This is a genomic window from Lysinibacillus sp. NPDC093216 (assembly GCF_050280325.1).
Taxonomy (GTDB): Bacteria; Bacillota; Bacilli; order Bacillales_A; family Planococcaceae; genus Lysinibacillus.
The window spans coordinates 1-54,652 of the sequence record NZ_JBNNVB010000035.1; the positions used below are offsets into that span (position 1 = coordinate 1).

Annotated in this window: 34 protein-coding genes, 1 rRNA gene, 3 pseudogenes and 1 riboswitch; of the genes and pseudogenes, 29 read left to right on the forward strand and 9 right to left on the reverse strand. The window is 37.5% G+C overall.

Annotated features, from left to right (window positions below):
- Positions 1-84: ribosomal RNA gene (rrf, locus tag ACQKOG_RS24325) — 5S ribosomal RNA — on the forward strand; the annotation flags it as partial.
- 147 nt (positions 85-231) lie between these two features.
- On the opposite strand, the gene ACQKOG_RS24330 is transcribed toward rrf, so the two are convergent.
- Both ACQKOG_RS24330 and chrR read right to left on the reverse strand, forming a co-directional pair.
- Entirely contained in the window at positions 232-696 is a 465-nt protein-coding gene (locus tag ACQKOG_RS24330) for a GNAT family N-acetyltransferase (RefSeq protein ID WP_370082442.1), read from the reverse strand.
- Positions 697-854: 158 nt separating this feature from the next.
- Entirely contained in the window at positions 855-1,586 is a 732-nt protein-coding gene (gene chrR / locus ACQKOG_RS24335; RefSeq protein WP_370082440.1) for a class II chromate reductase ChrR, read from the reverse strand.
- Between the two features lie 284 nt (positions 1,587-1,870).
- Here chrR and ACQKOG_RS24340 point away from each other — a divergent pair, with 284 nt between their 5' ends.
- On the forward strand, positions 1,871-3,391 hold the full coding sequence (locus ACQKOG_RS24340; protein ID WP_370082438.1) for a succinate CoA transferase: 1,521 nt from the start codon (positions 1,871-1,873) through the stop codon (positions 3,389-3,391).
- A gap of 171 nt (positions 3,392-3,562) precedes the next feature.
- Here the strand turns inward: ACQKOG_RS24340 and ACQKOG_RS24345 are convergent, their stop codons facing one another.
- Together ACQKOG_RS24345 and ACQKOG_RS24350 are read right to left on the reverse strand one after the other, a co-directional pair.
- Positions 3,563-5,044 (reverse strand): DASS family sodium-coupled anion symporter, encoded by a 1,482-nt coding sequence (locus ACQKOG_RS24345; protein ID WP_370082436.1) that lies wholly within the window; start codon positions 5,042-5,044, stop codon positions 3,563-3,565.
- A gap of 186 nt (positions 5,045-5,230) precedes the next feature.
- On the reverse strand, positions 5,231-5,863 hold the full coding sequence (locus tag ACQKOG_RS24350; protein ID WP_370082434.1) for a glycerol-3-phosphate acyltransferase: 633 nt from the start codon (positions 5,861-5,863) through the stop codon (positions 5,231-5,233).
- Positions 5,864-6,121: 258 nt separating this feature from the next.
- Positions 6,122-6,235: riboswitch (SAM riboswitch) on the forward strand.
- Between the two features lie 117 nt (positions 6,236-6,352).
- Here ACQKOG_RS24350 and ACQKOG_RS24355 point away from each other — a divergent pair.
- The 3 genes from ACQKOG_RS24355 (at position 6,353) to ACQKOG_RS24365 (ending at position 10,211) form a co-directional block, all read left to right on the forward strand.
- Entirely contained in the window at positions 6,353-7,654 is a 1,302-nt protein-coding gene (locus ACQKOG_RS24355) for an O-acetylhomoserine aminocarboxypropyltransferase/cysteine synthase family protein (protein WP_370082432.1), read from the forward strand.
- A gap of 394 nt (positions 7,655-8,048) precedes the next feature.
- Positions 8,049-8,435: a hypothetical protein gene (locus ACQKOG_RS24360; RefSeq protein WP_370082430.1), complete on the forward strand. Its 387-nt coding sequence runs from the start codon at positions 8,049-8,051 to the stop codon at positions 8,433-8,435.
- A 789-nt stretch (positions 8,436-9,224) separates the two neighbouring features.
- On the forward strand, positions 9,225-10,211 hold the full coding sequence (locus ACQKOG_RS24365; protein ID WP_370082428.1) for a homoserine dehydrogenase: 987 nt from the start codon (positions 9,225-9,227) through the stop codon (positions 10,209-10,211).
- Positions 10,212-10,262: 51 nt separating this feature from the next.
- Here ACQKOG_RS24365 and ACQKOG_RS24370 read toward each other — a convergent pair whose 3' ends face one another.
- Positions 10,263-10,493 (reverse strand): excisionase, encoded by a 231-nt coding sequence (locus tag ACQKOG_RS24370; RefSeq protein WP_049667308.1) that lies wholly within the window; start codon positions 10,491-10,493, stop codon positions 10,263-10,265.
- A 655-nt stretch (positions 10,494-11,148) separates the two neighbouring features.
- Between ACQKOG_RS24370 and ACQKOG_RS24375 the strand changes: the two genes are divergently transcribed.
- Genes ACQKOG_RS24375 through ACQKOG_RS24385 form a run of 3 tightly spaced genes read left to right on the forward strand, consistent with a single transcriptional unit; the run spans position 11,149 to position 14,185 of the window.
- The gene (locus tag ACQKOG_RS24375) at positions 11,149-11,841 is read left to right on the forward strand and encodes a response regulator transcription factor (protein WP_370082426.1); all 693 of its coding nucleotides are present in this window, start codon (positions 11,149-11,151) and stop codon (positions 11,839-11,841) included.
- Entirely contained in the window at positions 11,819-11,974 is a 156-nt protein-coding gene (locus tag ACQKOG_RS24380; RefSeq protein ID WP_370082424.1) for a hypothetical protein, read from the forward strand. Before ACQKOG_RS24375 ends, ACQKOG_RS24380 begins: the two co-directional genes overlap by 23 nt.
- Before the next feature lie 15 nt (positions 11,975-11,989).
- The gene (locus ACQKOG_RS24385; protein ID WP_370082422.1) at positions 11,990-14,185 is read left to right on the forward strand and encodes a sensor histidine kinase; all 2,196 of its coding nucleotides are present in this window, start codon (positions 11,990-11,992) and stop codon (positions 14,183-14,185) included.
- 634 nt (positions 14,186-14,819) lie between these two features.
- Here the strand turns inward: ACQKOG_RS24385 and ACQKOG_RS24390 are convergent.
- Positions 14,820-15,968: an acyl-CoA dehydrogenase family protein gene (locus tag ACQKOG_RS24390; RefSeq protein ID WP_427448400.1), complete on the reverse strand. Its 1,149-nt coding sequence runs from the start codon at positions 15,966-15,968 to the stop codon at positions 14,820-14,822.
- A 426-nt stretch (positions 15,969-16,394) separates the two neighbouring features.
- Between ACQKOG_RS24390 and ACQKOG_RS24395 the strand changes: the two genes are divergently transcribed.
- The 4 genes from ACQKOG_RS24395 to ACQKOG_RS24410 all read left to right on the forward strand — a co-directional run bounded on the left by ACQKOG_RS24395 (position 16,395) and on the right by ACQKOG_RS24410 (position 21,603).
- The gene (locus tag ACQKOG_RS24395; RefSeq protein ID WP_427448401.1) at positions 16,395-17,474 is read left to right on the forward strand and encodes a metallophosphoesterase; all 1,080 of its coding nucleotides are present in this window, start codon (positions 16,395-16,397) and stop codon (positions 17,472-17,474) included.
- A 117-nt stretch (positions 17,475-17,591) separates the two neighbouring features.
- The gene (locus ACQKOG_RS24400; protein ID WP_370082414.1) at positions 17,592-18,425 is read left to right on the forward strand and encodes an undecaprenyl-diphosphate phosphatase; all 834 of its coding nucleotides are present in this window, start codon (positions 17,592-17,594) and stop codon (positions 18,423-18,425) included.
- Positions 18,426-18,816: 391 nt separating this feature from the next.
- Positions 18,817-20,118, forward strand: a complete 1,302-nt coding sequence (locus tag ACQKOG_RS24405; protein ID WP_402874791.1) for a protoglobin domain-containing protein — start codon at positions 18,817-18,819, stop codon at positions 20,116-20,118.
- A 522-nt stretch (positions 20,119-20,640) separates the two neighbouring features.
- Positions 20,641-21,603 carry a 2-hydroxyacid dehydrogenase gene (locus ACQKOG_RS24410; protein ID WP_427448402.1) on the forward strand — a complete coding sequence of 321 codons (963 nt, stop codon included), beginning with the start codon at positions 20,641-20,643 and terminating at the stop codon, positions 21,601-21,603.
- A 145-nt stretch (positions 21,604-21,748) separates the two neighbouring features.
- Here ACQKOG_RS24410 and ACQKOG_RS24415 read toward each other — a convergent pair whose 3' ends face one another.
- Positions 21,749-22,549, reverse strand: a complete 801-nt coding sequence (locus ACQKOG_RS24415; RefSeq protein ID WP_370082408.1) for a TIGR00266 family protein — start codon at positions 22,547-22,549, stop codon at positions 21,749-21,751.
- A gap of 484 nt (positions 22,550-23,033) precedes the next feature.
- Here ACQKOG_RS24415 and ACQKOG_RS24420 point away from each other — a divergent pair, with 484 nt between their 5' ends.
- From ACQKOG_RS24420 to ACQKOG_RS24445, 6 genes and pseudogenes are all read left to right on the forward strand, one after another.
- A complete protein-coding gene (locus ACQKOG_RS24420; RefSeq protein WP_370082406.1) occupies positions 23,034-24,512 on the forward strand; it encodes an aldehyde dehydrogenase family protein in 1,479 nt (492 codons plus the stop codon).
- Positions 24,513-24,538: 26 nt separating this feature from the next.
- On the forward strand, positions 24,539-25,711 hold the full coding sequence (locus ACQKOG_RS24425) for a saccharopine dehydrogenase family protein (protein ID WP_427448403.1): 1,173 nt from the start codon (positions 24,539-24,541) through the stop codon (positions 25,709-25,711).
- A 10-nt stretch (positions 25,712-25,721) separates the two neighbouring features.
- Entirely contained in the window at positions 25,722-26,915 is a 1,194-nt protein-coding gene (locus tag ACQKOG_RS24430; protein ID WP_427448404.1) for an acyl-CoA dehydrogenase family protein, read from the forward strand.
- 416 nt (positions 26,916-27,331) lie between these two features.
- Positions 27,332-30,217 (forward strand): annotated as a pseudogene (locus ACQKOG_RS24435) (collagenase); the annotation flags it as partial.
- Between the two features lie 12 nt (positions 30,218-30,229).
- Positions 30,230-30,562: pseudogene (locus tag ACQKOG_RS24440) on the forward strand (PPC domain-containing protein); the annotation flags it as partial.
- A 237-nt stretch (positions 30,563-30,799) separates the two neighbouring features.
- Positions 30,800-32,884 (forward strand): beta-propeller domain-containing protein, encoded by a 2,085-nt coding sequence (locus ACQKOG_RS24445; protein ID WP_427448405.1) that lies wholly within the window; start codon positions 30,800-30,802, stop codon positions 32,882-32,884.
- 832 nt (positions 32,885-33,716) lie between these two features.
- Here the strand turns inward: ACQKOG_RS24445 and ACQKOG_RS24450 are convergent.
- On the reverse strand, positions 33,717-35,126 hold the full coding sequence (locus ACQKOG_RS24450; RefSeq protein WP_370082396.1) for a polysaccharide deacetylase family protein: 1,410 nt from the start codon (positions 35,124-35,126) through the stop codon (positions 33,717-33,719).
- 272 nt (positions 35,127-35,398) lie between these two features.
- Here ACQKOG_RS24450 and ACQKOG_RS24455 point away from each other — a divergent pair, with 272 nt between their 5' ends.
- Together ACQKOG_RS24455 and ACQKOG_RS24460 are read left to right on the forward strand one after the other, a co-directional pair.
- Positions 35,399-36,151: a threonine/serine exporter family protein gene (locus tag ACQKOG_RS24455; protein ID WP_370082394.1), complete on the forward strand. Its 753-nt coding sequence runs from the start codon at positions 35,399-35,401 to the stop codon at positions 36,149-36,151.
- Between the two features lie 12 nt (positions 36,152-36,163).
- Entirely contained in the window at positions 36,164-36,631 is a 468-nt protein-coding gene (locus ACQKOG_RS24460; RefSeq protein ID WP_370082392.1) for a threonine/serine exporter family protein, read from the forward strand.
- A 93-nt stretch (positions 36,632-36,724) separates the two neighbouring features.
- On the opposite strand, the gene ACQKOG_RS24465 is transcribed toward ACQKOG_RS24460, so the two are convergent.
- The gene (locus ACQKOG_RS24465) at positions 36,725-38,746 is read right to left on the reverse strand and encodes an EAL domain-containing protein (protein WP_427448406.1); all 2,022 of its coding nucleotides are present in this window, start codon (positions 38,744-38,746) and stop codon (positions 36,725-36,727) included.
- A gap of 364 nt (positions 38,747-39,110) precedes the next feature.
- Between ACQKOG_RS24465 and ACQKOG_RS24470 the strand changes: the two are divergent.
- The 9 genes and pseudogenes from ACQKOG_RS24470 to ACQKOG_RS24510 form a co-directional block, all read left to right on the forward strand.
- Positions 39,111-39,557 (forward strand): annotated as a pseudogene (locus ACQKOG_RS24470) (DMT family transporter); the annotation flags it as partial.
- A gap of 77 nt (positions 39,558-39,634) precedes the next feature.
- Positions 39,635-41,356, forward strand: a complete 1,722-nt coding sequence (locus ACQKOG_RS24475) for an ABC transporter ATP-binding protein (protein WP_370082388.1) — start codon at positions 39,635-39,637, stop codon at positions 41,354-41,356.
- The gene (locus tag ACQKOG_RS24480) at positions 41,356-43,188 is read left to right on the forward strand and encodes an ABC transporter ATP-binding protein (protein WP_427448407.1); all 1,833 of its coding nucleotides are present in this window, start codon (positions 41,356-41,358) and stop codon (positions 43,186-43,188) included. Before ACQKOG_RS24475 ends, ACQKOG_RS24480 begins: the two co-directional genes overlap by 1 nt.
- Before the next feature lie 440 nt (positions 43,189-43,628).
- Positions 43,629-44,495: a GNAT family N-acetyltransferase gene (locus ACQKOG_RS24485; protein WP_370082384.1), complete on the forward strand. Its 867-nt coding sequence runs from the start codon at positions 43,629-43,631 to the stop codon at positions 44,493-44,495.
- Between the two features lie 252 nt (positions 44,496-44,747).
- Positions 44,748-44,954, forward strand: a complete 207-nt coding sequence (locus ACQKOG_RS24490) for a Cys-every-fifth RiPP peptide CefA (RefSeq protein WP_427448411.1) — start codon at positions 44,748-44,750, stop codon at positions 44,952-44,954.
- Positions 44,955-45,975: 1,021 nt separating this feature from the next.
- Positions 45,976-46,803: a WxL domain-containing protein gene (locus tag ACQKOG_RS24495; protein ID WP_427448408.1), complete on the forward strand. Its 828-nt coding sequence runs from the start codon at positions 45,976-45,978 to the stop codon at positions 46,801-46,803.
- Between the two features lie 22 nt (positions 46,804-46,825).
- Positions 46,826-47,611, forward strand: coding sequence for a WxL domain-containing protein (locus tag ACQKOG_RS24500; protein ID WP_427448409.1), 786 nt, complete (start codon positions 46,826-46,828; stop codon positions 47,609-47,611).
- Positions 47,612-47,689: 78 nt separating this feature from the next.
- Positions 47,690-48,718, forward strand: coding sequence for a DUF916 and DUF3324 domain-containing protein (locus ACQKOG_RS24505; protein WP_370082378.1), 1,029 nt, complete (start codon positions 47,690-47,692; stop codon positions 48,716-48,718).
- A gap of 111 nt (positions 48,719-48,829) precedes the next feature.
- Complete coding sequence (locus ACQKOG_RS24510) at positions 48,830-54,055, forward strand: hypothetical protein (RefSeq protein ID WP_427448410.1); 5,226 nt, start codon at positions 48,830-48,832, stop codon at positions 54,053-54,055.
- Positions 54,056-54,652 lie beyond the last annotated feature (597 nt).

The following is a 54,652-nucleotide window of genomic DNA, read 5'->3' on the forward strand; positions in this document are numbered from 1 at the left end:
TCCCATACCGAACACGGAAGTTAAGCTCTTTAGCGCCGATGGTAGTTGGGGGCTTCCCCCTGTGAGAGTAGGACGTCGCTAGGCACCTGAAAAAGTCGAGGATTTATTCCTCGACTTTTTTGTTTGCAATTTTTTAGTAAACGTTAACCCTACCTTATTAGTTGAAGAAGTGTCGACATTATATAGCCCAGGCTCAAAATTAATTAGTACTTGGGCTTTGGTGTTGCATTATCAAATCATTTTAGCCATTGTAATATTCGTAATTTCATAACCCATTTTTTCATATAAGCCACGTGCAATTTTATTATGACCAAAAACGTTTAGACCAATTTTATTCATACCTAACTCTTTAGCAATAATTTCAGCTTCTTTCATTGCTTTCTTGCCATACCCCTGCCCTTGATATTGTTCAAAAATCACAAAATCATATATAAAACCTTCATTAGGATTTGTAGGCGCCTTTTGCGAAATCCAAATCATTCCAACTAAGATATCGTTGTGAAAGATAGAGAATAAATGATTATTCTCGGTCTTCTCATTTTGTGGTAGTAGTCGTTCAAATGATTCCCTCGACAAGTCAAGCGCTTCATCTTCAGTCCAATTTCCGGAAGCGATCTTGTCTTTTGCGTAGTCTTCAATTGCATAACTAATATATTGTTTGAACTCCTCTTGGTTCATAGGTTTTAATGTAATCAATTTATTTTCCTCCTATTCTATTTATTTAATTTTAGCATCTTTTTAAAATTTCTGATAATGATACTTGAAACCGCTCATCGTACAATCCAATTAAACAAAACATAAAAAAGTGGAGTTATTATCATAAGATAGTAACTCCACATAGCTTGCTGATGAAATTATTTCCAATTAAAACCCTTTTTCGCTAAGAAATCTTTGATATGAGGACGGCGTTGTTCAATTAAAAAATCAGCCATTTGCTTTGTCCAGTTATCAATTTTTCGATTGGATGAGCGAGAATTGTAGTATGCTTCCATTGTGTCGTTGTAAGCTGGTAAAAGCTCCTCGTATTTTTCTGCATTGTACTCATTTTCATGTAATACTGCTGCGACAGGTAAACGAGGTTTTACTTCATTGCGACGAGCAGGAACTCCAATTGTTAAGCCGAATAGTGGGAAAACATAGTCAGGTAGATTGAATAATTCGCTTATTTCTTCAAGCTTATTACGCACTCCTCCAATGTAACAAATTCCATATCCCATAGATTCTGCGGCAACGACAAAGTTTTGTGCGAATAATGATACATCGGCTACTCCAACAAGTACGTTTTCTGCCGAATCAGCTACAATGTCTACACCTTCTAATTTACCTGCTGATTGAAGACGTTTGAAATCTACACAAAAGACAAAGGCACCGCCAGAAGTTTCGTATTGACGAGGATTACCAGAGAGCAATCCTAATTTTTCTTTTTTCTCGGCATCTGTTACCCAAATGACACTATAAGCTTGTACAAAATGTGATGTAGCAGCCATTTGTGCAGTAGCAATTAATTCTTCAATAATTTCTTTTGAAATCGGATTTCCATCATAAATACGAACCGAAGAGTGGTTCCGTAATAGTTCTTTAACCATTTATAAAATCTCCTTTTTCCCTTTATATATACCAAGAGCATATCACGCTTCGTCTTCAAAATCGAATTTTTTCGATGTTGAAGTTATTTTCAGATAATTTACGAATGCATAAAATCTCTCGTATAATAAAATATTTTGTTAGTTATAGATTAAAAATTCTAAATAGTTTAAAATTATGTATGGACGGTTTATTTGGTTAGATTTCTAATAATTGGATGACTATACCAGTGGATTAAACCGAGTAATTAGTTGAATAAAAATAAAGTCGGATGGAGGAATAAGGGATGGCAGAAAAGTTGGCGAAAAAGCTTCGTAATGAACAGCTACGGAGCAGGGTTGTAACAGCAGAAGAAGCAGCATCTTGGATTAAAGATGGTATGGTACTTGGAATGAGCGGGTTTACACGTGCTGGTGATGTTAAAGTGGTACCTCTTGCACTTGTGGAGAAAGCTAAAAAAGAGAGCTTCCAGGTAGATGTGTATACAGGTGCATCACTTGGCCCAGAGGTTGACCAATACTTAGCGGAAGCTGGCGTTATTCGTAAACGTGGACCTTTCCAAGCGGATGCTGGTATTCGTAACAAAATCAACAGTGGTGAAATCGCATTTGTTGATGCTCATCTTTCACATAATGCGGAGTTAGTACGTCAAGGCATTATTGGTCCTATTGATTTTGCGATTATTGAAGCAGCTGCTATTACAGAAGACGGCTTACTAATTCCTACAACTTCAGTTGGTAACTCTCCGATTTTTGTGCAAGAAGCAGACCAAATAATCATTGAGTTGAACGTAGCTCAGCTTGATGCATTAGAGGGTGTCCATGATATTTTTGTACCAGGTCCACAGGGAAAACGTGATCCAATTCCATTACAAAATGTATCCGATCGGCTTGGCGCAATTGGCATACCACTAGATTTAGATAAAGTAAAGGGCATAGTGATTTCAGATATTTTAGATGCGCCATCAACGATTGTTCCTGCAGATGAAGAAACAGATATTATGGCCAATCATTTATTAAATTTCCTACGAGAAGAAATTAAAGTAGGTCGTTTAACAACAAGCTTAAGACCAATTCAATCCGGTGTAGGCTCAGTTGCAAACGCCGTTTTATTAGGTTTTAGAGATTCTGAGTTTGAGAACTTAGAAGTATATTCAGAAGTACTGCAAGATGCAGTATTCGAATTAATTGATGCAGGAAAAGTAAACTTCGCATCTGCTACTTCTATTACCCTTTCCGAAGAAGTAGGAAACCGAGTTTATGGTGATTTTGAAAAGTATGCAGATAAGCTAGTATTACGTCCGCAAGAAATCTCAAACCAACCAGAAATTATTCGCCGACTCGGGTTAATTTCTGTTAATACAGCACTCGAAGTAGATATTTATGGGAATGTGAATTCTACGCATGTTTCTGGCACGAAAATGATGAATGGAATCGGTGGCTCTGGAGACTTTGCACGTAATGCACGATTAGGTATTTTCGTCACAAAATCTTACGCGAAAGGCGGAAATATTTCTAGTATCGTTCCAATGGTATCGCATGTAGACCATACAGAGCATGATGTAGACGTTATCGTAACAGAGCAGGGAGTAGCAGACTTACGTGGGCTGGCTCCAAAAGAACGGGTTGGGCTCATTATCGATCACTGTGCACACCCGGAATATCGTGAGCAATTATGGAAGTATTTTAACGATGCCAATGAAGCAACAGGTGGGCACCATACGCCACACGAACTAGAAAAAGCGCTTTCCTGGCATGTGAATTACGCAAAAAATGGTACGATGAAGAACCCTGCTTTATTGAAATAATAAAGTAATAAAAGCCTTGAAGGACAGTTGACCTGTTCCTTCAAGGCTTTTGATTGTTATTAATGTTGTCCCGAAAGCTTAGGTAGCCCCGCGAAGTGATCGGTAACCCCGGTAAGTGATCAGGTAACCCTCTCAAGTGCTCAGGTGTCCAAAGAAAACCCTAGCTGCTTTTTACAATAAGCCAATCCATTTCCAATATGTTGCGGAGAATAGAAGAACTAGGATGTATCCAATAATCGTTAATGGAATACCAGATTTTAAGAAATCCTTTGTTGTAAAGGCTCCTGTACCATAGGCAAGCATATTTTGCGGTGCACTAATAGGTAAGAGGAAGCCAAAGCTAATAACGAATTGTTGCACGATAACGAAACCAACCTGATCGACATTAGCCGTTAATGTTGAGGCTAAAACGATAAATACTGGTATAAGTGCAGATGCTAAGCTTGTTGCACTCGCAAAGCCTAAATGAATAAGAATATTAAATAAAGTGACAAGCGCAATTGTTGCAAGAATTGGCATAGAATCTAAACCGAGTGAACCGAATACCTTATCTGATAACCACGATGCACCTTTAGTATTAAGCAAGACTGTTCCTAGCATAATTCCTACTGCAAAGACGATAATTGTTCCCCAAGGAATATGAGGCTCAACTTGCTTCCACGAATAGACTCCGATTTTTGGCATTAATAAAATGGCGATTGCAACGATTGTGACGGTTGTCGTATCGAATGGGTGGAGTTTACCCTCTGCTGCCCAGAAAAATAGTAAAACTACCGATGTGATGATTAATCGAATTTCGGGAGCTTTTAATGGACCAAGTTCCGCAAGCTGTTTTTTGATTACTTCTTTACCACCTTCAATATTACTTGTTTCAGGTTTAATTAGTGTAATCATAATGAAAAATAGAGCCACTGACATGATGATTGAGAAGGGGGCAGCGTAAAGTAACCAAGCACCCCAAGAAATATCTACACCGAATTGTTCTTTGATGAAATTTAAAGCGACCATATTTTGAGCTGCTGCCGTTTTAATACCGATGTTCCAAATGGAAACAGCTTGTACAGAAGTAATGACTAGTAAAGCAGCAAGTCGACTATCACGTGGTAAACCAAATGCTGCTACCATTCCGAGTAGTATTGGTACAACTGCGCCTGCACGTGCAGTAGCAGAAGGGACAAAGAATGCGAGTGCAATAGATACTAAAATAGCACCGAATACAATGGCTTTCGTTTTTGTCCCAACTAGTGAAAGTATCCAAAGCGCAAGACGTTTATGTAAATTCGTAATTTGCATGGCTGCCGCTAGGAAAAGAGCTGCGGCTACTAGTGCAACTGCAGAATTACTAAATCCGCTTAATGCTAACTTTAATGCATCCGATGTTCCTAACGCTCTCGTTGGATCTTCCATTGACGGAGCTAGCCCTAGTAAGATTGTAACGAGAGCAATAATCATGGCAGAGCTAACGGGATAGGATACTGCTTCTGTAACCCATAGGATGACCGCGAAAGCTAAAATAGCCAAAGCTCGTTGTCCGGCTACAGGTAAATCGCCGTTGTTAGGTAAAAAAGTAATGATGATTAATGAAGCGAAGGCTAATCCAATCCAGAGTGGTTTCAAATTACGTTTCTGTTTTGCTTGTTCAGAAGTAGACATACTTTTCATCCTTTCTTAAACATGACTGTAATTTTCACATCGGCTAGTAAAATGCTTTATTAAGAAAGTTAATTTGTCTAATTATTGTAAAAAAACTAGTATGTGAAATACCCTCTATTTATAGCGATAATGGGCAGTTGCGAGAAAATATACGGTCAAAGAAAAGACAAAAATATCCAAAAGATTTTATTTTTTCTTTTTGAATGCTGAAGTTACTTTAGGCTCAGTTCCTAGCATCAATCGCTTAATATTTTCGATATGCAAAATGATGGCTATACCAAAAAGTAATAGGGCTAAAATCGTTGGGCCAACTCCAGGAATCCATAAATAAGTGGCTGTACAAAAAACGAGATAAAATTCAAGTACACCGACAATTAAATAGTTCGTCACGAAAGATAAAATAACAAATAAAATGAGTGCAAACAAGCCAATTTTCCAATCAATCGCAAGTAATATTCCTATGATTGAAGCAGTTCCTTTACCGCCATTGAAGCCCATATAAAATGGGAAATTATGACCTAGAATGACACCGGAAGCTACGATATAGATGAAGAGCCAAACTTGTACTTCTGTTAATTGTGTTATATCTGCTAAATAAACATGTGCACCGATTATAGCTGCAACGCCTTTACCGATATCGATCAGTGCAACTAATATGCCGTATTTCCAGCCAAGGGAAAGTGTTGCATTAGAGGCACCTGCATTGCCATGACCGGCCATTTTTAAATCTACCCCTGATAAAAACTGAGCAACTTTAGAGCCGTGAATACAGCCAATCAAATAACCAACAAGAAGAAAAATAATAACGGCTTTTATCATAAAAATTCTCCTTTCCAAATAATGGGTTCATCACAAAAGTTCTAACATTGTGTTAGCCCGAAGCCCCTAGGAAACGCCCAGCCGAAACGGAAATCAGTCCATGCTTTGGTGACCAAAACAATAAATATCTAAAATAGTGTATGTGTTTGGATTACGTAAAGAAGCAGACAGAAGTTTCGGAAAAAATAAAATTTTAGTATTGACAGAGAAAAAGTCTATGTTTATACTTTGTAACAACGATGGAAATTGAATCTCATACTCTTATCAAGAGCGGCGGAGGGATAGGCCCTATGATGCCCGGCAACCAGTAAGTGACGAACTTGCTAAGGTGCTAATTCCTACAGATTCTTACTTGGATCTGGCAGATAAGGGGAGGAAAACTTGCAACCGCAACCCTCTTCTTAGCTGAAGAGGGTTTTTGTTTTCTACTGAAAAAATCCTCCTCATCTCCGGTACCATCGTAAAAAAATAACCATTTGGAGGTATACAATGACAAAATTTAAACCAGAAACATTGCTGTTACACGGTGGCCAAGAGCCAGACCCGGTAACAGGATCTCGTACAGTACCCGTATATCGCTCAACGGCTTTCGTTTTTAAAGACACTGCTCATGCGCAACGTCTTTTTGCCTTAGAGGAAGCTGGTAATATTTACACTCGTATTACAAACCCAACTGTAGATGTTTTTGAAAAACGCGTCGCTTTATTAGAAGGCGGTACAGCAGCAGTAGCACTTTCATCTGGTGCAGCAGCAATCGCGTTTTCCATTTTAAATCTTGCAGGGGCAGGCGATGAAATTGTTGCAGGTAGCTCTTTATACGGAGGTACTTATAATTTATTCGCTAACACACTACCAAACTACGGTATTAAAACGATTTTTGTAGATGAAACAAATCCAGAAAATTTCAAAGCTGCTATTACTGATAAAACAAAGGCCGTGTTCGCTGAAGTTTACGGTAACCCAAGTTTAAAGGTACTAGATATTGAAGCAGTAGCAAATATAGCACATGAAAACGGCTTGCCATTAATTATTGATAGCACATTTGCTTCACCATATGGCTCTACACCAATTGACTACGGTGCAGATATCGTTGTTCATTCTGCAACGAAATGGATTGGTGGTCATGGAACAACTTTAGGTGGCGTTGTAGTAGATGCAGGGAAGTTCGATTGGACTCGTGGACGTTTCCCAGGCTTTACTGAGCCAGATGCTTCTTATCACGGTTTGCGTTATGGTATTGACACAGCAGATGCAGCATTCGCCACAAAACTGCGTGTGCAACTGCTACGTGACTTTGGACCAACATTAAGTGCTGATGCGGCATTTAATTTATTACAAGGTTTAGAAACGCTTCATTTGCGTATTCCTAAACACAATGAAAATGCATTAGCAGTAGCTGAATATTTACGAAACCACCCATCTGTGGAATATGTAAATTACAACGGCTTAGAAGATTTCCCTACCCATAATTTAGCTAAAAAATATTTAAGAAATGGCTTCGGTTCTGTGCTTACATTTGGCATTAAAGGTGGACGTGAAGCAGGGCGTAAATTAATCGATAGTGTGAAATTATTCTCACACGTAGCAAATGTAGGGGATGCTAAATCATTAATTATTCATCCAGCATCTACTACACATCAGCAACTATCTGCTGAAGAGCTAATCCAAACTGGCGTAACCGAGTCGCTCATTCGCTTATCAATCGGTTTAGAGGCAGTAGAGGACATCATTGCAGATTTAGAACAAGCTATTGAACAAGTAACAGCTTCACAACAAGAAGTAGAAGCTTAATAAATAAAATACATTGGCTAATGTTGTAGCGTTTACGTATTTTCTCATTCGATAGGCCTCATTTGGTAATGCGTCAAACGTTGCTACATCATCCGCTCCCCTCATTTGGTGAGAGTAATGAAATGGTTTAAAATTAATACCTAGTAATTTTATAAGTATTGTTGACTTGGTTAAATCCTTGTTTTATACTAGGAAATAAGAAAAGTGTTCGAAGGGCTACCAACCTAGAACCAATTTAAAGCGCCGACTTGTTGATCGGTAAAGTGTTTTCAATTAATGCTCAAACTAATTTAGTTTCATAAGTGCTCCCCCACTTTTGAATATATGAAGAGGAGTAGTTACTCAGCCAGTAGCTACTCTTATCTACAAAACTGATGATAAAGGAGTGTTTTAAATGGGAAATGTGTATAGTGCGCAAAACATTGCATCTTATCTTATTTATGAATTAAATGAAGGTCATGTGTTTGTGAACAACATGTCCATTCAAAACATACTTGTGTCAGTTGAGCGTAAATGGCAAGAGATCTTTGGACATTCTGCTTTTAAGGAAATGGTTTATGTCAAAGAGGAAGGCTATACAGTAAAAGAAGTTTTCGAAGCTTATGAAAGCTATGGAGCAAATCATATTCCTCTACCTGCGACAGAGTATTATTTAAAATACGGCACATTCCAATTAGTTGAACGTACGTATGCAATACCAAATTTTACGCAGGAGGAAATAAGACTGGTGCAACAAGCTTTAACACAATATCGTTATAAATTGCTAGCCAAAGCTAGTTAATTATCCCTCATATATTTGGCTCATTCTCTGCTGCTACAGGGAATGAGCTTTTTAAATTAGATGATGAAGATATACAGAAAAAATTTTATTAATATATTTCAAAAGAACAATTTTTATGAATGTCTTTACATACATATATATAATAGAAGAAAGGCATTTATTTTCTTCTTTCAGTAAACATCCACTGAAATAGAGGGTCTAGAACGCCACGTCCTGTGGCAACGACATCAAGTTGGCCCAAAGCCTCCGGCGGATGTCACGGAATCGGAAAGAGCTCACATAGGATGTTAGCCTAAAATCATCGCATCCATGCGATAACGGCTAACTGACCTGCATCACGCAGGCCTAAGCACAAAGCCGATTCCGGACGCAATTATGCCGAGGCATAATTGGTAAAGAAACGTCAATATTTGTTCAATCATTATAGATTTAAGTGAAAAATCATATAATAAAAGGGATGAAAACGATTTCCTTTGCACGTCTACAGGAAACAAATGTCCATCCTAGAAAGATTTTTCTTGTGCAATGTATGTATTTACGTTACAATTTTCTTTAAGTTGATTTTTGAATTATTTGAATTTGTTTGTTTCACAGTGTATCTTCATTCAGAATGTTTTTTGTAGCGAAAGTGAAACGCCATGACTAAATATCTGTTTGAAGACGAAGTGTTAGAAACACGGCAAACTGACCTGCTTTGTATAGTCGGCACACAATTCAAAATCTGTAAGAATTAAGCTGAGACGAAATAAATATAATGAAACTGCGGAATGTAAGTTGGAGGGAATAGGAATGGCAACTATAAAGGCAGCTATATTAGGATTTGGAACGGTAGGTCAAGGAATTTACCATATATTAAACGAAAAGCGTGAAGAGCTTAAAAATAAATTAGGAATTGAGCTAGAAGTAGCAAAAATTTTAGTTACAGACACTAGCCGTGAACGTGTACCAGGTACCGCGCATTTAATGACAACTAGTATGGATGAAGTCTTAGCAGAACCAGGTATGCAGGTTGTTTTTGAGGCAATCGTCAATGAGGAGCCAGCTTTTACTTATTTAAAGCGCGCTGTTGAACATAAATGTCATGTCATCACAGCTAACAAAGTAATGTTTGCAAAACGAGGCTTGGAGTTACAGGATCTTGCAAAAGCGAATGGTGTTTTTGTAGGATTTGAAGCAACGACCGCTGGCGGTGTACCAGTTATTAAAACGATGAAAAACATTTTGCTTGTCAATGAGGTTAGTCGTATTCAGGGTGTTTTAAATGGGACATCCAACTATATTTTAACGAAAATGCGTTCACAGGGCTGGTCGTTCGAAACTGCATTAAAAGAGGCGCAAAATTTAGGTTATGCGGAGGCAGATCCATTTAATGATATCTCAGGACAGGACGCCTTCAAAAAATTAATGATTTTAAGTGCTTTGGCATTTGGTGAACAACCAGACTGGTCTGACGTCGAAGTAGTCGGAATTGATAGCATTTCGGCAGAGCAAGTAAAAGAAGCGTGTGAAAAAGGCTTGCGTTATCGCCATGTAGCTGAGGTTGAGAAGCTAGCAGATGGTAAAGTGGTCGCGAAGGTTGGGCCACAATTAGTTGATAAAGAACATCCACTTTATCCAGTTGATGACGTCAATAATGCTGTGGCATTGGACACAAATTATATTGGCACATTAACGCTAATTGGACCAGGGGCAGGTATGTATCCAACAGCTAGTGTAATGGTTGAGGATTATGCGGAAATTATCGGTAAACGAGCTGGATTTGTCGTAACAATATAATAGATGCCTATCATTCAACAATGTTCTAATTGTTTGAATGATAGGCATTTTTTAATCCTCATCTTTAACATCAATATCCTCTGGAATAGGTGTATTCCGCCAAATCTCTATTTCCTCTTTAATACGATCTAACTGCTCAAAATAAGTGCTGAACTGCCCACTATTAATCAGTATTTGGTCCCCGTCGTATACTGAACGAATACGGCCCTCGTAAACTAGGCGAAGTACTTGATCTTCTGGCATACCAAGTTCGATGGCTGTTTCTTCAATTGTTTTATACATAAATTTCGCTCCTTTTATTGTTTTTATTATAACCTCCCTTTAATAGAAAGCCTACTATGGGTTAATAAATGAAAGAAAAAGGAAAATGGTAATTGTTTGATTTTGGATAAATCTGTATTATTAATGTTAATGAGTAGTGACGGTCGAGGGACAATAATGAAGATTAGCTAATACCATTTTGCCAAGTAAAATAAACTTTCTGAAATGGTCATGGGAATTGACAATTTTAGCTGCTGCTAGCATTGTGTTATTCAAGGTCTTTTTTTCTCATCAATTCGTCTTACAGGTGTAGTTATTGGAACCGCTGTAACGATTGGTAGCTCTCCTGTCTTTTGTGATGCTTTAGAATGAGTACTATGGAAATAACAGCCGATAAAGGTGTGGCGAATAGCAACTGTAATGGCAATTTGTTAATGAGGAAGGGGCTGTCCGTATGGGGGAATTGGACTAGCCCTTTCTACTGGTCTTTCCTTTGTAAATATATGTTGAAACATATGCCCTGTATATAAGTTGATTGGAGTGGGGCTTTAACTTCTTTCAGCGGATGTTTGGAAACCCCTGAAAGAATTAAAACCTTAAGAAATTCTTCATTTTTATAATAACTGGTTTTTAAGATTTAAAAGGTACACTATTAATTGAGAGCGAGGTGTATATCATGACGAAACTAACAGTTCTTGTAACAGACGATGATCAAGATATTCGTGATGGTATTGAGATCTATTTAAAGAATGAAGGTTACAATGTCATTAAAGCTGCTGACGGCTTAGAGGCACTCGAAAAATTAGAAAACAATGACGTACATTTAATTATTTTAGATATTATGATGCCAAATATGGATGGAATTACAGCGACGTTTAAAATTAGAGAAGAGCGCAATATTCCAATTATTATGCTTAGTGCAAAGGCGGAGGATGGCGACAAAATTCATGGTTTGTCTGTAGGCGCTGATGATTACGTCACAAAGCCTTTTCATCCGTTAGAGCTGTTGGCTCGAGTAAAATCTCAGCTACGACGTTATGTACAACTTGGGACGTACAATGAGGGAGCAGCAAAGGTAGAAATCGACGGACTTGTATTAGATGAAGATGCAAAGGAAGTCATTTTAGAAGGCGAGCCTGTTCGATTAACACCAATCGAATATAAGATTACGGAATTATTAATGAAAAATGCAGGGCGTGTATTTTCGATAAGAGAGATTTATGAGCGTGTGTGGAATGAGGAAGCTTACAATGCAGAAAATATTGTGGCTGTACACATTCGAAAAATACGTGAAAAAATCGAAGCAGATCCGAAAAATCCACGCTATTTAAAGGTGGTGTGGGGCGTTGGCTATAAAATGGAAAAATAAAATAGAGCAGTATGTTACAATCGCAGGGTTTGTAGCAGGGGTTATTGGACTAATTTATTTCGGTGTGTATGCCTATCAAATAGTAACTGCACGCTCTTCGGGAATGCTACAATTGCTTGAGAGAATTTTTTAGAGAGGAGTTAAAAGTATGTTAAAAAATTGGAAACCTCTTCTCGCTCTTATTTGTTTAATCTGGGTAATATTCGGTATATTTACGTTCTCTAATATCGGGTACCAATATATTGGGAAGTCGTATTTTCAATCTGAAAATTTCCAGGGTAAACTAGATAATTTTCAGTCAGAATTAGGACCATTAGTAATAAATTTACCGACGGCTGAAGATTTAAAAAGTAAAATCGTGGTTACGCAAAGCCAAATTGAGGAACATCGTAATTACTATGGATCATTAGGAGAACAGATAGATAATATTAAAGCTCAATATGAAGGACGTATTCAAGAAGCTGCTAATGTAAATGCAACGGAATTAAAAACAAAGCTTGAGAAAGAGCGAGATGCAACAATTAAAGATATTACGACTAATTTCGAGGATGATGAGCATGTCCGTAAAAAAATTCTGGCTCAAAAGGAAGAGCTTGTTGATCAATATATAAAGGCAGCAAAAGAAGAAGCAAAGAGTTTTGTGAAAAATAATAATTATTGGTCTTATGAATTAACGAACACTGAAACAGGCAAAACATATCGTTCAGGTGATGTTTCGGATAGTAGTGCGTTCAAAATTAAGTATAACGGACAACACCCATTAACTACTTGGAATATAAGTAATAATTTAAACCAATTTGTTTACCGAACTGATACCTACGTGGATATAGAGGATTTGAGGGAAACTTCTGATTACACTGGTATTATAACCATCTCAAAAAAATCGGCACAAGCAGTCGACATCTTGGAAGGATATGACCATTTTACACGCAATCAATACATGTTCTACTTTATATGGTTAACGAGTATTGTGGCAGCTATTTTTGCATGGAAAGGGCGTAAAGAAGTACTGCAAATGGTACGAGGTTTAAAGGAAAAAGAAGCTCTTGCAAAGATGAAAATTGATTACACAATTGGATTATTATTAATAAGCGCATTCATATATTTGATAGCATCTCAAATTGCTTTTGAATCGATTGAGTTTGTTTCTTATCAATCTAACTATGTACATTACTTAATTAGTTTGCTGTTTAAAATAGGTGTCTTAATCATTATTGCAATGCTGTTCTTTGTACAGCTTATTTGGTTGTATGATCGAGTGAATACAGCACAGAAATTAAAGGAGAACTTAAAAGCTAGCTATTTATGGTCACTTGGCGAATCAATCACGGATTTATTTATAAATCGTTCCATTGCATCACATTCTATTGTGATGATTGGGGCAGCATTTTTCGGTGGTGGAAGCCTTGTTGCTTCAATGCTAAGAGGCAGCGGATTCACCGTTCTAGTATTGGGCATCTGCGTAATAATCGGTATTCCAGCTATGATTCTCTTCCTTTCTAGAATGGGCTATTTAAATCGAATTATGAAGGACACAAAAGACATGGCAGAAGGGCGTTTAAATCGCGATGTCAAGGTAATGGGCAAATCACCACTCGCGGGGCATGCAGAAAATCTTAATCATTTAAGAGAAGGCGTACGCACATCTATGCATGAGCAGGCAAAAAGTGAGCGTTTAAAAACAGAGCTTATTACGAATGTTAGTCACGATTTACGCACGCCGTTAACATCTATTATTACGTATACAGATTTACTGAAAAATCCTGATATTACTGAGGAAGAGCGTAAGCAATACATTCATATCCTTGATAAAAAATCAGAACGTCTAAAATTATTGATTGAGGATCTTTTTGAAGTGTCTAAAATGGCGAGTGGTAATATGGAGCTTCATCGCACTCGAGTTGATTTAACCCAGCTTATACAACAAGCGGTAGGGGAGCATGAGGAAGATTTAGCACAGGCCCATTTAGATTTACGCCTGACAAAACCAAATGAGCCAATCTACGCGTATGTGGACGGACAAAAATGGTGGAGACTGATCGATAATTTAATCGTTAACGTATTGAAATATGCATTAGAAGGCACACGTGTCTATGTAACATTGAAGCGTACTGCTGAGGGCGATGCAGAATTCACAGTGAAGAATGTTGCAAAATATGAAATTAGCGAGAATGCCGATGAGTTATTTGAACGCTTTAAGCGAGCGGATGCTTCACGCCATACAGAGGGCTCAGGTCTAGGCTTAGCCATTGCACAATCCATTGTAGATTTGCATGGTGCTCGTATGAGTATAGAGGTAGACGGAGATTTATTTAAAGTAATCGTTCGAATTCCAACAGCATAGACAATGAACAGCGGCAAACATTTTGCCGCTGTTCTTTTACTTTGAAAAACAACTTTGGCCGTTCTATCTGCGACTTAGCAGTTCTATCCACGATTTGGCCGGTTCTATCCGCGATTTCGGCCGTTCTATCCACGACTTTGCCGGTTCATCCGTCATTTCGGCCCTTTATTCCGTCGCTTAGGTTTCAATCCGTCATATCGGCCCATCAATCCGTCGCTTAGGCAATTTCATCCGTCGTTTCGGCCCATCAATCCATCGCTTAGGCAATTTCATCCGTCGTTTCGGCCCATCAATCCGTCGCTTAGGTTTCATCCGTCATTTCGGCCCATCAATCCGTCGCTTAGGCAATTTCATCCGTCGTTTCGGCCCTTTATTCCGTCGCTTAGGTTTCAATCCGTCATTTCGGCTCATCAATCCGTCGCTTAGGCAATTTCATCCGTCGTTTCGGCCCTTTATTCCGTCGTTTAGGTTTCATCCGTCATTTCGGCCCATCAATCCGTCGCTTAGGCAATTTCATCCGTCGTTTCAGCACTTCAATCCGTCGCTTAAGCTTTTTCATCCGTCGTTTCGGCTCATCAATCCGTCACTTCAACCCCTCGTTTTGCCGAAGAGCTATACTTTATTTAATACTTAGTTATAAACCTAAATTCTTGGCTATAATCACTTTCATGACTTCATTGGTACCTGCATAAATGGACATGACAGGAATATCTCGATATCTTCTAGCAATCTTGTATTCCTCCATATAACCGTAGCCACCATGTAACTGCATGCACTGGACAGCAAGCTCACGTGCATTTTCCGTTATCCAGTATTTTGCCATTGAAACTTTTGTCACAACATCATTTCCTGCGATATGTTCCTCTATTAAAGTTTCTAAAAATGATTTGCCAAGTTCAATTTTTGTCGCCATTTCAGCTATTTTAAATTGCGTGTTTTGGAAGTCACTAATTGACTTTCCAAAAGCTTCGCGTGATTTCACATAATCAATTGTTAAAGATAGCATGTCTTCAGCAGCGGCTTGTGCGGCGATGGCTACTGCTAAACGCTCTTGCTGCAGTTTTTCCATCATATAGATAAAGCCTTTACCTTCTTCGCCTAGGAGATTCTCTACTGGTACACGACAATCCTCAAAATATAGCTCGGCTGTGTCCTGCGCGTGCATGCCAACTTTTTCGAGTTTGCGACCTTTCGTGAAGCCCGGTGTACCGTCCTCAATGACAAGGAGACTAATGCCACGATGTTTTTTTTCTGCCTGAGGATTTGTTTTTACAGCAACGACCGCTAAATTTGTATGAATACCATTTGTAATAAATGTTTTTTGTCCGTTGACGATATAGTGATCGCCATCGCGAATAGCAGTTGTTTGGATGTTTGCCAAATCTGAACCTGTGCCTGGCTCCGTCATAGCAATTGCTGTAATATTTTCGCCTGTAACACATTTCGGTAGCCAGCGTGATTTTTGCTCATTTGAGCCGTATGCCTCAATATAAGGAACAACAATATCGTTATGTAGACCAACGCCAATAAGGCTCGAACCTACACGCTCAAGCTCTTCTTGAATAATAACGCCAAAACTAAAATCTAGTCCGAGGCCGCCGTATTGTTCTTCTACTTGAGGGCATAGATAGCCCATTTCTCCGAGCTTACGCCAAAACTCAAGTGGAATAAGATGATCTTTCTCCCAGTGTGGATAGTGTGGCTCAGCTTCTTCTGCTAAAAACTTACGTAAGGTTTTACGAAATAACTCATGCTCTGTTGATTCGAATTTATATTTTGCCATATGAACAACACCCCTTTTTTCTCCCGTACATGTGTAAATTTTTTCTTGCAATTATAATGTTACCTAAAGATTCAGAAAAATTAAAGTATATTATTCATAGATTTTTTACATAATCTTATAATCATAATGAATTGTAAGGAGGGGTCTTTCATAACATAATTTGATTTCATAGGCGCTTTCTTGAGGCGTCCGATGAGCGCTCAAAGGTCTCATCTGTAAACCAAAAGAGGTCTAATCATTTGCCCAGGTTACGATATTGTCACTTTCCTAATTAGATTGTCATGTAAATCATACAATTAAATTACAAGGGATATATACACTTAATATCATGAGCTGATTGCTTGTCCTTTTGCACTTACTTTCTATCAGAGAGTGTTAAGTATAATGCTATAATCAACTAAGACTATATGAAAGTAGGGAACTGAAATGCCTAAAGTAATTGGCGGAATTCTTTTATTAAGTATATATAGTACATTAACTTTTTACTTAGGATGGGGATTGAGACATTGGCTTGTGGCAATGGGATGGTTCCGTTATCCAATTTTATATTGGTTAGTGCTGTATATCATTGCGTTTAGTATTATGATTAGCAGATTGCATGAGTCTTTACGGGTGTTTTCAATTATCCATAATTACTGGATGTTTATTTTTGAATACGGATTACTACTTTGTTTGGCAGCCCACTTGATTCTTTGGCTAAGTCCTTTTAAAAGTGTACAGATAATAGGTGGTATTGCAGTTGCTATGTTTTTTGTACTAAGCATTGTAGGCACTTATTTAGCATATTCCCCTGTTGTCCGTCATTTAGAAATAACGATGGATAAAAAGAGTAGTGAGCTAGATTCGATGAGAGTTGTAGTTGCATCAGATTTTCATTTAGGGGTTCTTTCAAATAAAAGACATTTACAGCGCTTCGTTACTTTATCGAATGAAGCACAGCCGGACATCGTCTTTTTAGCTGGGGATATTGTGGATGATGATCCTAAATGGTTTGTTAAAGATGGAATGGCAGATGTGATGAAGCAATTAACATCTACATATGGAGTGTACGGTGTATTAGGCAATCACGAATACTATGGCAAGAAAATCCCAGAATTTATTAAAGAGATGGAAAACGCTAATGTAAAAGTTTTGTGTGATGAAACTATTAGAATCGATAATGTGATAGTATTAACGGGGCAAGAGGATATTACAAACAAGGATAGAAGGCAACTTGATGCATTGAAGACAGCAGATGACTTGCCTTGGTTTGTTATGAATCATACCCCAAATGATTTAATGACGCCTGCCAAAATGGGCGTAGACTTCCATATGTCAGGGCATACACATAAAGGTCAACTATGGCCTAATCAGTATATAACGGCTCGTGTATTTGAGCTCGACTATGGTTATAAAATGAAGGAAAAAATGCATACACTTGTTTCATCAGGTTTTGGCTTTTGGGGTCCCCCAATGCGAATAGGCAGCCGTTCCGAATTATGGGTTGTAGATATAAATTTTCGTTAGGTGGTAAGTTGCCCATGTCCCTCAGTCTACTCATAACTGAATGCTATAGTCATAGTATATGAAAAAGTGTATTTTATAATATGTTGGTATTTAATTAACAAAAGGTAAGGTGAAAACGTGGATATCATTGAATTATTAAAGGCGCTTATTTTAGGCTTTGTCGAGGGAATGACGGAGTTTGCGCCAGTTTCGTCGACAGGACATATGATTATTGTGGACGATATGTGGCTAAAGACAGAGGAGTTTTTAGGGAAGTATCCTGCCAATACATTTAAAATCGTTGTACAGCTAGGCTCCATTTTAGCGGTAGTCGTTGTTATGTGGAAACGAATGTTAAATTTAGTTGGACTTTATAAAATTGATGGCCAATCGAAATCAGTGAAAGGTCACTTCAACTTACTACATGTGATTGTGGGTATGTTGCCAGCAGTTATATTAGGTTTTGCGTTCAAAGATTTTATCGATGATCATTTATTTAAAGTAGAGCATGTTATTTATGCATTAGTAGCTGGAGCACTTTTAATGATTGCTGCCGATAAATTAGCACCGAAAAGACCGAAAGTGGATTCTCTAGATAAAATTTCTTATGGTTTAGCTTTTAAAGTAGGGTTAGTACAATGTTTATCACTTTGGCCAGGATTCTCCCGTTCAGGGGCAACGATATCTGGTGGTGTACTATTTGGCATGAGTCACCGCGTGGCGGCAGATTTTACTTTCATTATGGCAGTACCTATTATGGCGGGTGCTAGTTTAGTATCTGTACTGAAAAACTGGGATACGCTATCTATGGATTATTTTGGATTCTATGCAGTAGGCTTCATTAGCTCATTTATCTTTGCATTACTATCAATTAAATTCTTCTTAGCACTTATTTCAAAAGTGAAATTAATGCCATTTGCTATTTATCGTATAGTACTTGCTGCTGTACTAGCTATTATTATCTTTATGTAAATAATAAAGTCACTCTTCTATTACAGAATGAGTGGCTTTTTTTAACTTCTTTCAGCGGTGTACAAACATCCGTACCTGTCGCTACGCTTTCGGTACAAAAGACATCCGCTAAAATAGAGGAATATGACCGACATCGTGTCGGCCCTCATGCTAGCCAAAGCACAAAGCGGATTCCGGACTGCGCGAAAGCGGCAATTTTTCCGTGGTATAATTGCTCAAATTAAGAAGAAATACATGGTTATAAGTATTGTTCAGTATGATTTATTGCTTATTGCAAAACAGATTTTTTTACCTATATATTGTCATTACAGTTGTAAAGAACTTATAATTGAATTCAGAGAGTTTTTTGTTTTCGGATTATATTCGGTAGAATAGACATAGACACAACGGGGTGGATAAATTGTTTCAAATTGGAAATAAGTCTAAGAAGAATACAATTGAGATTACTGATGAATCAAGTATAGGGGTTATTATTCAAGATCAGGAACGTTTACTACAGTTAAATCTAGTAAATTTAACTAGAGAAGATTTGCGATTAATTAGAAGTTTAAAACCGTATATTGAACGAAATGTTGAAGAGGTAGTAGCAGCATTTTATCATGCGATTGAGAGTGTGCCAGCATTACGTGAGGTTATTGAAAAGTATAGCTCTAGTGAGAAGTTACGACAAACATTACGCCATCATATTATAGAAATGTTCGAAGGGCGTATAGACGATGCATTTTTGGAAAAGAGAAGGCGAGTAGCGAAAATGCATGTGAAGATTAACTTGTATCCTAAGTGGTATTTAGCAGCCTTTCAAAACCTTGAAAAATTTTTAAGAAAGATTGTTTATAAGCTTCAATTATCGAGGGACGAAGAAGAAAAGTTTTGTGATGCTATCAGTAAAATCTGTAATTTCGAACAACAGATTGTCTTAGAGGAATATGATAATTATGCTAATACATTAATGGAGAAGCAACAGGATAGTGTTCGAGCACATGTGAAGGAAATTATAGGTGGAATATCTACGCAGCTAGAAACTCAATCTCATAGTACCAATGAAACAGTAACCGAACTTGTTTATAACGCTAAGGAAGTGAATGAATACTTGAAGGAAAGTATCGATGAGGCAAAAACAATGCAAGAGGTATCGTCTGAAGGTTATTCTAAAATAATATTAATTAATGAGCAAACAGGAAAAGTTCATCATAAGACAGTTGAAATGTCGGGTATGGTGGAGCAATTAGATCATTCTTCCTCCAAAATTAATGCTGTTATTGAAATAGTAAAAAATATTTCTGGTCAAACAAATTTACTCGCGTTAAATTCGGCTATTGAGGCTGCACGAGCAGGAGAGCATGGAAAAGGCTTTGCGGTCGTGGCGAGCGAAGTTCGTAAGCTTGCAGACCAGACGAAAACTTCGGTTGAACAAATTGCGGATCTCATAACTATGTCTAATGGAATTACACAACAAGTTGTTCAAGCAATTCATGAGATTCAAGAACTGGTGAACAATAGTATCGAGCAAAATGAGGAATCTTTAAAAGCCTTCGATGCAATATCTGGCTCAGTAAACGGTTCTATCTCAAACTTCCAAAACGTCGGATTGAAAATAACGGAACTGGCAGAAATTATAGAAACGATTGGGGAATCTTCCGAGGAATTAAAACAAATTGCCAATCGATTAGATACAACAATTAGAGATTTTTAACGACTATGCATAAAGTCTGTGCATAGTTTTTTGATTATTACCATAGTGAGGGGTTGATTTCCGTTCCGGATGGGCGCTTTCCTGGGGGTGTCTGATGAGCCGCTTCGCTTCGCTGCAGGGTCTCATCTGTGACACTAATCCCCGAGGAGTCGCCCATCCTCCACTCCAATCAACCTATTTACATGGCATACGTTTAACAAAATGTTATTCCTAACCATTTCATTAGAAACACTTGTATGGCCTATTACCATAGCGAGTTTCCGTTCACTGGGCGCTATCAACTTAGCCTCATGAACAAACCTTTTAAATAAAATGCCATCCACAACTGATAAGCCTAGTTTTATTTTTCATAAATAATAGGACAAAATCGCCTTTCTGAAGGATAAAACAATAAATAGAAGGATGAAGTTTGTAGAGTGATAGAAAGATAAAGCTTCAAATACGCAAAGATAAGAAATCCCTAGAAAATGAGCGTTCTAAGTGTTACGCTATAGGCGAATTGAATTGAGGGGTGTTCGGAATATGAAAAAGAAATTATTTATTACACGAAAGTTCCCAGCGCATATAGTTGAACCGTTGAAAGAGTATTATGATATCGAACAATGGGAGGAGGAGGAAATTGTTATACCACGGGAAAAACTATTGGCAGCTGTTGCAGATTGTGAAGTATTGTGGGTAACGCTTGCTGATCAAGTCGATGAAGAGTTATTATTACACGCACCCAATCTAAAACTCGTGACTAATTTAGCTGTTGGATACAATAATATTGATGTCAAAGCTTTGCGTAAGCGTGGAATAATGGCGACTAATACTCCGGGCGTTTTAACAAATACGACTGCAGATTTAGTGTGGGGATTATTGCTTGCGACTGCTCGAAGAATTCCGGAAAGTGAACGATATTTGCGTGAGGGTAAATGGAAAAGCTGGTATCCGATGCAATTAGTAGGTAAAGATGTTTCAGGATCCACTATAGGAATTATTGGTATGGGTCGTATTGGCCAAGCTGTTGCTAGACGAGCAAAAGGTTTTGATATGAAAATTTTATATAACAATCGTAGACGTCGCCATGAGGTGGAAGAAATGTATGGCTTTCAATATGTATCGTTGGAGGATCTTTTAAAACAATCGGATTTTGTTGTTATTATGACACCTTTTAACAATGATACGGTAGGACTTATAGGCGCAGAGGAACTAGCTTTGATGAAGGATGATGCGGTATTAATTAATGCATCACGTGGTGGCATTATCGATGAGAACGCACTTTATGAAACTTTAACAAGTGGTAAGCTGTGGGCAGCAGGGTTAGATGTCTTTGAGCAAGAGCCTATTGCGTTGGATCACCCATTGTTGACACTTCCTAATGTTGTAGCACTTCCACATATCGGCAGTGCCTCGCTTCAAACTAGAACTGCAATGCTGATGCTGAACGTTAAAGAGCTTACCGCATATGGGCAAGGTAAGGCTGTAACGAATCGAATAGATTAATAACACCGAAGATAATAGAAGTAGGAATATCTTTTGCAATAAAGCCGCAAAGACTTTTTGTGTTAGGAATAAATGGTCTAAATCAGCTGTAATAAAAAAAGGGGCACATCGTAATTAGATGTGCTCCTTAAATAAATAGCGCCCATTATTTATTAAACATATCAAATAAACCGCCAATGCCACCTTCACCTTTAGATTGACCGCCACCGCCTTGAGAAATTGGTGCTGCAGCGAAGACGCGGCTTGCTAAACGGCTAAATGGTAATGATTGAATCCATACTTTACCCGGACCCTTTAAAGTAGCAAAGAAGATACCTTCACCGCCAAATAATGCAGTTTTTACGCCCTTGACCATCTCGATATCGTAATCTACATCAGATGTCATAGCAACTAAACAGCCTGTATCAACACGTAATACTTCACCGGGTGCTAGAGTCTTTTCGTGAATAGTGCCACCTGCATGTACAAAAGCCATGCCGTCTCCTTCAAGCTTTTGCATAATGAAGCCTTCACCACCAAAGAAGCCAACACCGATTTTTCTCTGGAATTCAACACCGATTGAAACTCCTTTAGCAGCAGCTAAAAATGCATCTTTTTGACAAATAATCTTTCCGTTCATTTGGCTTAAATCCATTGGAATAATCTTACCAGGGTATGGAGAAGCAAAATACACATGGCGTTTACCTGAACCAACGTTCGTAAATGTCGTCATAAATAAACTTTCACCTGTAATTAGACGTTTTCCAGCTCCAAATAATTTACCCATAAGACCACTTTCTAAGCTTCCTCTTGAACCATCGCCAAAGATCGTTTCCATATGGATAGAATCATCCATCATCATTAAAGCACCAGCTTCAGCTACTACTGTTTCTTGAGGGTCAAGCTCAACTTCCACATATTGCATATCGTCGCCATATAATTTGTAGTCAATTTCGTGATTATTCATAAAGGATTCCTCCAAAAAATATTTTGTTATTATATACGATTATAAGTTGTATTAGTTTCATCACATAATTAAATATCTTAGAAAAAAAGGGAATAAGATAGTAAATGTCGAATATAAAACACTAGAATAAGTATTTTTTATTTTCATTCAGCTGGAAATTTGTGATTGTTTTAACTTCTTTTAGTGGGTGTCAAACATCCTGCTAAAAGAAGTTAAAGCCTCCGGACGCAATTATGCCAAGGCATAATTGGTTGCTCACAAAAGATGACATCAATGTTCAGCTAAAGAAAATAAAGCCTCTGACAATTGTCACCGATGTTATTAATCCAAAAGGATGTTCTTTAGACATCTATATATTAAAAATTCGGAATTTTGACACATCTATTTCTATATACTATAGAGTAATAGATGATATCTGTCTGAAAGCAATGCAATTGGTAACAATGAGGCAGAGGCACAATAGATAGTTCAGGGGGTGTATGTAGTGGAAATCAAAAACTATATCGGCGGTGAATGGGTAACACATTCGCATTTACAAAGTATAGTAGTGACCAACCCTGCTAATGGGGAGCAGCTAGCTACAATACCGCTATCTACTGCAAGTGAGGTAGATGAAGCGGTAGCGGTTGCAAAAAATGCACAAAAAATCTGGGCATTAGTACCTGCACCTAAACGTGCTGACTATTTATATGCCATCGGTCAGAAAATGAAAGAAAAGAAGGAACATTTGGCGACCGTTTTAACAAAAGAGATGGGGAAGGTTATTGAAGAAGCTCGAGGTGAAGTACAGGAAGGGATAGACATGGCCTATTATATGGCTGGTGAAGGGCGACGGTTATTTGGAGAGACAACACCGTCAGAGCTAGCTAATAAATTTGCCATGAGTGTACGTGCACCTATTGGCGTTGTAGGTTTAATAACTCCGTGGAATTTCCCTGTAGCTATTGCTACTTGGAAGTCATTCCCTGCAATAGTTGCTGGCAATACGTTCATTTGGAAGCCGTCTAATGAGACACCAATGATGGCTTATGAAATGGGCAAAATTTTTGAAGAGGTTGGCTTACCAGGTGGGGTAGCAAATATCGTCTTTGGTTCAGGGCCAACAGTTGGAACAGCATTGATTGAACACCCAGACGTCAAGGTCATCTCATTTACCGGCTCTACAACAACAGGCAGTAAGGTAGCAGAGCTAGGTGGTAAACACCTGAAGAAGATTTCATTAGAGATGGGCGGGAAAAATGCAGTCATAGTTATGGATGATGCCGATTTACAGCTAGCCACTGAAGGCATTTTATGGAGTGCATTTGGCACTGCTGGACAAAGATGTACAGCATGTAGTCGCGTGATTGTGCATAAAGATGTAAGAGAAGAACTAGAAAAACGTCTATTAGACGAAATGCAAAAGCTAACAATTGGGGACGGTTTGGATGTAAGTGTGAAAATCGGACCTGTGATTAACAAAGCCGCATTGGAAAAGATTAATCACTATGTGCAAATCGGTAAACAAGAAGGGGCGACGTTGTTAGCTGGAGGTAGAATTTTATCTGAGCCTCCTTATGATAAAGGGGTTTATTATGAGCCTACACTATTTACCAACGTAAAGCCTGACATGATTATTGCACAGGAAGAAATCTTTGGTCCGGTCGTTTCTTTAATTGAAGTAGCAAGTTTGGATGAAGCAATCGAAGTAAACAATGGCGTAAAATTTGGCTTATCCAGTTCAATTTTCTCACAAGATGTGAATACGATTTTCCGCGCACAACGAGATTTAGATACAGGTATTGTTTATGTGAATGCTGGCACAACAGGTGCTGAAATCCATTTACCATTTGGCGGCACAAAAGGTACGGGGAACGGTCACCGCGACTCGGGTGTAGCTGCCTTAGATGTCTATACAGAATGGAAAAGTATTTATGTAGACTATAGCGGTAAATTACAAAGAGCACAAATCGATACAGAATAACAGATCAATGAAAGGGGATGTTCTTGATGAAAGTTGTTGTATTAGGTGCAGGTTTAATGGGGAAAGAGGTAGCTCGTGATTTAATAAAAAATAGCAATGTGGAACGTGTATTTTTAGGGGATATTGACGTGAAATTAGCGCAGAACTTTGTGGACTCGCTAAATACAGATAAGATTGAGGTTGTAGAGCTTCATGCTGAGCTCGATGACTCGTTAATGGAGGTTATCTCAAAAGGCAATGTAGTCGTTAATGCATTATTCTATTCCTTTAATGAGCGTGTAGCAAGAGCGGCAATCGCGGCTGGTGTCCATTCCGTGGATTTAGGTGGTCATATTGGCGGTGTAACAGAAAAAATATTAGATCTAGACGAAGAGGCAAAAGCAAAAGGTGTAACCATTATTCCGGACTTGGGTGTTGCCCCAGGTATGGTCAACATTTTAGCGGGCTACGGTGCTTCGAAATTAGATGAGGTAGAATCTATTAAACTATTTGTAGGCGGTATTCCAACAGAGCCGAAGCCACCTCTTCACTATACGCGAGTATTTTCTCTAGATGGTGTCTTTGATCATTACACAGAGCCATCAAAAGTGATTCTAAAAGGTAAACTTCAAGAAGTTCCGTCGTTATCAGGCGTTGAACCTATTTATTTCAAAGATTTTGGTGTGCTTGAGGCATTTTATACATCTGGCGGTATATCGACGTTGGATAAGACATTCCCAAATGTCCAAACACTAGAATATAAAACGATTCGTTATAAAGGACATGCTGAGAAGTTTAAGCTATTAGCAGATTTAGGATTCCTCGATGCTAGTAATAAAGTAGAGGTAGAAGAACAAGAAGTTTCTGTGCGCCCAGTTGTTCGTGAGGCACTTAAAAAGAAACTTGAGCTTGGTACAAAACCAGATGCAGTGCTGCTGCGCGTAATTGTAGCGGGTGAAAAAGCGCAACAACAAGTGACTTATGAGTTCGAAATGGTTGTGCGTAAAGATATGACGATTAATGAAACGGCTATGGCTCGGGCAACAGCAAATACAATTTCTGTCGTTGCTCAAATGATTGGGGAAAATAAAATTACAGAGCGCGGTGTATTTGCACCTGAATCAATTGTACCGGGCGATATTTATATTCAAGAGATGGCAAAACGTGGTGTTGTCATTAAGGAGACGTCTCACATATCTGCAATGATCGTGAAATGGTAGGTGCGTGGTCATGAATTTCGAATTTACCACCGAGCAGGAAATGTTACGTAAAACAGTACGACAGTTTGTGGATGCCGAGATTATTCCACATATTGCGAAGTGGGATGCAGAGGGTGGCTTCGATCCGAAGATTTGGTCAAGACTTGCTGAGCTTGGCTTAATGGGTGTTTGTGTACCAGAACAATACGGTGGCAGTGGGATGGATTACAATGCACTTGCCATCGTTTGTGAAGAACTTGAACGTGGAGATACAGCGTTTCGCACAGCTGTTTCCGTTCATACAGGCTTGAATAGCATGACTTTAATGCAATGGGGAACAGAGGCTCAAAAACAGCAATATCTTATTCCACAGGCAAAAGGAGTTCGGATTGGGGCATTTGGTTTAACAGAGCCCGGAGCAGGGTCAGATGTAGCTGCAATGTCTACCACCGCTGTAAGGGATGGAGATTTTTACATGTTAAATGGACAGAAAACATGGATTTCCTTATGTGATCTAGCTGACCATTTTATCGTTTTTGCCTACACTGATAAATCGAAAAAACATCATGGCATTAGTGCATTTATCGTAGAGCGTTCCATGGCGGGCTTTACATCGAAGGCCATTAAAGGTAAATACGGTATTCGTGCTGGTAATACGGGCGAGCTCTTTTTCGAAAATCTACGTATACCTGCAGAGAATCGCCTTGGAGAAGAGGGAGAAGGCTTTAAAATTGCCATGTCTGCGTTAGATAATGGTCGTTTTACAGTAGCGGCAGGTGCTGTCGGTCTTATTCAAGCGTGTCTCGAGGCGAGTGTGAAATACTGTCATGAACGCGAAACATTTGGTAAACCTATTGGCGAGCACCAGCTAGTAGGGCAAATGATTGCCAAAATGGAAGCGGGCTATCAAATGAGTCGCCTACTTGTATATCGTGTTGGAGAGTTGAAAAACAAAGGTGTACGCAATACGCGAGAGACATCATTAGCAAAGTGGCAAGCTTGTGATTTTGCCAATAAAGCTGCGGATGATGCTGTCCAAATTCATGGAGCATATGGTTATTCGGATGAATATCCGGTCGCTCGTTATTTACGTAACTCGAAAGCACCGGTTATTTATGAAGGTACGCGGGAGATTCATACGATTATGCAGGCTGACTATGTATTAGGAAAACGCCAAGATAAGTCATTGACAAAAATGTTACCAAAATGGCCGTTTGAAGAGTAGGCGTTTTATCAAGACTTTATTGATTGATTCAAAGTTAATTAGACTTGTTTCTTTTAACTTCTTTCGGGGGTAGCACCTACAAAATGTAAAATTCATAAAGAAAAAGTCGATTTCCTAAACGTTAAAGGGATAATCGGCTTTTTACTGTTAAGTAGTCTGTAGTGGCCGCAGAGAGTCTAATTGATGCAGTTGCTTTCAAGTTAGGGATCCAAATTTCGGGTTCTTTTTTTATGTTAAAGAATGACTTTATGGTCTAAAATTGTGTCTTAGTGTTCAAATTATACAAGTAAATATTACTAAAAATGACAATTTATATTGCTTTATTCACATAATATGTTATTTTTAGATTGGTAATATAGTTCCAAATAATCAATGTATCACCATTGTTTAAAAGTAGTACTATAGGAGGATTTGTTATGAAAAAGAAATTAAAACTCAATCAAGTGTTAATTGGGGTAAGTACAATGGCACTGTCGTTTGGAGCATTACAAGCGGAAGTATCAGCAGCAGAAAAAACGCCTTATAATGTATTACAAATGAAGCCTGTTGGCATAGATACTCCGAAAGATGAAATTGCACATTCTACAACGGCTGATGAAACATTATCATTTGAAAAACGTTTGGAAATGGGAGATTTTTCGGAACACCCAGCTCCAACAATAAAACTTGTTGAAACGAAGCAATTGCAGGAAAAGTACTCGATGGAAGAGCTTAATAGAATGAGCAATAGTGAGTTAATTGATACGCTAGGAAATATTCGCTGGTATCAAATTACAGACCTATTCCAATTCAATGATGAAACAAAAGCTTTTTATCAAAACAAAGAACGCATGCAAGTTATCATCAATGAATTAGGGAAAAGAGGAAGTTCTTTTACGAAAGATGATTCAAAGGGTATTGAAACATTTGTTGAACTATTGCGTTCTGCTTTTTATGTTGGATTTTATAATAAGGAACTAGGGTATTTAAATGAGAGAAGTTTCCATGATAAGTGTTTACCAGCATTAAAGGAAATGGCTAAAAATCCGAATTTTGAACTTGGTACAGATGAGCAAGATAAAATAGTATCCGCCTATGGGAAATTAATAGGTAATGCTTCTAGTGATGCAGAAACAGTTCAGTATGCTGCGAAGATTTTAAAACAGTATAACGAAAATCTCTCTACATATGAAAGCGATTCTTTAAAAGGGCAAGCTATCTATGATTTAATGCATGGAATTGATTATGACTTGCAGTCGTATTTGCATGAGACAGGGAAAGAAGCTAATACGACGATGTGGTATGGAAAGATTGATAGTTTCATCAATGAAGTGAATAAGATTGCTCTTATACATAATGTTACAGATAGCAATAGTTGGTTAATCAATAATGGCATTTATTATGCAGGACGTTTAGGAGGATTCCATAGTAATCCGGATAAAGGTTTAGAAGTTGTTACACAAGCATTGCGTATGTATCCATATTTAAGTGAAGCTTATTTTGTGGCAGTAGAGCAACTTACTACAAATTATGGTGGAAAAGACTATAGTGGCAATACAGTAGATTTACAGAAAATGCGTGAAGAGGGAAAGAAGCAGTATTTACCGAAAACATATACTTTTGATAATGGATCGATTGTATTTAAGACGGGAGAAAACGTAACAGAAGACAAAATTCAAAGATTATACTGGGCTGCAAAAGAAGTAAAAGCACAATATCACCGTGTAATTGGGAATGATAAAGCATTAGAACCAGGTAATGCTGACGATGTATTAACAGTTGTAATTTATGACTCTCCAGATCAATATCGATTAAATCGTCAATTGTACGGGTATGAAACAAATAATGGTGGTATTTATATTGAAGAGAAGGGAACATTCTTTACATATGAACGTACATCGGAACAAAGTATTTATAGTTTAGAAGAGTTGTTCCGCCATGAATTTACACATTATTTACAGGGAAGATACGAGGTTCCTGGTTTATTCGGAACAGGAGATATGTATCAAAATGAACGGCTTACATGGTTCCAGGAAGGAAATGCAGAATTCTTTGCAGGATCAACACGTACAAATGATGTAGTTCCACGTAATAGTATTATTAGTGGATTATCATATGAACCATCACAACGCTACACCGCTGAACAAACAATGTTTGCAAAATATGGATCGTGGGATTTTTATAATTATTCATTTGCACTGCAATCTTATATGTATAATCATCAATTTGATACATTTGTTAAGATTCAAGATTTAATTCGTGCGAACGATGTGAAAAATTATGATGCGTATCGCGACGTATTAAGCAAAGATCCACAACTGAATTCGGAATACCAAGCGTATATGCAGCAATTGATTGATAATCAAGAAAAATACGAGGTGCCACAAGTATCAGAAGATTATTTAGTGAAACATGAACCAAAAGCGTTAAATGAAGTAGTACAAGAAATTGCCGATGTTGCTAACGTAAAAGATGCAAAAATTACAAAACATAAGTCTCAGTTTTTTAATACATTTACAGTCGAAGGTACGTATGTAGGTAGTGAAACAAAGGGTGAATCTAAAGACTGGAAAACGATGAGTGAACAAGTGAACCAAGTACTGGATCAACTATCGCAAAAAGAGTGGAGCGGCTATAAAACAGTGACAGCGTATTTTGTAAACTACCGTGTGAATGCAGCAAACCAGTTTGAATATGATATTGTTTTCCACGGCATTGCGACGGATGAAGGAGATCATCAAGCGCCTATTGTAAATATAAATGGTCCATATGCTGGAATCGAAAATGAAGAAATCCAGTTCAAGAGCGATGGTTCAAAAGATAAGGATGGAGAAATAGTTTCTTACCTTTGGGATTTTGGTGATGGAAAAACAAGTGAAGAGGCAAACCCTACTCATGTATTCGAAAAAGAAGGCACATATAATGTGACAATAACAGTGAAAAATAATAAGGGAATAGAAAGTAAGGATCATGCAATTGTAACTGTACTGAAAGGAGAACAAACAGAGAATAATCATCCAGAAGAAGCCAAGATAATTCCATTTAATACGCCCCTAAAAGGTAGTTTAATTGATGATAATGATACGGATGTATACACATTTGATGTTACGTCTCCGGAAGAAATAGATATTTCTGTCTTAAATGAAAATCAAATTGGAATGACATGGGTGCTTTATCATGAGTCAGATATGCAAAACTACGTATCATTTGGACAGGAAGATGGAAATAGTATAAAAGGTAAACTTACTGCAGAACCAGGAAAGTATTATTTATATATTTATAAATTTGATAATGAAAATGGGACATATACAGTAAATGTACAAAATGAAGCAAAAACAGATATAGAACCAAATAATAATCCAGAAGAAGCGGAAATGATTCCACTTAATATGCCCCTAAAAGGTAGTTTGATTGATGATGATCATACGGATGTATACACATTCGATGTTACGTATCCAAAAGAAATAGATATTTCTGTCGTAAATGAAAATCAAATCGGAATGACATGGGTGCTTCTTCATGAGTCTGATATGCAAAATTACGCATCCTATGGGCAGGAAGGTGGAAATGTTATAAAAGGTAAATTTACTGCGAAACCAGGAAAGTATTATTTATATATTTATAAATTTGATAATGAAAACGGGACATATACAGTAAATGTACAATAATTATATTTTTAATTAGTAGAGGTTGATCTAATCTCTATAATGCAAACCATAATCAAGTGTCTAACCATAAAAAAGAGCAACCGCTAACGTAGAATACATTAGCTGCTGCTCGTAATTATAAGCCGAGAGGGATTCACTTCCTCTCGTTTTTTATTGAAGAAAAATTCGGAATAATGTAACTTTCCTATTCTTTAGTAGTCTAATTAATAAACGAAATTATGAAAGGTAGGTAAATTAATGAAAAAGAAGTGGATAGCAATTTTACTCATCACCGTACTAGCTATGTTGCCAGGAATTTTTATGCTGATGTCGACCCAAAAAGTAGAGGCGCAGACAGCGAGTGCGAGTATGACAACTCATAGCTGGCAAGTATCCTTTACTGAGGCGCTAAAAGAAAACGCGATAGCGAATGTGTTCGTAACAAATAGCAAAAATCAAAAGGTAGCAGCGACGGTAACAATGGGGGAAGATAAAAAGACAATGATCGTAAGCGATTTAGTACCTGGAAGCTATAAATTACATGTGAAAAAAGAAGCGTTTGTACTAGATGGGCCTAAAACAACATCGCAAGTAATAGCATTTACCATCATTGAAAAGCTTGAAGCTGTAAAATCAGAACAAGAACTACAACAATATTTCGAAACACTTTTAGCTAACTCACAAAAAGAACTGAATGAGGCAACCGTAGAATTGGCAAAGAGCGATGACAAGGCGAGTGCGAACAGCTCCTCTACAACGAATAATCAAGTCGAAGGAGTGGAAGAAGGAGATATAGTTGTTGTTAAAGATGGCTTTATTTATGCTGTAAAAGATCAGGGCATTACTGTAGTAGATGCTAAAAATCCGAAAAATTTAAAGCTAGCGACAACAATCAAGCTGAAGGAGTCACAATATATTTCGAAGCTAGCATTATATGAAAATTTATTAATAGTGATTGGGGATGAATATTTAGAAAAAGTAGGCTCAAGCATGTCGACAGCTACTTTGTATGATATTTCAAACCCAAAGAATCCGAAGCTCATACGTGAAGTGGGGCAAGAGGGGTATTTACAAGATATTCGAATTACAAATGACACATTATATTTAATCGGTAATATGTATCCGAATTATTGGATGCTTAGAGAGCAAAAAACGCCGGATTTAAAACCGAAAACATTTGATAGTGTAGAAGGAAATGAGTACAAAAGTTTACCCCTAGAGAAAATTTCTATTTTACCAAATACAATGGATGGAACATATAGCTTAATTACAACTGTGGATTTAAAAAATGGTGCAAAGACAACTGCGAACACTAAGGGATACTTAGGAGGTAGTAGCGGGCTTTATATGTCGGAGAATGCACTTTATTTAACAACACCAATTTATGATGGAAATCCAGTACCTGCTACTGGTCGCATGATGGATATGATCTGGATGCCAAGAACAACTAATACACAAGTTTTTAAATGGAATGTTGATGGAACTGCCATGAATTTTGTGGGTACAACGGAAGTAAAAGGCTCAGTGTTAAATCAATACTCAATGGATGAGTATGAAGACAATTTTCGTATCGTTACAACTGAAGGAAATGCGTGGGATGAACAAAAAATATCACGAAACCACCTATTTATTTTCGATAAAAATTTACAAGAGCTCGGTGCAGTAAAAGATTTAGCTCCTGGTGAAAAAGTGTATTCTGCACGCTTTATGGGCGAAAAAGCATATGTAGTAACATTTAAGCAAGTGGATCCGCTGTTTGTTATTGATGTCGCAAATCCAAAAAAGCCAACTGTGCTAGGTGAGCTAAAGATTCCAGGCTTTAGTAACTATTTGCATCCACTAGACGATACACATTTAATCGGCATCGGCTATGACACCGAGCAACGCTATGATGCATATTCGAAGCGTAATTTTACGGTCACAACTAATATGAAAATGTCATTGTTTGATGTTTCAGATTTCAAAAATCCAAAGGAACAATCAACAGTAAAAATCGGTGGAGAAGGCTCGTACTCCGAAGTCCAATACAATCCTAAAGCGCTATTCCGCAATAAAGAATACAATTACTTCGGTTTCCCAGTTGTCCTGTACGATGCAGGGAAGGGCGATGAAATCGTCTACAAAGGTCAAGGTGCACAAATCTATGAAATCACTTCAGATAAAGGAATCGTCCTAAAAGGAAATATTGTTAATAAAAGCACTGGCGATCAGTACGAAAATTGGGAACAGCGTGTACAAAGAGTAGTCTATATAGACGACGCTCTTTATACAGTAGCGAACAATGAAGTGAAGAGCTATCAGCTAACAGACTTCAAACCACTTGATACATTAACGATAAAATAAAAAGAAAGTCCAATAAACTCAAGGTGGAGTTTATTGGACTTTTCGCGTTGTTGAAAAACTATTATGTTAATGAAATTCAGGTGTCTTATAAAACAAGGCTCATCTGCACAGCGAGGGGCTAATTTCGTTCCTGCTAGGTGAGCCGCTTCACTTTACTGCAGGGTCTCGTCTGTGGCGCTGAAGAGAAACTGGAATTGTTCCGATAAAACGAGAAAATATTCCGATAAAATGAGATTTTGTTCCGATAAATCTTCAAAGTATTCATATAAAAATGAATTCATCACAATAACGTATGGTCGCTTACTCACATGACAAACGTTTTTAATAAAATATCACCCAACTTATGAGTTTTATCGACATCTACCTTCCGAAGAGCAAAAAGGATTCATACACAAAACTGTGTGTGAATCCTTTTACTTTATTATATCGCCTAGCTTCCACTCCGATTCTTATCCGCATGACATACGTTTTAACAAAATGACATCCAACTTTTTAGTTTATCACCCAACTTTTGAGTTTTATCTACTAACTTTCGCGTTTTATCTACTAACTTTTGAGTTTTATCTACTAACTTTCGCATTTTATCTACTAACTTTTACTTTTTATCGACATCCACCGCCTGAAGAAGCGACAGCAACAATGTTTAATATCTGTGCGAAAGCGAAGCGACAGCAACAATGTTTAATATCTGTGCGAAAGCGAAGCGACAGCAACAATGGCGGAGGAAGCGGCTCGCGCTCAACCTCTCATTATGCCGAAGTTCATTGATGTAATAAGTTTTTCAACAAAAGAAAGTCCAATAAACTCAAGGTTTATTGGACTTTTTCTGTGGTTATTTTTGACGATATGGAAGAATTTCTGATACTGTCACGAATTCATAGCCTTGCCCTTGCAAATAAGCAAGCACGGAATCAAGACCATCGGCAGTCGATTGATGAATATCATGCATTAAGACAATGGCGTTATTGTGTAAATTATTTTTGACATTAGGTAGTAACTGTTGCGCATTGCGATACTTCCAATCTAATGTATCGATCGACCATAAAACAACAGGAATTGGAATTTGAGCGTTAATTGTATCGTTTGTTGCTCCATACGGAGGTCTAAATACAGTTGGCTTTTGATTAATAGCCTTTTCAATCTCCGCAACTGTAGATGTGTATTGATTTACTGCCGACTCTAGTGACAGTTTTGTTAATACAGGATGGTTCCATGAATGATTACCTATTTCATGTCCTCTTGCAAGAACGTCTCTAGCGATATCAGGATAATATTGTACACGGCTACCAAGCATAAAGAAGGTAGCTTTGGCATGATATTTATCGAGCGTATCTAAAATCTGTTCTGTTACCTTTGGATGTGGGCCATCATCAAAAGTTAAGGCAATACGCTTTTTGTTTGGATCTCCTGTATTAGTTGGCTTTACCGGCTTTTCCATAGCAATCTGGAAATCAGAAGCTAACAACGGATTGATAAGTGATAAAGGGAGCTTCACAATTGGTGAACCAGCTGCCCCGCTAGCAATCTCATACTCATCAAAATAGAATTGTACCGAATCATCAACTATAGCAAAGCGATTAAAGTTAGACCACTTTGGTTCAGTTGACTTTACTAAATCATCCTTGAAAAGCTCATCCTTTAACTTGAGATTTTGTTGTAAGTCGTTACGTACATGAGTAGCTAAGGCTGATAAGTTGTTTTTATCGTTGTTCAACAATGTTTTAATGGAAATTAGTTCACCAGTTTCATGATTGATGAAGAATGTTTTTGTTGAAACCTCTGGGTTGGCACCGCCTGTATACAACATTTTTGTTAGCACAAAGGAATAGTAATGCTTTTGATATGGGAAAGTCTCAAAACTAATATTAAGCTCACCCATTACCTCTTTATCTTTATTTTCTTTCATAGATGACAGATAGTTTTCCTTTGAATCCGTTATGTACTGTAATACAGCATCATTAAAAGCTTTATTATCTGTTTCTGGATAGTGAATAGCAAAAGGAGTTCGCTTATCATTAGAGACATCTGTTACAATACGTATGCCTGGAAACGCAGAGCTATCTGTGGATAGGTTACTCTTTATTGAATCTGAAGTTTTCTCCTCTTTAGAGGCACTAATTTTTTGAAACTTAAAGTCATCCTTTGATAGGATAATGACTAAAATAATAGTTGTTAATGTAATGATGAGGCCAATTAATAGGAAATCAATCATTGGGCCGCGTTTTTTTCTGCGTTCCGGCATTTTGGTGGATACGCTCCTTTCCTTATTTAATTTTCTATACTGCTTATAAAATCAGACGTGTTAGTCTTTGAAAAAGTTATACGAATCTATAAAGTTTTGCTATCAATTTATGGGAAACCCATCTTCATAAATAAATTACTCAATAGCTTACCATTTTCAGCATATGAAAGCCAAAGTACTTTGGTTAAAAGTTAAAAAATTTTTTAGTTGAGTTTTTATTTGCAGTTCGATACTATTGGCAAGGAACCTTTTAAAGGAGGCAGATAACTGTAATGGTTTTACATGAAGTGGATAATGAATTTACGATTGACTGCTTATTGCTTGCAGGTCGAATTATGATTGAAAGTGGTGCAGAAACATACCGTGTGGAGGATACAATGCTACGCATGGCACATTCTCAAAATATGCTAGATGCACAATGTTATGCTACACCTACAGGGATCATCTTTTCGTTAGGCAAGACACAGCCGACGAGAATTACATCAATTTCCAACAGGTTAACAGATTTGCAAAAAATAGCCTTGGTAAATTCAGTATCTCGGAGACTCACATCTCACATGATAACATTAGAAGAAGCTTATGACGAGCTAAAGTCGATACAAAAAACAAATTATTTTTTACCAACATATATTCAAGTCATATCAGCGGCTCTTGCGAGTGGTTGTTTCCTTATAATGTTTAAGGGAGGATGGTCTGATTTCCTTTTTGCCTGTTTAGCAGGGGGGTTAGGCTTCCTAGTGCTTTTATTGATAAATGATTTAACAAAAGTAAAATTTTTCGCAGAATTTACAGCTTCATTAGTAGTAGGGTCTATTGCTGTCTTTTCAGTGAAATATGGCCATGGTACGGAAATAGATAAAATTGTTATTAGCTCCGTTATGCCACTAGTACCCGGTATTTTGATTACGAATGCAGTTCGGGATTTAATAGCAGGTCATTTTATGTCAGGGATGGCAAAGGGCGTAGAGGCCTTTTTAACAGCTTTTGCAATCGGTGCAGCTATTGCCGTCACTCTATCGTTTTAGGAGGCAGATGACATGGACTATATCATACAGTTGATACTTAGCTTTTTTGCGACTGCAGGGATCGCAATTATTTTTAATGTACCTAGAAGAAACCTAGTTTATTGTGGTTTTGTTGGGGTAGTAGGCTGGATGATTTACTTCATCCTAACAGAACATGGCATGGATATAGTATATGCCTCATTCTTTAGTTCTTTCATAATTGCTATCGTTTCTCATTTATATGCTCGGCGCTTCAAAATGCCAATGATTATTTTTATTGTCGGTGGTATTATCCCGTTAGTTCCGGGAGGTATGGCTTATAATGCAATGAGAAATATTGTAGAGGATGATTATATACAAGGGCTACAGTATGGATTAAAGGCATTTTTAATTACAGGTGCCATCGTTATAGGACTTGTATTTGCAGAGGTACTAATACAGCTTATTTTCCGTTCTGTACGTACTAGTAAAGCGACATTCAAAAAGGTCTATAAGAAATAAGGTTCTACATCAAATGTAGGAATGAGCACGGCGGATAGAACAAATATAAAAAAGGAGGTTACGTTTAAAACGTAACCTCCTTTTTCAAATAAACTATTTAACTAGTAATGCTTCAATTTCCTCTGCATGAACCGGTTTGCTAATATAGTATCCTTGAATAGCATCACAGCCATAAGTAGTTAAAAGATCCGCTTGTTCAGCCGTTTCGACACCTTCTGCGACAACTTTAAGTTCCATAGATTTTCCGAGTTGCACCATACCGTTCATGAGCTTTTGGGTTTTCTCAGATTTTAATAAAGAACTTGTAAATGTTTTATCGATTTTCAATGTATCTATTGGAAGAATTTGCATATATCTAAATGAACCATATCCGGTACCGAAATCATCTAGTATAAAGGCAATACCTTCATTTTCAAGCTTACGCATTTGCTGTGTGATAAAGGTAGCAGCTTCTGCTTCTAACGCAAATTTCTCAGTAATTTCGATTTGAATAAGGCTTGCAGGACAGCCGGTTTTTGCCAAAGTTCCAAGGATTGACTTTGCCATGTTTTTATCACGGAATTCGCGTACAGAAGAGTTAATGGATACTTTTAAATCAAGACCAGCTTTTTTCCAGATTAGTGCCTGTTCACAAGCTTTTTCTAGCATAAAGGAACCGATATTATTAATAAGACCAGTTTCCTCAGCAATTGGGATTAGCTCATCTGGTGAGACAACGCCTATTACTTCATCTTCCCAACGAACTAGTGCTTCTACAGCTGTGATTTTACCTGTATTAACATCAATTTGCGGCTGATAGAGAACTTTTAGGTTTTTTTGGTCAAGAGCTTGAAGTAAACGTTTTTCAATTAGAGCTTTACGATTTAATGCTTTATGTGTTGCTTTGGATAGTGAGACGACTTTATCGCCACCTGCATCACGTACAGTTGTAATAGTAGCAATGGATGCCTTCATTAGTTGGGAGAATGTAGTTTGATCCTCTGGATAACGTGTAATTCCGCCACTAATAGAAATAGGGACAGCAACATTACTGTTATAAATTGGATGTTGTTGTAAGTAAGACAGGAAGCCTTGAATAAACCATTCACTTAATGGTGTAATAACGACAAAATCATTTTCGTTAATACGTGCCATTGTGCTATCTTGGAAGTACATTTTTATACGATTTGTAAACTCTACAATAAGACTTTGACCGATTTGCTGATCATGTAACTCTTTTAATGTATAAAATTTATCAATACTTAAATAGACAAAAGAAAAGTTTCTTTCATCCTCAATCATATTAGAAATCACTTTTTCGAGTCGATGCGCATTCATCAGACCTGTTTCTGTATCGATATAAGCGATTTTTTCAAGCTGATGTTGTATTGTCTTGGACTTCGTGATATCTTTTTCAATTAAAAAAAATTGTTGCTCATTCGTTTCAATATTAAATGTTGGGATAGCCGTTAGTAGCACCCAGTAAGATTGACCTGCTTTTGTAACTTTTTCGACTTCACCTTGCCACGTTTGGCCATTGTTTAAATTCCGCCAGATGGTATTTGTGATCTTTTCACTTTCTTTATTTTCAGGGAATAGCTGCCAAAGTGTTTTGCCAATCACGCGTTTTGGTGTCCATTGACTCGTTTTTAGAAATTCATTATTACATTCTAAAATGAACCCATCATGATCAAGTGTTACTGTCATAAATGTCGAGTCTAATCCTTGTTTTAAGTCTACGAGAGTGCTGCTACTTGAGACAGAATTAATCATTAACTCTGGTAGCATGAAAATCATAAGAACGAAATGCTCTCCTTGTTCAGTAAATGGTTTAGCTAGTAGCGCTGTTGTAATTTCTTCATTTGTATACGTTTTTAATTGAATTTGATTAATATACGTGCTGTCATTATTCTGCAAAATGGCTTGAAAGGTTTCTAATGAAAGCTGACGTAGTAAATTTTCATGAATGAATGAAGTAGTATGTTCTTTAATAGTAGTAACTGAAAAATCAAATAGCTGTTCAGCAAGCTCTCCCAAATTTATAACTTGTCCATCTTGATTCATGACAATAGCAGGAAAAGGAAGTGAATTTAAATAATGTTCATCGATCGTAAATGATTTATGCATATGACTCATGATTATTCGATCTCCTTGAGTAATCTATATATACTATTATTATAGTTAATTATCGGGAATTAGTCATTATGAATATGATTGTAAATATTTGATAATAAAAAAAATAGGGACTTTTTTAACGAAAAACATGGAAAGATTTGAAGAAAAATAACATTTTTTAGTATATATATAGGAAGCTAGAAGTGTATGAAATGGATAAAAAATAGTAATTATTGTCTTGGTTGCGATTTTATGGGGAGCAACTGACTTTTGTGGAGTAGTTGCTTAACCGTAAGCTATTGACAGTCTCCTTTATGTTAACAATTCGTTGATCGCTCGCAGTAGTACTTACATATTGATCTTCAGTGGGTTTACCTTATTGCAGTTATTTGTAGTTGCCTATGTCTCTCTTAGTTTAAAGAAATGGCCATCGAAATATCAAGTGATAGGGATTATTGGTACACTTATGGGTCTTTGACTCCTACTAACGAACGCTTCATTTGATTTTTTGTTAGTCAGTAGTAAAGCCCTATTGCGGGAGTAGCGGTTGGTTTTACTTTTGCCTTCTCACATTGTACCCTGCACGTATGGTGAAAGAATGGAGCGTACTACTTGTTGTCGGATGGGGAATGCTGATAGGGGATTTACATTAGAGACTAATTGTTGCAATTGGAGTCAAATCAGTGGTTTTTGTGCTATTTTTAAGTTGAGACAAGTATTGCTAACAGCGATGGTTATTTCAGTTATCGTGTTTGGTACATCGTTAGATTTTTGGCAATTAGTTATGCTTGTTTGTGTAACATGGCTTTCTGTAGGTAGAGGAAAAGCATAAAAATACTATCTGCACAGGAGTTCTTTACTATGTTTGAAATTTATGGAACTTCTTTGCGAAGAGCAAGGGGGAAGAATGTGAAAGAAATTTTTTCCTATGTAAAGCCATATAAATGGACCGCATTTATCGCGTTTTGTTTAATGCTGTTGGAATTGTTTGTGGAGCTCGCTCAGCCACTGATCATGGCTAAAATCATAGATGATGGAGTACGAGCTCAAAACCAAGGGATGATTTGGCAATGGGGTATTGTTTTACTTGGCTTATCTTTCGTAGCCTTTATAGCCGGTGTCGTTAATTCGTATTTTTCATCGCATACTGCACAGAGTTTCTCCTATGATTTACGAAATGCATTGTTTGAAAAAATACAATCCTTTACATTAACCACTTATCAAAAATTCTCAACAGCTTCTCTTATTACAAGGTTAACGAATGATGTGACACAAGTTCAGACGGTGTTGTTTATGAGTTTGCGTATTATGCTTCGTGCACCACTTGCCGTTGTCGGTAGCATCGTTATGGCCTTTGTTGTCAATGCAAAATTAGCGTTGTTTTTAGTGATTGGCGCACCGATTATTTTGATTTTTCTTATATTTATGGTGACAAAAGGCGTGTCTTATTTTGGACTTGTGCAAAAAAGAATGGATCGTTTGAATCGTGTACTACAGGAAAATTTACAGGCTATTCGATTGGTGAAAGCATACTTACGCGGTGCATATGAAGCTTCTCGGTTTGATGAAGTTGCCTCACGCTTAAAAATAGATACTGTAAAGGCTCTACGCACAATGGAGTATATTATGCCTGTGCTGTTATTCATTATGAATATGAGTCTACTTGCAGTATTGTGGTTTGGGACAAAACAAATAGCTTCAGGTACAACACCACTTGGAGATGTAGTTGCCATTGTCAATTATGCAATGCGTATGACAGGCTCGTTTTCGATGTTTGCCTTTATTATTATTTTTTATGCGCGTGCCAAAGCCTCTGCTGAGCGTATGGCAGAAGTTCTTTCAACTGAAAATGAGATTGAGCTACCATCATCTTCACAGAAAACGTCTAAAGATTTGAGTTTTGGAGAATTAGCTTTTGAGCATGTTAGCTTTACTTATCCTGGGGAAGACTCGCCTGTACTATCCGATGTAAGCTTCCGAGTGACATCTGGTGAAAAGCTTGCCATTATGGGGGCAACAGGTGCAGGGAAATCAACGCTGTTACAGCTTATTCCACGTTTCTATGATGTCACAGAAGGCACAATAGTAGTAGAGGGGAAAGATGTACAGCAATGGGATTTACAAGAACTGCGTGAAATCATCGGCTATGTTCCACAACAATCGTTATTATTTACAGGAAGCATTGCTGATAATATTCGTTGGGGTGATGCGGAGGCTGAAATGGATGCAGTGCTACAGGCTACAATGCAAGCGCAAATCCATGCTTCTGTGGAGGATTTCCCGAGTGGCTACGAAACAAAAGTCGGTCAGAAGGGTGTCAATCTTTCAGGCGGTCAAAAACAAAGATTATCGATTGCAAGAGCGTTATTAAGAAAAGGGCATATATTAATGCTTGATGATAGTACAAGTGCACTTGATGTTAAAACGGAGCAGGCATTATGGGAAGCTTTGAGTGAGGAACAAGCAACGATGCTAGTAGTCACTCAAAAAATTCGGACAGCTAAAGGTGCAGATCGCATATTACTCATTGATGCAGGGAAAGTGGTCGCATACGGGACGCATGAAGAGCTTTTACAAACGTCAGTGCTTTATAAAAAAATCGCAATCTCTCAACAGGAGGTGGAGGAATAATGGGATTTTTCCAAAAGCCTTTTGGCTATGAGCCGATTTTGACGAAAGATGATGTGAAGCAAGTTGTTAAGAAAAAGAAGGGACCTCGCGCGACAGATTGGAAAAGCACACTACTACGTTTATGGAAAATAGTCGATGAACAACGTGTACTACTAATTATTGTGCTGTTACTTGTCTTGGCGAGTTCCATTTTGTCACTTCTTGGGCCGTATTTAATCGGTAAAATGATTGACATGTACGTAACGCATGGAGAGCTTGCGGGACTTGAGAAGGGGATTATGCTGTTAATCGGCATTTATGCTCTTTTAGCAGTATCATTATTTTTGCAAAACTATTGGATGATTGGTGTTGCCCAACAAACCATTTATAGATTACGAACGAGTGTATTTGCTCATTTCCAAAGGCTGCCGATTGCTTTTTTTGATCGTCGTCAGCATGGAGAATTAATGAGTCGGATGACGAATGATATTGAAGCAGTTAGCTCAACATTAAATAGCTCCTTTATCCAAGTGTTTTCTAGTGTAATAACGCTTACGGGAACGGTGATTATCATGCTAAGTTTAAGCCCTTTACTAACGGTATTAACGATGACCATTATACCGATTATGTTTTGGGCAATGCGTTGGATCACACGGAGAACGGCACCTTTGTTTAAAGAACAGCAAGCGGCCATAGGAGCTCTGAATGGCATGATTGAAGAAACAATTTCGGGTCAGAGAATTGTCAAAGCTTTCTCACAAGAAGAACGTATGAAAGCGGAATTCCGCGAAAAAAGTTTACGCTTAAAAAGTACTGGCTTTTGGGCACAAACATACTCTGGGTATATCCCAAAGGTCATGAACTTTTTAAACAATATGAGTTTTACAATTGTAGCTGGCATTGGCGGTGTACTTGCTTTTTACGGGCATGTATCAATTGGCGTAATTGTTATTTTTACAGAATACGCAAGGCAATTTACACGACCTTTAAATGATTTGGCCAATCAATTTAATACCGTACTGTCTGCGATTGCTGGTGCTGAGCGTGTATTTGCGTTACTGGATGAACAGCCTGAGGAGGAAGTTGCTTCCGCACAAAAGCATAAGCTATTAGGGCAAGTGAGCTTTCAACATGTGTACTTTAAATATGAGCAAGCAGAGGAAGCTTACATTTTGAAGGACATTAATTTTAACGTGGAGCCCGGACAAACGGTAGCTCTTGTTGGGGCTACTGGAGCAGGAAAAACAACGATCTTGCAGCTTATTGCAAGATTTTATGAAGTATCAAAGGGCGATGTTTTATTTGATGGTGTAAACGTTCAGCAAATAGAACGACAAGCATTGCGCTCGCAAATGGCCTTTGTATTACAGGATCCGTTTTTGTTTGAAGCATCTGTACGTGAAAATATCCGTTATGGTCGATTAGATGCTAGCGATGAAGAGATAGAGGAAGCGGCGAAGCGTGCGAATGCACATGACTTTATTATGACGCTAAAGGATGGCTATGACACTGTACTTGCCGCAGATGGCAGTGGGATTTCGCAAGGTCAAAAGCAGTTATTGTCAATAGCAAGAGCATTGATTGCTGATCCGAAAATATTGTTGTTGGATGAGGCGACAAGTAGTATTGATACTGTTACGGAGCTTGCGATTCAAGAGGCTCTAGATGTGTTAATGCAAGGACGCACTAGCTTTGTTATTGCTCACCGTTTAAATACAGTGCACAATGCCGATATTGTGCTTGTTATGCACAAAGGTGAGTTAGTTGAAGCAGGTCCTCAACAAAAATTAATGGAATCCGGTGGCATCTATGCGCAGATGTTACAATCTTCATCTCATCATCTTGATGAGTAGGGTGAAAGTAACGATGTAAGTATAAATCTCATTCATCCAGTATAAAAAAGAGTGATTTTGAAATTTTGGAATTGCTCTTTTTTAGTTGAAGTATTGACTTTTATCCTATAATTTAAATGTAATTTATTAGTATAAATGGTATAATTGAGTACAAACAGCTAAGTGGAAATAATTCTTTTGGGTAAGGGAGCAACTCGACGCTCATCCGTAGTGGAAATAGGGCTTACAAATGAATGTGGTTGTATAGAAATACATACCTTGTTCTAGTAATTTTCAGTCTATAACCGTCAAAAATCATATAAAACCTTTTAATTTCACTATATTTGGAGTAAAATTGTTAATAATTAGAAGTGATTAGCAGTGGTTAGTATAATTTGTTGCCAGCGTATTTTCTTTCTTGCTACAATAGGGCAATAGTCTATACAAGAACGGAGTAAATGATGAATATTTCAGTGATGACAGTGTCTTTTCCGTTAGATGGGGAAACATTAAATGAATTAAAAATATTGTGTGAAGAAGCGACCACACATGATTATCGTGTATATGAGACTGCTATGGGTTTGCCTATGGCGAGTTCCTTTGAATCGAAGGGCTTTATGGTACTTGCATATGAAGATGACAAAGATGTATTAGTTGGTGCGGCTAGTGCAATAGATTTAATGGGGCTGCATACATATGAATGGTCTTTAGTTGTAACACCTAAGTACCGTCAAAATGGAATTGGAACTGCTTTAGTAGAAGCTTTACTGGCCGGCCTCGAAGATCGTGGGGCAGAAGGTCAATTGGCGGTAGTGATAGATGGCTCACCTTGTGGACACAAGTTTATTGAAAAGAAAGGCTTTACATATAGCTTTTCAGAGGCCACTTTAGAAACAAGAGCAGAGTCAGTAGAATTAAAGAATGATATCGAAATCATTCCTTATACAGATGAACAGGCAGAGCTGATTGCTATTTATAGTGCAGCGTTTGGAGACCTACCTGAAGAATCTGAGGAGCTAATCGCTTTTAATACTTCAACGAATGGACGAAAGCTATGGGTAGCGCGTAAAGATGGCGAAATTGTTGGAACAGTAACGACTGCCCAGGAAAATGAAATTCAATGGGTAACGGCATTGGCAGTTCATCCAAACTGTGAGGGGCAAGGGATTGGTACTGCGATGCTGTCATTTTCCAAAGATTATGCGAGCAAAATTGGAGTCAAATTCGTCATGCTCGATGTAGAAATTGACAATCGAAAGGCGCTTTCTGTTTATGAGAAGGCCGGCTTTATGAAGGCTCAACAAATAGACTATTATGTAAAACAATAAGTGAAGAGTGAGGAGTGTGCTTGAAGCATCGCTCCTCATTTTTTTGTGTTTAGAAATGAAGTCCAAACACCGGCGATAAGGATGTGGAGAATTTTCAGATGGAGAAGACGAACAGCATAAAAGGGTGGGTAAGTCTTCTTTCGAAGGAAACTCCAAGAAAACATCATTCGCCCCCATAATATAAGGTTGAAAAAAATTTATAACGGATTCAAATAAGAAGTTTATCAAAGTTTGTTCAAAAGTGAACAAAAGTTGATTTGCATCTTTCCCCAGAAGGTTTTACCCTTAATAAGCATAATCTTTAAGATAAAAGGATGTCCGATAAAAGGATGTCCGATAAAAGGATGTCCGATAAAAGGATGTCCGATAAAAGGATGTCCGATAAAAGGATGTCCTTTTTCTTTTTTTGCCTTTGGAAATGGAATAATTTCACACGAAAAGTTGGAAAATGGTCCTTGATATTCGACTGTTGCAAGTTAGGCAGAAGTGGTACCATCACTAACTCTAGGATCCTGTCAGACACAAAATCCAAATAGCGCTAATAGTTTTCAACAATACTCTTTGGAAATCGGGTGCGAATTTTAAAAAATCAGTAGTTTCAAATTCACTATTATCAGATTTTGTTAGAAAAGCTACAAAAGTTGATTTTCATTCTTTTATAAAATGCTATACAATCGGAAACTGCAAGAGATGAAAAGTAAAAAAAGACTTAAAAAAGAAAAATATGTTTATAGATGTTCAGTTAAAGGTATAGGATAAGTGTAAAAAGTAAATAAACTTGTATTTGTAGTTATAGTAGAGATGCTTTTCATTTAATACCGAATAGTAAATTTAAATTCACTATTATCAAATTTTGTTAGAAAAGCAACAAAAGTTGATTTTTATTCTTTTGTAAAATGCTATACAATCTGAAAATGCAAGTGATGAAAAGCTAAAAAAGACTTAAAAGAGAAAAAATATGTTTAAAGGTGTTCAGTTAGAGGTATAGGTTAAGTGTAAAAAGTAAATAAACTTGTATTTGCGGTAATTGTAATGATGTTTCTAAGTATCTCTTTTCATTTAATGCTGAATCGTAAAATTATCAAAGTAATAGGAAGATAGTTTTTAGGAAAAGTCTAGGGACCTAGAAAAAATCCGCAATTGGGAGACGCATCTTATTAAAGAATAGTAATTTCAAAGAGTGTTATTTACCGTAGCAGCATTTTGTCTGATACGTAAATATTAATAAAAAGCAATGAAATGAGAGGATGATTTGGCCTATGGAAGTATGTCCTTTTCTGTCTATTAAATGTAATAATATTACAAATAGATTAAAAAATGGTTTTATTTAATTCTACTTTTAAAAGTAATCCATGAAGTGTTATTTATCGTGTCAGCATTTTAGTTGATACGTAAATATAAAAAATAATTATGAAAGGAGAATTCACCTACGAAGAAAAAAACAATACAAGTTGCAGCAATTGCCGCGGTACTAAGTGGGATGGCCATTTCGCCACTATTTACTTTAGCAGATGGCAAAGGTGATGTTTTTGAATCGAAGGCAGTGGTGAAATTTATTCCGGCTACAGATCCGCAAGTTCCGGTAGATCCAACTGATCCAGACCCAGGAAAACCGGTAAAACCAGTAAAACCAACTGATTCAGACCTAGGGAAACCGGTAAAGCCAGTAAAACCAACTAATCAAGACCCGGGGAATCTAGCAAATTCAGTAGATTCAGTAGATCCGACAAATCCACAAGATCCAAACCTTGGGACGGGCAGTCCCTTAAGCTTGGACCATGTGTCAAACCTTGATTTTGGTGTTAGTGAAATTGCTAATACGGAGCAAGGTGTGACGTACTATGCCAATGCACAGGAACTGCATACTAGTGAGGGAAGTAAATATGTACCGAACTATGTTCAAATCTCAGATAATCGTGGAACAAATTCGGGGTGGACGTTGACGATTAAACAAGAGGGTCAATTTTCTAATGCTAGCGCACAGCATAAGGAATTAACGGGTTCGCAAATCCAATTTGCTGACCCAACTGTTGAAGGTGTATCAGACGCGCCACCACCAATAAATGCTGAAGTAATTACATTGGATCCGAATGGAGCAGAGTCGCTTGTAATGGCCGCGAAGCCGCTTGCGGGGGCTGGACTTTGGGTGAAGAGCTGGGGAACAGTTGAGGAGATGACTGGTGATTCTGGTCAGAAAATTCGAAAAACAAAAGCGATTTCCCTTACTATTCCGGGAGAAACGCCAACGGATACTGTTACATACAGTACAAAATTAACTTGGAAGTTATCTGATATTCCGAGTAACTAAACTATTAAAGGTGGTCAAAATGATGAAGAAAATCGATTTGAAAATGTTAGGTATTACAGCTATGGTAACAGGCTGCGTATTCGCAGGGAGCACATCTGCCTTTGCAGAAGAAAAATCTTATAACTCTAATGCAGTTATTCAATTCCAACCGACTGGTGAAGGTGGCGGGGGAACGGACCCAGAAAAACCAATTGATCCAACAGATCCAACAAATCCACCAGTTGATCCAACAGATCCAACAAATCCAGGTGGTAAGCCGGATCCAGGAACGAAGGGTCCATTAGGTATTGACTTTGCATCTAGTTTGCGCTTTGGTGAGCAACAAATTACATCTACAACTAAAACTTATAAAGTAAAACCACAAGAGTTTACCGATCGCGGTCCGGGTCCAAACTATGTTCAAGTGACAGATAACCGTGGAGTAGGAACAGGTTGGATATTAACGCTAACGCAAGATGGTCAATTTAAGGGCAAAGAAACTGGTAAAGTGTTAACTGGAGCTGCAATTTCTTTTAAAAATGGTCATGTAGTAACGGTTTCTGAATCTGGAGAACCAACTCCATACGGAGAATTTACTTTGGGATTTGACGGAGATGGAAAAGGCGTGGCTCAAAATATAATGGTTGCTGGTGATGAAGAAGGTGCCGGTACTTTCGCTTTTGTATTTGGTGATAACAACACAGCTGCAGAAAGTATCACGCTAGAGGTGCCTGGTAGTACAACAAAATATGCTGACAACTATTCTACAAAATTAATATGGACATTAAAAAACGTACCAACTGGTAATGAAGGCGAAGGCGACGAATAAGTAAAGAATAGGGATGAGACACTGTAGTTTTCTACAGTGTCCCACCTAAGTAATTATGTAATGAGGAAGGTTGAATTTATGAGAAAAAATATGTTGTTGACCTTAGTTGGAATAGTAATGGTAGGCCTAGTATGGTTTGCACCATTCGCTTCTGCATCTGAATTTAATTTTGGTGTACATACTGTTATTCCGGAAAATCAAATTGATAAAGAAAAAACGTATTTTAATTTGAAAATGGAACCTAATCAAAAGCAAACATTAACGATTCGTTTAAGAAACGATACATCAGAGGATGTCGTGATTGAGCCTAAAATTAATACAGCTACAACAAATCTCAATGGTGTTGTAGAGTATGGATCTACAAAAACTGAACGTGATTCTTCATTATTGTATGAGATGGGAGATTTAATAAAAACAGATAAGGAGATTACAGTTCCGGCTAATGGGAGTAAAGATTTGCACTTAAATGTAACGATGCCTGAAGAGGAATTTGATGGAATTTTAGCAGGCGGTATTACGTTAGAAGAGAAGGAAACAACATCAAAAAAAGAAGAAAACAATAAAGGTTTAAGTATTGAAAATAAATATGCTTATGTAGTAGGCATTACGCTACAAGAGACAGATGAAGTAGTAGCGCAGGATTTGAAATTACATGAAGTTGAGGCTGGGCAATTGAATGCACGTAATGTCATAAATGCTACACTTCAAAATCCTACGGCTACGTATATAAATCGTTTCGAAGTGGATGCGGAAGTGACGAAAAAAGGAAAAACAGAAGTACTCTATCAAGCTAAAAAACAAGACATGCAAATGGCGCCAAATTCAAGTTTAGATTACCCTATTCCGTTAGATGGTGAAAAGTTCAAAACTGGAGAATATACGTTACATATAAAGGCTAAGTCGAGCAAAGAATCATGGGAATTCAAAAAGGATTTTGCCATCAAAGGAGAAGAAGCGAAGCAATTCAATGCAATGGATGTATCGATTGAAGGTCCGAATTATTTAGCGTATATGGTAGGGTTACTAATTATGCTAGTAATAGGGCTACTAGTGTATATATTTTATAGCAAGAAGAAACAGGGAAAGCAGCAAGGAATGAATGATTAATTGATAAAAAAACGTATGTTTGAACTTGGGATTGACAATTGTTTTTTTATCAATTAATTCTAGTAATCTATCTAGTATTGAATAGGATTCTAATAGAGGGAGGGTGTGAAAATGAAGAAAATAGTAGTCTGGATGTTGACCTTTATCTTAATCTTTTCAACGCTGACTATATCTGAAGCAGAGACATCTTTTGACCCCGAAAATGCAGTAACAGAAGATGATGGACAGATCGAGTTAGAAAGTAAAGAAGAGTCAGCACCTGAAAATAATGCACAAACTGAGTCAGAAAACAAAGAAGAGCCACCAACTACAGGTGGGGAACAGAGTGAGTCAGAAAGTAATGAAGAGCCGCCAGCTACAGGCGGGGAACAGACCGAGTCAGAAAATAAAGAAGAGTCAGCACCTGAAAATGAAACAGACACTGAGTCGAACGGTGATAAAGAGCCACCAGCTACAGGTGAGGAACAGACTGAGTCGAACAATGAAGAAAACCCAGCAGTGGAGTGTGAAGAAGAACTAGCAATGGACTGTGAGAAACCAGAAGAATCAGCCAGTGAAGAAAACCTTACAGTTACATTAGACAATGACGGAGAATATACAGATGGTGGTTACCGAATAACGGGGACACTGAGTAAAGTCAGTCAACCTACCATTCTTTACTATAAGATTGATGATAATGATGAGAAGAAAATCGCGGAATTTGAAAACACAGACACTGATCCAACTATTCCGTGGGAGTACACGATTCCAGATGATGAAGTGAAAAAGGGTTTAGATCACGACATTACGATATATGCAGAAAACGAGTCTGGTACGAAATCAAACGAAGAAACAATAAAAATACGCCCAGCATTAACGATTACAGAACAAGTATTTGATGAAGATGACCATGAGGTGGAGGAAGTTGCACCAGAAAAAACAGTCAGCTATAAAATTATAGTAGAAACCGATTATATCGACGAAGATACCGGCACATATGGTGAAGTCAACATTACTCAACAATATGCTACACGTTTAGAACAACCAGCAGACCTTAAAGTAATAGATGAAGAAGGAACAGAGGTTGGTACAGCCTCATATAATGAATCTGCCAATGTAATTAAAGCAACTCTTGATGCTAACCTGCCACGTTCTACGAAGATAAACATTACGTATAACGCTAAAGTGAAAACAGATATGGAAGAGGAAGAATATATCATCAGTCAGGCGACAGCATCCGGGGAATATAGTACAGGTGATGAAGCCAATGAGACATCCGATAAAACGAAAATTTTAATTACTAATGCACGAATTAAAATAAGTGACGTTGGTAAAATCGGCAATATTGATTTTTCACCGTTGGATAAAAATGATCCTGTAGTTGGATTTAAAGAAATGGACAAAAATAGCTTGCTTGAGTTCTCGAAAGAAAAGTCCAGTGGAAGAAAATATTTTATGCTTTTCGGAGATTACAATAATGATCGGTTTAGTAATGCATTAGAACACGGCAATGTTGCCTTTGGTGATGACGCGATGCGACCGCTACCTAGCAGGGACACAACACTTGAAGCTTTAATGCAAAGTAAGAACTATATTCATGCACAAAATTTTGCAGTTATGACATTGTTCCCTCACTCTGAGTATTATGGTACCGCAACATATTATTATGAAAACGGAAAACCTTCGAAAAATCAGGTAGGTAATGGATTAGTGATTGCCCAAGGAAATGATGAAAATGGTAAGGCAGAGTTCCAATCAACAGAAATGCCAATTTTAAAACTATATAAAAATGAAGTTACACATGAATTGGTAGCTTATGCAGCTGTTATTAATGGAGACTTTTTAGATGGCTATGTAAAGATTAAAATGAGTTCAGTAAGTGAATCCAAAGGGCTTGTTAATATAAGCATGAAGTTTTTAAAATTAAACGACAAATATAAATATACTAATTTTGCTTATAATGTTCGTACAGATATTGGTAACCTCTATAGCGTCTCTAATTATAAGGCGCCTATAAATTCGTTAGGAAATAATAAAGGGTTTTATTTTGTTGTTGATGAGAATGTTAATTGGGCACATCGTAAAGACAAACATCCATATTATCTTTATTTCTTCCGTGATGGCTATGCGAATCATCCAGCTGAGTTGAAAGTAAATGATGACCCGGCACACCAACCGTTCAGCGATGCCTTTTACCCTACAATGAGTTCACTTGGTAGTGAAGATCCTGGTGAGAATGCAAAATATCCTTCTACGCAGGATCCGGGCTGGTCATTAAGATGGGCAACTGACGAACAAAAATATGGCGAGGTTAGAGAAGTGAATCTCGAGCTTATGGTAACTGACAGTAATCAGCATACTATTGAGCAAGAAGTTAAATTAGATAATGATATAGAATATACAGATGCTGGTTACCGTATAAAAGGGACTTGGAATGATGATAGAGGTCAACATGTCACTCTTTATTATACGATTGATGGCGGTGAACCTAAGAAAATCGAAGAATATGAAAATAAAAATCCTGGTACTGATGTTCAGTGGGAGCACACGATTCTAAAAGATGAAATGAAAAAAGGTTTAGATCACACGATTACTGTATATATAAAAAATGAGTCTGGTTTTGTATCAGACGAAAAAACAACAAAAATCAGCCCGCAATTTACTATTACAGAACAAGTTTTTGATAAAGATGGCGAAGTGGCAGAGAGAGTTGCACCAGAAGGAACTGTAAACTATAAAATTGCAGTAGAAACAAATTATAGTGAAGAAGCTGGAGGCACATATGGCCAAGTCAGCATTACTCAAAAATATGCAACGAGTTTAGAACGGCCAGAAAATCTTAAAGTAATAGATGCAGGGGGGAAAAAAGTTGGTACAGCCACATACAAAGACTCCGCTAATGAAATTGAAATAACGCTTGATGAAAACTTGCCACGTTCTACGAAGATAAACATTACGTATAACGCTAAAGTGAAAAAAGATATGGAAAATGAATATATTATAAGTCAGACGACAGCATCCGGAAAATATAGTACGGGTGATGAAATCAATAAGACATCAGTTGAAACGAAAATTTTAATTAATTCTACTAATCTGCATACGCGAATGAAAATAAGTGAAGTTGGTAAGATTGGCGAGATTGATTTTTCGATGTTAGATTCTCCGAATGAATTAGATGGATTTACACAAATGAAAATAAACCAGGGGCTTAAATACAAAACAAAAGACCCGAATTACAGAGATTATTACATGTATTTCGGAGATATTGACTCTGAAAAACGGTATGTAAGTTCGTTATGGGATCTGTCCTCTTATTACAAACACAATGATGACTGGAACCGCCCACTACCTACTATGGATAACACACTTCAACAAGTAGTGGACAGTCGATTTTTGGCTAGTGAGCGTATGTTTATAATGGCGCAAAATTTCCAAATGATTACAGCTTTAGAAAACTCCTGCGCTTACTGTGCTTATAGTATCGTATCGTACAATTATGAAAAGGGGAGAGCTTCGAATATACTCTCTGGGACTGGAGTCACGATTGCTCATGGGGATAGTGCAGATGATACAGCAAAATATCAATCTACGGTTATGCCTCTGTTAAAACTTTTTAAAAATGAAACGACACAAGAATTGATTGGTTATGGGGCTGTTCTTAATGGTGAATACGTAGATGGCTTTATAAAAATTAAAATGAGTTCGGTAAGTGCTAAAGGTCGTGTAAATGTAAGTATGAAATATTTAAAACTAAGCGATCAACATGCCTTTACAAATATTGCTTATTCTGTCCACATGGATATTGTTGGACAACACAAGCAAAGTAAAATGTACTCGTTAGGAAATTATAAAGGTGTTTTTTTCCAAGAAAGTGGAACAACTATGGCTGACAAAAAACCTTTTTATCTTTATTTCTACCGTAGTGGCTATGCAAATAATCCAGTTGCATTAAAAGCAAGTAATTTCCCAACCGAAAGACCATTCGATCAAGATGGTTCTTATTATGCCACATTGGATTCACCGGGTACACCTGATTCTTCGTTTGGCGGTTTAATGGGAGCTTACCAAGAGCATCCAGGTTGGGCTATGAGATGGGAGCCGGAAAGACTAGACCCTTACCGTATTAAAGAAGCGAATGTTGAGATAGGAATAACCAGTAAATTAGATGTTATGCCTATAATTGAATTAGATAACGATGGTAAATATACAGATGATGGTGATTATCATATTTCAGGAACATGGTCGGCTACAGATAGCGAAAAAATTGATCTTTACTATAAGATAGATAGTAGCGACAAGATAAATGGTAGCGATGCTAAGCTAATAAGAGAGTATAAAAATACGAATCCAGGCAGTGTCACTAACTGGGCGTATACGATTCCAAGGGATCAAGTAAAAAAAGGAGTAGATCACAATATTAGTGTCTATGTACTGGACGAAGATAAAAAGCAATCAAATATCGAAATGATAAAACTTCGCCCAACGTTAACAGTTACAGAACAAGTATTTGATGAAGGGGGTAAAGAGGCAGAGGTAGTCGCACCAGGAGAAACGTTAAGCTATAGTATTTCAGTAAATCCCAGGTATATTTCGGATGATAAAGGTAAATATGATCAAGTTAAAATTACCCAAACATATAATACGAATTTAGAACCACTAGCAGACAAAGACATAAAAGTAATTGATGAGGACGGAAACAAAGTTGGTACAGCCACATTCAATGAATCTAAAAAAATAATTGAAGCAAGTCTGAATGCTGATGCTGACTTGGTTCGTTCTAAGAAAATATATGTTACGTATAATGCTACAGTGAAAGAAGATGCTATAACGGGAACGATTACAGGTCAGGCGACAGTATCTGGAAAATATAGTACTAAAGAAGAATTCAAAGGGACATCAAATGAAGTGAGAACTGAAATTGCTGCCGTGTTGAAGTTCGATTCTGCACCTAAAGTTATCGACTTTGGAGAAAAGCTAGTGATTTCACCACGAACTAAAAAGTATTATCCAATTAAGCTCGATATGCCTTTAGCTGTAAAAGATACTCGTACGCTATCTTCGAAATGGACGGTGATGGCTAAACTTGCTAAGCCGTTAATAGGGACGAAGCCAGGTGGTGCTAGATTAGATGGTTTACGTTACCGTTATGGTAAGAAAGATTCATACCTTACTGAAGATATCTCAGCGGAAATCTATACAAAGGAAACAACAGACGGGCGCCGAACAGTCGATATTTCTAATACATGGAGTGAAGATGGAGACGGACTTTATCTAGAAGTGCCAGCTGGAAAGGCAAGAGCTGATGCTTTTGAAGGAACGATCACGTGGATGCTTCAGGATGTACCGACCAACGAATAAATCTAGTGAAGTTTTGAAAGCTACTAAAGTGTGTATCAAACATGAGTGAACCTTATAAAGTAGATAGTTTAATAAAAAGGGATTGCCGTACTATGTGGCATTTAGATGACTTCGATGCTTGGAGTCATCTTTTTTTGTCTCAGGCTCTTTTTGTTTAATTTTTTATGAAGAAATGATAGGTTAGATAACAATATAACATTAAATTAATGAGTCTAATATTAATTTATTTCTTAAACACTATAATAGGAAGTTTCTCGGTGAAATAAGAAACTATCAATTTTTTTTAGAAAAAGTATTGACCATCTTAGATTAAGAGTGTAATATTATAAAAGTCGCTAAGACATCTACTGAAAAACAATTAAGTTAAATAAATTAGTTGTTGACATTGAGTTCGCGACATGATATTATATAAGAGTTGCTGTTAGAAAAAACAGTAACGAAATGAACCTTGAAAACTGAACAAGCAAAACGTAATCAATAAAGTTTTTAGTAGCTAACCTCAAGTTAGTGAACGAAACAAAATTTTGGACATCAAACATGATGCCAGCAAAACAATTTGAGCTAATCAAATTTCTTTTTATGGAGAGTTTGATCCTG

Bases quoted from the DNA above. Each gene is read 5' to 3' on its own strand.
- ACQKOG_RS24455 (WP_370082394.1), top strand. From the start codon at position 35,399: ATGGTTTTACATGAAGTGGATAATGAATTTACGATTGACTGCTTATTG.
- ACQKOG_RS24410 (WP_427448402.1), top strand. From the start codon at position 20,641: ATGAAAAAGAAATTATTTATTACACGAAAGTTCCCAGCGCATATAGTT.
- ACQKOG_RS24360 (WP_370082430.1), top strand. From the start codon at position 8,049: ATGGGAAATGTGTATAGTGCGCAAAACATTGCATCTTATCTTATTTAT.
- ACQKOG_RS24485 (WP_370082384.1), top strand. From the start codon at position 43,629: ATGAATATTTCAGTGATGACAGTGTCTTTTCCGTTAGATGGGGAAACA.
- ACQKOG_RS24340 (WP_370082438.1), top strand. From the start codon at position 1,871: ATGGCAGAAAAGTTGGCGAAAAAGCTTCGTAATGAACAGCTACGGAGC.
- ACQKOG_RS24480 (WP_427448407.1), top strand. From the start codon at position 41,356: ATGGGATTTTTCCAAAAGCCTTTTGGCTATGAGCCGATTTTGACGAAA.
- ACQKOG_RS24365 (WP_370082428.1), top strand. From the start codon at position 9,225: ATGGCAACTATAAAGGCAGCTATATTAGGATTTGGAACGGTAGGTCAA.
- ACQKOG_RS24370 (WP_049667308.1), bottom strand. From the start codon at position 10,493: ATGTATAAAACAATTGAAGAAACAGCCATCGAACTTGGTATGCCAGAA.
- ACQKOG_RS24350 (WP_370082434.1), bottom strand. From the start codon at position 5,863: ATGATAAAAGCCGTTATTATTTTTCTTCTTGTTGGTTATTTGATTGGC.
- ACQKOG_RS24510 (WP_427448410.1), top strand. From the start codon at position 48,830: ATGAAGAAAATAGTAGTCTGGATGTTGACCTTTATCTTAATCTTTTCA.
- ACQKOG_RS24505 (WP_370082378.1), top strand. From the start codon at position 47,690: ATGAGAAAAAATATGTTGTTGACCTTAGTTGGAATAGTAATGGTAGGC.
- ACQKOG_RS24385 (WP_370082422.1), top strand. From the start codon at position 11,990: ATGTTAAAAAATTGGAAACCTCTTCTCGCTCTTATTTGTTTAATCTGG.
- ACQKOG_RS24465 (WP_427448406.1), bottom strand. From the start codon at position 38,746: ATGAGTCATATGCATAAATCATTTACGATCGATGAACATTATTTAAAT.
- ACQKOG_RS24445 (WP_427448405.1), top strand. From the start codon at position 30,800: ATGAAAAAGAAGTGGATAGCAATTTTACTCATCACCGTACTAGCTATG.
- ACQKOG_RS24395 (WP_427448401.1), top strand. From the start codon at position 16,395: ATGCCTAAAGTAATTGGCGGAATTCTTTTATTAAGTATATATAGTACA.
- ACQKOG_RS24460 (WP_370082392.1), top strand. From the start codon at position 36,164: ATGGACTATATCATACAGTTGATACTTAGCTTTTTTGCGACTGCAGGG.
- ACQKOG_RS24430 (WP_427448404.1), top strand. From the start codon at position 25,722: ATGAATTTCGAATTTACCACCGAGCAGGAAATGTTACGTAAAACAGTA.
- ACQKOG_RS24415 (WP_370082408.1), bottom strand. From the start codon at position 22,549: ATGAATAATCACGAAATTGACTACAAATTATATGGCGACGATATGCAA.
- ACQKOG_RS24345 (WP_370082436.1), bottom strand. From the start codon at position 5,044: ATGTCTACTTCTGAACAAGCAAAACAGAAACGTAATTTGAAACCACTC.
- ACQKOG_RS24355 (WP_370082432.1), top strand. From the start codon at position 6,353: ATGACAAAATTTAAACCAGAAACATTGCTGTTACACGGTGGCCAAGAG.
- ACQKOG_RS24450 (WP_370082396.1), bottom strand. From the start codon at position 35,126: ATGCCGGAACGCAGAAAAAAACGCGGCCCAATGATTGATTTCCTATTA.
- ACQKOG_RS24375 (WP_370082426.1), top strand. From the start codon at position 11,149: ATGACGAAACTAACAGTTCTTGTAACAGACGATGATCAAGATATTCGT.
- ACQKOG_RS24425 (WP_427448403.1), top strand. From the start codon at position 24,539: ATGAAAGTTGTTGTATTAGGTGCAGGTTTAATGGGGAAAGAGGTAGCT.
- ACQKOG_RS24500 (WP_427448409.1), top strand. From the start codon at position 46,826: ATGAAGAAAATCGATTTGAAAATGTTAGGTATTACAGCTATGGTAACA.
- chrR (WP_370082440.1), bottom strand. From the start codon at position 1,586: ATGGTTAAAGAACTATTACGGAACCACTCTTCGGTTCGTATTTATGAT.
- ACQKOG_RS24495 (WP_427448408.1), top strand. From the start codon at position 45,976: ATGGCCATTTCGCCACTATTTACTTTAGCAGATGGCAAAGGTGATGTT.
- ACQKOG_RS24390 (WP_427448400.1), bottom strand. From the start codon at position 15,968: ATGGCAAAATATAAATTCGAATCAACAGAGCATGAGTTATTTCGTAAA.